50 protein-coding genes and 1 pseudogene (2 of these 51 only partly in view) are annotated in these 57,470 nt (G+C 62.7%); 17 read left to right on the forward strand and 34 right to left on the reverse strand.

Going from position 1 to position 57,470, the window contains the following annotated elements; genetic code table 11:
* The 11 genes and pseudogenes from NIM87_RS17285 to NIM87_RS17330 form a co-directional block, all read right to left on the reverse strand.
* A protein-coding gene (locus NIM87_RS17285; protein ID WP_254675962.1) for a DUF6958 family protein crosses the window boundary here: on the reverse strand, positions 1–279 show its 5' portion. 12 nt of this gene lie to the left of the window's left edge; only the first 279 of its 291 coding nucleotides appear in the window; it begins with the start codon at positions 277–279; its stop codon lies off the left edge, out of view.
* Positions 280–282: 3 nt separating this feature from the next.
* Positions 283–2,643 (reverse strand): aldehyde dehydrogenase family protein, encoded by a 2,361-nt coding sequence (locus tag NIM87_RS17290; RefSeq protein WP_254675963.1) that lies wholly within the window; start codon positions 2,641–2,643, stop codon positions 283–285.
* Between the two features lie 183 nt (positions 2,644–2,826).
* A complete protein-coding gene (gene deoC, locus NIM87_RS17295) occupies positions 2,827–3,720 on the reverse strand; it encodes a deoxyribose-phosphate aldolase (RefSeq protein WP_408640090.1) in 894 nt (297 codons plus the stop codon).
* A 92-nt stretch (positions 3,721–3,812) separates the two neighbouring features.
* Positions 3,813–4,607, reverse strand: coding sequence for a purine-nucleoside phosphorylase (locus tag NIM87_RS17300; protein ID WP_254675966.1), 795 nt, complete (start codon positions 4,605–4,607; stop codon positions 3,813–3,815).
* Positions 4,608–4,764: 157 nt separating this feature from the next.
* Positions 4,765–5,175 (reverse strand): cytidine deaminase, encoded by a 411-nt coding sequence (locus tag NIM87_RS17305; protein WP_254675967.1) that lies wholly within the window; start codon positions 5,173–5,175, stop codon positions 4,765–4,767.
* 188 nt (positions 5,176–5,363) lie between these two features.
* Positions 5,364–6,338: an ABC transporter permease gene (locus tag NIM87_RS17310; protein ID WP_254675970.1), complete on the reverse strand. Its 975-nt coding sequence runs from the start codon at positions 6,336–6,338 to the stop codon at positions 5,364–5,366.
* Positions 6,338–7,426 carry an ABC transporter permease gene (locus NIM87_RS17315; RefSeq protein WP_254675971.1) on the reverse strand — a complete coding sequence of 363 codons (1,089 nt, stop codon included), beginning with the start codon at positions 7,424–7,426 and terminating at the stop codon, positions 6,338–6,340. The genes NIM87_RS17310 and NIM87_RS17315 overlap by 1 nt, the downstream gene beginning before the upstream one ends.
* Before the next feature lie 116 nt (positions 7,427–7,542).
* Positions 7,543–9,093, reverse strand: a pseudogene (locus NIM87_RS17320) (ABC transporter ATP-binding protein); the annotation flags it as partial.
* A 24-nt stretch (positions 9,094–9,117) separates the two neighbouring features.
* Positions 9,118–10,119 (reverse strand): BMP family lipoprotein, encoded by a 1,002-nt coding sequence (locus tag NIM87_RS17325; RefSeq protein WP_408640086.1) that lies wholly within the window; start codon positions 10,117–10,119, stop codon positions 9,118–9,120.
* 195 nt (positions 10,120–10,314) lie between these two features.
* On the reverse strand, positions 10,315–10,437 hold the full coding sequence (locus tag NIM87_RS18640) for a hypothetical protein (RefSeq protein ID WP_269468095.1): 123 nt from the start codon (positions 10,435–10,437) through the stop codon (positions 10,315–10,317).
* A gap of 184 nt (positions 10,438–10,621) precedes the next feature.
* Entirely contained in the window at positions 10,622–11,107 is a 486-nt protein-coding gene (locus tag NIM87_RS17330) for a CoxG family protein (RefSeq protein WP_254675974.1), read from the reverse strand.
* A 194-nt stretch (positions 11,108–11,301) separates the two neighbouring features.
* On the opposite strand from NIM87_RS17330, the gene NIM87_RS17335 reads away from it, so the two are divergent.
* The 5 genes from NIM87_RS17335 to NIM87_RS17355 all read left to right on the forward strand — a co-directional run bounded on the left by NIM87_RS17335 (position 11,302) and on the right by NIM87_RS17355 (position 17,513).
* A complete protein-coding gene (locus tag NIM87_RS17335) occupies positions 11,302–12,522 on the forward strand; it encodes a cell surface protein (protein WP_254675976.1) in 1,221 nt (406 codons plus the stop codon).
* A 28-nt stretch (positions 12,523–12,550) separates the two neighbouring features.
* Positions 12,551–13,489, forward strand: coding sequence for a DUF6384 family protein (locus NIM87_RS17340; RefSeq protein ID WP_254675977.1), 939 nt, complete (start codon positions 12,551–12,553; stop codon positions 13,487–13,489).
* 4 nt (positions 13,490–13,493) lie between these two features.
* Entirely contained in the window at positions 13,494–15,041 is a 1,548-nt protein-coding gene (locus NIM87_RS17345) for a coiled-coil domain-containing protein (RefSeq protein ID WP_254675979.1), read from the forward strand.
* Between the two features lie 340 nt (positions 15,042–15,381).
* The gene (locus NIM87_RS17350) at positions 15,382–16,530 is read left to right on the forward strand and encodes a type II toxin-antitoxin system HipA family toxin (protein ID WP_254675980.1); all 1,149 of its coding nucleotides are present in this window, start codon (positions 15,382–15,384) and stop codon (positions 16,528–16,530) included.
* A complete protein-coding gene (locus tag NIM87_RS17355; protein WP_254675981.1) occupies positions 16,506–17,513 on the forward strand; it encodes a helix-turn-helix transcriptional regulator in 1,008 nt (335 codons plus the stop codon). The genes NIM87_RS17350 and NIM87_RS17355 overlap by 25 nt, the downstream gene beginning before the upstream one ends.
* Before the next feature lie 438 nt (positions 17,514–17,951).
* On the opposite strand, the gene NIM87_RS17360 is transcribed toward NIM87_RS17355, so the two are convergent.
* From NIM87_RS17360 to NIM87_RS17370, 3 genes are all read right to left on the reverse strand, one after another.
* Complete coding sequence (locus NIM87_RS17360; protein ID WP_254675982.1) at positions 17,952–18,563, reverse strand: hypothetical protein; 612 nt, start codon at positions 18,561–18,563, stop codon at positions 17,952–17,954.
* Between the two features lie 251 nt (positions 18,564–18,814).
* On the reverse strand, positions 18,815–19,213 hold the full coding sequence (locus NIM87_RS17365; protein ID WP_254675983.1) for a VOC family protein: 399 nt from the start codon (positions 19,211–19,213) through the stop codon (positions 18,815–18,817).
* A gap of 3 nt (positions 19,214–19,216) precedes the next feature.
* Positions 19,217–19,888 carry a response regulator gene (locus NIM87_RS17370; RefSeq protein WP_254675985.1) on the reverse strand — a complete coding sequence of 224 codons (672 nt, stop codon included), beginning with the start codon at positions 19,886–19,888 and terminating at the stop codon, positions 19,217–19,219.
* 248 nt (positions 19,889–20,136) lie between these two features.
* Here NIM87_RS17370 and NIM87_RS17375 point away from each other — a divergent pair, with 248 nt between their 5' ends.
* The 3 genes from NIM87_RS17375 to NIM87_RS17385 all read left to right on the forward strand — a co-directional run bounded on the left by NIM87_RS17375 (position 20,137) and on the right by NIM87_RS17385 (position 25,509).
* The gene (locus tag NIM87_RS17375) at positions 20,137–23,601 is read left to right on the forward strand and encodes a peptidoglycan-binding protein (RefSeq protein WP_254675986.1); all 3,465 of its coding nucleotides are present in this window, start codon (positions 20,137–20,139) and stop codon (positions 23,599–23,601) included.
* Between the two features lie 223 nt (positions 23,602–23,824).
* Positions 23,825–24,751, forward strand: a complete 927-nt coding sequence (locus NIM87_RS17380) for a sulfite exporter TauE/SafE family protein (protein WP_254675987.1) — start codon at positions 23,825–23,827, stop codon at positions 24,749–24,751.
* Positions 24,748–25,509 carry a TIGR02186 family protein gene (locus NIM87_RS17385; RefSeq protein ID WP_254675988.1) on the forward strand — a complete coding sequence of 254 codons (762 nt, stop codon included), beginning with the start codon at positions 24,748–24,750 and terminating at the stop codon, positions 25,507–25,509. The genes NIM87_RS17380 and NIM87_RS17385 overlap by 4 nt, the downstream gene beginning before the upstream one ends.
* On the opposite strand, the gene pdeM is transcribed toward NIM87_RS17385, so the two are convergent.
* Positions 25,506–26,213, reverse strand: coding sequence for a ligase-associated DNA damage response endonuclease PdeM (gene pdeM, locus NIM87_RS17390; RefSeq protein ID WP_254675989.1), 708 nt, complete (start codon positions 26,211–26,213; stop codon positions 25,506–25,508). The genes NIM87_RS17385 and pdeM overlap by 4 nt on opposite strands.
* Positions 26,214–26,291: 78 nt before the next feature.
* Complete coding sequence (locus tag NIM87_RS17395; protein ID WP_254675991.1) at positions 26,292–28,787, reverse strand: ligase-associated DNA damage response DEXH box helicase; 2,496 nt, start codon at positions 28,785–28,787, stop codon at positions 26,292–26,294.
* A gap of 68 nt (positions 28,788–28,855) precedes the next feature.
* Here NIM87_RS17395 and NIM87_RS17400 point away from each other — a divergent pair, with 68 nt between their 5' ends.
* Positions 28,856–29,527 (forward strand): nucleoside/nucleotide kinase family protein, encoded by a 672-nt coding sequence (locus NIM87_RS17400; protein ID WP_254675992.1) that lies wholly within the window; start codon positions 28,856–28,858, stop codon positions 29,525–29,527.
* Between the two features lie 77 nt (positions 29,528–29,604).
* Positions 29,605–30,951, forward strand: a complete 1,347-nt coding sequence (locus NIM87_RS17405) for an MATE family efflux transporter (RefSeq protein WP_254675993.1) — start codon at positions 29,605–29,607, stop codon at positions 30,949–30,951.
* 128 nt (positions 30,952–31,079) lie between these two features.
* Here NIM87_RS17405 and NIM87_RS17410 read toward each other — a convergent pair whose 3' ends face one another.
* Both NIM87_RS17410 and NIM87_RS17415 read right to left on the reverse strand, forming a co-directional pair.
* On the reverse strand, positions 31,080–32,192 hold the full coding sequence (locus NIM87_RS17410) for a quinone-dependent dihydroorotate dehydrogenase (protein ID WP_269468096.1): 1,113 nt from the start codon (positions 32,190–32,192) through the stop codon (positions 31,080–31,082).
* The gene (locus tag NIM87_RS17415) at positions 32,189–32,548 is read right to left on the reverse strand and encodes a DUF952 domain-containing protein (RefSeq protein WP_254675994.1); all 360 of its coding nucleotides are present in this window, start codon (positions 32,546–32,548) and stop codon (positions 32,189–32,191) included. Before NIM87_RS17415 ends, NIM87_RS17410 begins: the two co-directional genes overlap by 4 nt.
* 130 nt (positions 32,549–32,678) lie before the next feature.
* On the opposite strand from NIM87_RS17415, the gene NIM87_RS17420 reads away from it, so the two are divergent.
* Positions 32,679–33,329 carry a S24 family peptidase gene (locus NIM87_RS17420; RefSeq protein ID WP_254675995.1) on the forward strand — a complete coding sequence of 217 codons (651 nt, stop codon included), beginning with the start codon at positions 32,679–32,681 and terminating at the stop codon, positions 33,327–33,329.
* Positions 33,326–33,772 carry an aminoglycoside 6'-N-acetyltransferase gene (gene aac(6'), locus NIM87_RS17425; protein ID WP_254675996.1) on the forward strand — a complete coding sequence of 149 codons (447 nt, stop codon included), beginning with the start codon at positions 33,326–33,328 and terminating at the stop codon, positions 33,770–33,772. Before NIM87_RS17420 ends, aac(6') begins: the two co-directional genes overlap by 4 nt.
* A gap of 184 nt (positions 33,773–33,956) precedes the next feature.
* Here aac(6') and NIM87_RS17430 read toward each other — a convergent pair whose 3' ends face one another.
* A complete protein-coding gene (locus NIM87_RS17430) occupies positions 33,957–35,597 on the reverse strand; it encodes a lysine--tRNA ligase (RefSeq protein WP_254675997.1) in 1,641 nt (546 codons plus the stop codon).
* A gap of 144 nt (positions 35,598–35,741) precedes the next feature.
* Between NIM87_RS17430 and NIM87_RS17435 the strand changes: the two genes are divergently transcribed.
* Positions 35,742–36,152 carry a tellurite resistance TerB family protein gene (locus tag NIM87_RS17435; RefSeq protein WP_254675998.1) on the forward strand — a complete coding sequence of 137 codons (411 nt, stop codon included), beginning with the start codon at positions 35,742–35,744 and terminating at the stop codon, positions 36,150–36,152.
* Here the strand turns inward: NIM87_RS17435 and NIM87_RS17440 are convergent.
* Positions 36,149–36,748, reverse strand: coding sequence for a TetR/AcrR family transcriptional regulator (locus NIM87_RS17440; protein ID WP_254675999.1), 600 nt, complete (start codon positions 36,746–36,748; stop codon positions 36,149–36,151). The two genes, NIM87_RS17435 and NIM87_RS17440, sit on opposite strands and share 4 nt — an antisense overlap.
* Positions 36,749–36,827: 79 nt before the next feature.
* Here NIM87_RS17440 and NIM87_RS17445 point away from each other — a divergent pair, with 79 nt between their 5' ends.
* Positions 36,828–37,451, forward strand: coding sequence for a DUF2306 domain-containing protein (locus tag NIM87_RS17445; protein WP_254676000.1), 624 nt, complete (start codon positions 36,828–36,830; stop codon positions 37,449–37,451).
* On the opposite strand, the gene NIM87_RS17450 is transcribed toward NIM87_RS17445, so the two are convergent.
* The gene (locus NIM87_RS17450; protein ID WP_254676001.1) at positions 37,452–38,267 is read right to left on the reverse strand and encodes a transporter substrate-binding domain-containing protein; all 816 of its coding nucleotides are present in this window, start codon (positions 38,265–38,267) and stop codon (positions 37,452–37,454) included.
* 134 nt (positions 38,268–38,401) lie between these two features.
* A complete protein-coding gene (gene metZ / locus NIM87_RS17455; protein WP_254676002.1) occupies positions 38,402–39,610 on the reverse strand; it encodes an O-succinylhomoserine sulfhydrylase in 1,209 nt (402 codons plus the stop codon).
* A gap of 333 nt (positions 39,611–39,943) precedes the next feature.
* Here metZ and NIM87_RS17460 point away from each other — a divergent pair, with 333 nt between their 5' ends.
* A complete protein-coding gene (locus NIM87_RS17460; protein WP_254676003.1) occupies positions 39,944–41,050 on the forward strand; it encodes a 2'-deoxycytidine 5'-triphosphate deaminase in 1,107 nt (368 codons plus the stop codon).
* A 70-nt stretch (positions 41,051–41,120) separates the two neighbouring features.
* Here the strand turns inward: NIM87_RS17460 and NIM87_RS17465 are convergent, their stop codons facing one another.
* The 3 genes from NIM87_RS17465 to NIM87_RS17475 all read right to left on the reverse strand — a co-directional run bounded on the left by NIM87_RS17465 (position 41,121) and on the right by NIM87_RS17475 (position 44,061).
* The gene (locus NIM87_RS17465) at positions 41,121–41,900 is read right to left on the reverse strand and encodes an ATP-binding cassette domain-containing protein (protein WP_254676004.1); all 780 of its coding nucleotides are present in this window, start codon (positions 41,898–41,900) and stop codon (positions 41,121–41,123) included.
* The gene (locus NIM87_RS17470) at positions 41,900–42,958 is read right to left on the reverse strand and encodes an ABC transporter permease (protein ID WP_254676005.1); all 1,059 of its coding nucleotides are present in this window, start codon (positions 42,956–42,958) and stop codon (positions 41,900–41,902) included. The genes NIM87_RS17465 and NIM87_RS17470 overlap by 1 nt, the downstream gene beginning before the upstream one ends.
* Positions 42,959–43,038: 80 nt before the next feature.
* Positions 43,039–44,061 (reverse strand): sugar ABC transporter substrate-binding protein, encoded by a 1,023-nt coding sequence (locus NIM87_RS17475; RefSeq protein ID WP_408640087.1) that lies wholly within the window; start codon positions 44,059–44,061, stop codon positions 43,039–43,041.
* A gap of 188 nt (positions 44,062–44,249) precedes the next feature.
* Here NIM87_RS17475 and NIM87_RS17480 point away from each other — a divergent pair, with 188 nt between their 5' ends.
* Complete coding sequence (locus tag NIM87_RS17480) at positions 44,250–45,446, forward strand: ROK family transcriptional regulator (RefSeq protein ID WP_254676006.1); 1,197 nt, start codon at positions 44,250–44,252, stop codon at positions 45,444–45,446.
* 18 nt (positions 45,447–45,464) lie between these two features.
* Here the strand turns inward: NIM87_RS17480 and NIM87_RS17485 are convergent, their stop codons facing one another.
* The 7 genes from NIM87_RS17485 to NIM87_RS17515 form a co-directional block, all read right to left on the reverse strand.
* A complete protein-coding gene (locus NIM87_RS17485; protein ID WP_254676007.1) occupies positions 45,465–46,523 on the reverse strand; it encodes an ABC transporter ATP-binding protein in 1,059 nt (352 codons plus the stop codon).
* Between the two features lie 11 nt (positions 46,524–46,534).
* Complete coding sequence (locus tag NIM87_RS17490; RefSeq protein WP_254676008.1) at positions 46,535–48,736, reverse strand: glycoside hydrolase family 2 protein; 2,202 nt, start codon at positions 48,734–48,736, stop codon at positions 46,535–46,537.
* 8 nt (positions 48,737–48,744) lie between these two features.
* Entirely contained in the window at positions 48,745–49,563 is an 819-nt protein-coding gene (locus NIM87_RS17495) for a carbohydrate ABC transporter permease (protein ID WP_254676009.1), read from the reverse strand.
* Positions 49,560–50,393, reverse strand: a complete 834-nt coding sequence (locus NIM87_RS17500) for a carbohydrate ABC transporter permease (protein ID WP_254676042.1) — start codon at positions 50,391–50,393, stop codon at positions 49,560–49,562. Before NIM87_RS17500 ends, NIM87_RS17495 begins: the two co-directional genes overlap by 4 nt.
* A gap of 160 nt (positions 50,394–50,553) precedes the next feature.
* Complete coding sequence (locus NIM87_RS17505) at positions 50,554–51,828, reverse strand: ABC transporter substrate-binding protein (RefSeq protein ID WP_254676010.1); 1,275 nt, start codon at positions 51,826–51,828, stop codon at positions 50,554–50,556.
* Positions 51,829–51,933: 105 nt separating this feature from the next.
* Positions 51,934–52,923 (reverse strand): LacI family DNA-binding transcriptional regulator, encoded by a 990-nt coding sequence (locus tag NIM87_RS17510; protein WP_254676011.1) that lies wholly within the window; start codon positions 52,921–52,923, stop codon positions 51,934–51,936.
* A gap of 56 nt (positions 52,924–52,979) precedes the next feature.
* A complete protein-coding gene (locus tag NIM87_RS17515) occupies positions 52,980–55,415 on the reverse strand; it encodes an EAL domain-containing protein (RefSeq protein ID WP_254676012.1) in 2,436 nt (811 codons plus the stop codon).
* 158 nt (positions 55,416–55,573) lie between these two features.
* Here NIM87_RS17515 and NIM87_RS17520 point away from each other — a divergent pair, with 158 nt between their 5' ends.
* Complete coding sequence (locus NIM87_RS17520; RefSeq protein WP_254676013.1) at positions 55,574–56,293, forward strand: class I SAM-dependent methyltransferase; 720 nt, start codon at positions 55,574–55,576, stop codon at positions 56,291–56,293.
* Here NIM87_RS17520 and NIM87_RS17525 read toward each other — a convergent pair whose 3' ends face one another.
* Together NIM87_RS17525 and NIM87_RS17530 are read right to left on the reverse strand one after the other, a co-directional pair.
* Positions 56,294–56,938 (reverse strand): ThuA domain-containing protein, encoded by a 645-nt coding sequence (locus NIM87_RS17525; protein ID WP_254676014.1) that lies wholly within the window; start codon positions 56,936–56,938, stop codon positions 56,294–56,296.
* Positions 56,939–57,104: 166 nt separating this feature from the next.
* Positions 57,105–57,470, reverse strand: the final stretch of a protein-coding gene (locus tag NIM87_RS17530; protein WP_254676043.1) for an acyltransferase. It continues 1,266 nt past the right edge of the window; only the last 366 of its 1,632 coding nucleotides appear in the window; its start codon lies off the right edge, out of view — the gene reads right to left on this strand; the stop codon is at positions 57,105–57,107.

Genomic DNA, 57,470 nt, shown 5'->3' on the forward strand with positions numbered 1-57,470 from the left:
AAGGCGAACCGGCGGCTTGTCGGCGCGTGAGATGACCTGCTTGGCCTCGAGGTCGAGTTGCACCGCCTTGACCCACCAGCCCGCTTTTTCGCCACCCGGAAAAATGTCCTCAGGCAGCCTGGGCTTGACCGCAGCGATCAGATCGCTGACCGACATGCCGGGTGCCACATCTGGCAAGGTGGCAAGCACCGCCACCTTCATCGCGGCAAACTTGTCTGCGTCGACGCGATAGGTTTTGCCGGGCTGGCCGACATTCTCGATTTCGATCTTCTCGGCCATGGTTCAGGCTCCGTAGGGAATCCAGACGTTCTTCACCTGCGTTGCCTTGGCGAGGAAATAGTCGCCGGCAAAACGGGGGTCGGCAAGGTCGTAGTAAAGGCCGCGGCTGGTCCATGTCTGCTTGAGATTGCCCACTGAGGCCTTTTCGACCATGGCGGAGGTTTCGGCATTACCGGCACACCAAAGGCCGTCGACACCATCGTGCTCGGCCAGGGTTTTCGCCAGGGTGGCGCTGTCGCCGGTAACGATATTGACCACGCCCGAGGGCATGTCCGAGGTTTCGAGCACCTGGTAGAAATCGGTCATCGACAGGGGCGCACGGTCCGAGGGGACCAGAACCACCGTATTGCCCATGGCTATGGCCGGGGCCAGCAGCGCCACCGAGCCAAGCAGCGGACGCGAGGGCGGCGCGACAATGCCGAGCACACCAAGCGGCTCGATCATGGCTGTCGCCACCATGCGCTGGGGCGGGTTGTGCACGGCGCCATCATATTTGTCGGCCCAGCCGGCGAAGGCAAAGAGCCGTTCGACCGAAAGAGCGACTTCGGCAGCGCCGTCCTCGCCAGTCTGCGCCTTGATGCGGGCAGCGAATTCGTCGCAACGATAGTCGAGATTTTCAGCCAGGAAATAGAGGATCTGCGCACGGGTGTGAGCCGCTGTTGTGCCCCAGCCAAGGGCGGCACGGGCCGCCTCGACGGCATTGCGAATATCCTTGCGATTGCCGTCGCCCACTTCGCCCACTTCGGCGCCCGAGGGCGAGAAGACCGGACGATTATAACCGCTGTCGGGGCGGGTCTGCTTGCCGCCGATGTACATTTTCGCGGTCTGGTCGATGGCGGTGGAACCGAGCACATCGCCGGGTTTGACCGGAGCGAGGACGGGGGCAGGTTTCAAGTCCCTTTCCCAGCTTTGCTTGAGATAGGCGCCCATGCCCTCGCGGCCACCTTCGCGACCGTAACCAGATTCCTTGTAGCCGCCGAAGCCGACCGCCGCGTCAAAGTTGTTGGTGCCGTTGATCCACACCACGCCGGCCTTGAGCTTTGGTGCAATGTCGAGGGCGAGATTGATGTTCTCGCTCCACAGGGTCGCAGCGAGGCCGTATTTGGTGTTGTTGGCCAACGCCACTGCCTCTTCGGGCGTGCGAAAGCTCATGGCGACCAGCACCGGCCCGAAGATTTCCTCGGAGACCAGTGTATTGGCGGGCGAGACATTGGTGACCAAAGCGGGCTTGAGGAAGCATCCCTTGGCCGGCACAGTCCCATCGGGCTCGTAGACGACGGCGCCTTCGGCGACGCCCTTTTTCATCAGGTCCTTGATGCGCTCGACCTGCACAGGGGCGACCAGTGCGCCGATATCGACGGATTTATCAAGCGGGTCGCCAACGCGGAGCTTGGCCATGCGGGTCTTCACCTTGGCGATGAAGCGCTCCTCGATGCTTTCCTGCACCAAAAGGCGCGAACCGGCGCAGCAGACCTGGCCCTGGTTGAACCAGATGGCTTCGACAAGACCCTCGACGGCGCTGTCGAGATCGGCATCCTCAAAAACGATATAGGGCGATTTGCCGCCCAGTTCGAGCGACAGGCCCTTGCCCGAGCCGGCCGTGGCGGCGCGGATGATCTTGCCCACTTCGGTTGAACCGGTGAAGGCGATCTTGTCGATATCGGGGTGATTGACGATGGCGGCGCCAGTGTCTCCCTCGCCGGTGACGATATTGACCACGCCCTTGGGCAGGCCGACGCGCTCGCAGATTTCGGCAAACAGCAGCGCCGTCAGCGAGGTGAATTCGGCGGGCTTCAGCACCACTGTATTGCCGGCGGCCAGCGCCGGGGCAATCTTCCATGCCAGCATCAGCAGCGGGAAATTCCACGGGATGATCTGGCCGCAGACGCCATAGGGGACGGCGCCGGGGAACTGGCTCGACAGATGCGTGGCCCAGCCGGCGTGGTGGTAGAAATGGCGGGCGACCAGCGGAATGTCGGCGTCGCGGCTTTCGCGGATCGGCTTGCCATTGTCCATGCTTTCGAGGACGGCGAAGAGGCGCGAATGCTTCTGTACGGCGCGGGCGATGGCATAGAGGTACTTGCCACGCTCGTAGCCGGTGAGCGCACTCCAGGATTTGAAGGCGGCGCGGGCAGCTTTCACCGCGGCATCAACATCCTCGGCAGTGCCATCGGTGATGTCGGCCAATTTATCGCCGCTGGCGGGATTGTCGCTGGCAAAAGTCTTGCCGGGCTTGGTCCATTTGCCATTGATGAAATGGCCGAACTTCCGCCCGTGGCTATCGAGCCAGGCGATGGCCTGATCGGGTGCCTCGGGCGCCGGGCCGTATTCAAGGCTATCGAAAATCTGCGCGATCTTGTTCATAGGTGGCCTCCTCGCGAGTGCCTGAAATTTCGTGGTGGTGGAGGGTTCCCCCTCACCCGCCCTTCGGACGACCTCTCCCCGATGGGGAGAGGAATGGCTCCGTTCTCGTCCTTGGAGGGGAGCCCGTTATTCTTCTCCCCATCGGGGTGAAGGTGGCGCGCTAGCGCCCGATGAGGGGCGCCCCTAGACCATCGGCTGGCGATAATCCGCCGCGTAGTGCCCAGTCAGCCCATGTTCGAGCTGGCGTTCAATGTCCGTCAAAAGCGAGCTGGCGCCGAAGCGGAAGAGGTGCGGCTGGAGCCAGTGCGTCCCTAGTTCTTCCTTCATCAGCGCCATGTATTTGAGCGCGTCGCCGGCCGTGGCGATGCCGCCGGCGGGCTTGTAGCCGATCTCGATGCCGGTCTCCTCTGCGAACCAGCGGATCATGCGGATCATGGTCAGCGAGGTGACGAGGTTGGCGTTGACTTTTTCCTTGCCGGTCGAGGTCTTGATGAAGTCTGCGCCGGCCAGCATGCAGACAAGGGAGGCCTTGGCGATATTGGTCTGGGTGGCGAGTTCGCCCGTGCCCAGGATGGTCTTGATATGGGCGTCGCCGCAGGCCTTGCGGAAGGATTTGACCTGATCGTAGAGCGCTTGCCAGTCGCCGCGCAGGACCATGCCGCGCTCGATGACGATGTCGATTTCCTTGGCGCCATCCTTCACCGATGCCTCGATTTCGGTCAGCTTGGTCTCGACCGGAGCAAGCCCATGGGGGAAGGCAGTGGACACGGCGGCGACAGGAATGCCTGTGCCTTCAAGGGCTTGGACGGCAGTGTGGACGAAGGTGTGGTAAACGCAGACGGCGCCGGGGAGGATGCGGCGATTGCCCATGCCCAGTTGGTCGAGAATGTCGCGGCGGATCGGGTTGCGGGCCTTGGCGCAGAGGCGTTCGACGCGGCCGTCGGTATCGTCGGCGTTGAGCGTGGTCAGGTCAATCATGGTTATGGCCTTGAGAAGCCACGCTAATTGATAGTCCTTCTTGACGGTGCGGCGAGCACCGATGGAGCCGGCGCGGCGTTCCAGCGCCGAGCGGTTCATGCGGACGCGTTCGACCCAGTCCAGGTCCAGAGGGTAGCCAGGATTGCGTTTGTGAACGGCTTCTGAATGCGCGTTGTCGACGACCTTGAGACTCATAGCTCCTCCACCAGCGCGGGCATGAGTTTTTTCAACTTCTCCGCGCCCTGTACCGCCATGTGCTTGGTGTGCTCATGGCTGATATTTTCATTCGAGAGGCCCGCGCCCATATTGGTAATGGACGAACAGGCCCAGACTTTCATGCCCAGAAAACGCCCGAGAATGACTTCGGGTGCCGTAGACATGCCGACGGCATTGGCGCCCAGGCGAATGGCCATCTGGATTTCAGCGACGGTTTCAAAACTGGGGCCGGAGTACCAGAGGTAGACCCCCTCCCCCAGCCGATAGTCGAACCGCTCGGCCAGGACAGTTGCCTTGGCCCGCAGGTCGAGGTCGTAGCAATTGACCATGTTCACAAAACGGCGGTCCGTCGGCTCTCCGATCAACGGGTTCATGCCGGCATAATTGATGTGATCGGCAATCAGCATCAGGTCGCCGGGCTGGAAACGGTTATCGACCGAACCGGCCGAATTGGTCAGCAGCAGGGTTTGCGCGCCGAGGTCGGCCAAGGCTTCGAGCGCCGGGCGCATGGCGGCGGCATTGCCGTGTTCGTAATAGTGCTCGCGACCGGTGAGCACAGCGATGCGCTTGCCGCCCATATGACCGATGATGAGATCGCGCCCGTGGCCGGAAACGCCGCCGCCGGGAAAACCCTTCAGCTCGGAATAGGGAATAAGGACTTTGTCCTCCATCAATTCCCCGATGGCAGAGAGGCCCGAGCCCAGCACCAAGGCAGCGGTGATGGGTTCGCGACCGGCAATCTTGCGGATGGTCTTGGCGGGCTTGGTCATATGCGTCCTCCCGTCAGATCACAGTTTGCGAGCACCCCCACCCTTGATCCCTCCCCACAAGGAGGAGGGAAACGATGAACACTGCCGCCGCGATCTTGTGCATCCCTGTCCCTTGCGGGGAGGGAATGAGGGTGGGGGTGCTGATGGGCCAACGACTTCATTTCCCCAAAAACTCCGGCCCAAAGCTGTGGGGGAGGAGTTGCTCGAGCGTCTGCACCAATGGCTTCCCCTCGATGCCGTGGGAGATCACCTCGACGTCGAGATCGGCAAACTCGCGGATACGCTGGCGGCAGCCGCCGCAGGGTGTGACGGGCGTGGCGCCGGGGCCGGTGACATAGATGCGCTTGATGCGCTTGCCCCCACCGGCCAGCATGGCGGCGATGGCGCTGGGCTCGGCGCAATTGCCCACCGGATAGGCGGCGTTCTCGACATTGCAGCCGGCGTAGATCTGACCGTCATCGGCCAGAATGGCGGCGCCGACCTGGAATTTTGAATAGGGCGCATAGGCTTTTGCGCGAACGGCTTCAGCGGCCTCGAAGAGGGCTTTATCGGTGTCGGTTGTACTCATTGCTTCAGCTCAACTCGTTTTTGGCCCGGGGTACCCTTCCCTTCTCCCCTCGAGGGGAGAAGGTGGCGCGACAGCGCCGGATGAGGGGTTCAGCATAGCGTTCCATGGTCAGGTCTTCACCCCTCACCCCTGCGCTCTCCCCTGAGGGGCGAGGGGCGAAGCCGCCGACTATCTGGTGCAAGGACCGCCTAGCGCTCCTTGGTATAGGGCACGCCGGCAGCCTTGGGGGCGACGGCGCGGCCGATGAAGCCGGCCAGCAGCACGACGGTCAGGATATAGGGCAGTGCCTGGATGGCCTGCACCGGCACCTCCCCGATAATGGGGAAGACCTGACCCTGAATGCGGAACTGCACCGCATCGAGGAAGCCGAACATCAGGCACACCAGCAGCGCCGGACCCGGACGCCACTTGGCAAAGATCAGCGCCGCCAGCGCGATATAACCGCGACCAGCCGACATGTTGTTATTAAAGCCCGCGGACTGGGCGATGGAGAGATAGGCGCCGCCAATGCCCACCAGCACGGCGGTGATGATCAGCGCCTGATAGCGCAGGCGCGTGACCGAAATGCCGGCGGTGTCGATGGCCTTGGGATTTTCGCCCACGGCGCGTAGCCGGAGGCCGAAGCGGGTGCGGAACAGCACCCAAGCCGTCGCCGGCACGGCGACAAAGGCGAAATAGGTGATGATGTTATGGCCCGAAATCAGCTCGCCATAGATCTGACCAATGACTGGCACGTCGCGCAATTGCTCGGCAAAGGGCAGGTTGATGGGATTAAAGCGCTGATCGCCGGAAAGCTGGGGCGTATAGCCACCGCGCTTAAACCAGGACTGGCCGAGGAAGGTGGTGAGACCGGCCGCGAGGAAGTTGAGCGCCACGCCGGAAATGGTCTGGTTGCCCTTGAAGTTGATCGAGGCCAGGCCATGGATGCCGGAGAACATGAGGGCGGCGCCAATGCCGGCGAGCAGACCCAGCCAAGCCGAGCCGGTGACGGCGGACATGGCGGCGGCAGCGAAGGCTGCCGCGAGCAGCTTGCCCTCAAGACCGATGTCGACAATGCCGGAGCGCTCGGAATAAAGGCCGGCCAGGGACGCCAGGATGAGCGGCACGGCGAGGCGCACGGTGGAGTCGAGAATGAGGGTGATGTCGACGAGAAGCTGTTCCATCACTTGGCTCCTGCCGCCGGGTCAGGCTGGGCGAACATTCGTCCCAATGGTCCGCGCAGCATGTCGCCCATGGCGCCGGTGAACAGGATGACCAGCGCCTGGATGGTGACGATCATCTCGCGGGTGATGCCCGGCATCTGGAAGGCCAGTTCCTGGCCACCCTGATAGAGCATGCCAAAGAGCAGCGCCGAAAGGCCGACACCGATGGGGTGCCCCTTGCCCATGAAGGCCACGGCAATGCCCACGAAACCTGCGCCATTGACGAAATTGAGGATCAGGCGACCCTGCACGCCGCCAACATTGTTGACCGCGACCATGGCAGCGAAGGCACCGGCCAGAGCCATGACGATCATGATCAGCTTCTGGTTGGAAATGCCCGCATAATTGGCGGCCACCGGATTGTTGCCCAGCGCCCGCACTGCATAGCCGAACTTGGTGTGCCAGATCAGCCAATAGACGAGAAACAGAGCGCCGATGGCCAGGAAGAAGGTGAGATTGACCGGCGAGTTCTTGAACAGCTCGATGAAACCGCGCAATTGCGGCACGCGGGTGATCGCTTCAAGCGGCGCGCTTTCGTCGGAGTTGACGCCGGCGGGCTTCAATATGCGACTGATGATGTAGCCCATCATCGAGACGGCAATGAAATTGAACATGATGGTGGTGATCACCACATGGCTGCCGCGCTTGGCCTGCAAATAGCCCGGGACAAAGGCCCAGGCGGCCCCGAACAGGGCGCCGCAGATGATCATCAACGGGAAGACCAGGGCCCAGTGCATGCCATTGAGCGCTAGGCCAATCAGAATGACGCCCAGCCCGCCGACATAGGCCTGGCCCTCGGGGCCAATGTTGAACAGGCCCGCATGAAAGGCCAGCGACACGGCAAGGCCGGCGAAGATGAAATCGGTGGTGTAGTAGAGCGTATAGCCAAAGCCCGACCCATAGCCGAAGGCGCCGTAGAGCATGATGCCCACGGCCTGGAGCGGATTCTGTCCGACGGCCAGAACGATGAGGCCGCCGACGAGGAACGCCAATACGACATTGAGCAGGGGCAGGAGAACGACGTCGGCCCAGCGAGGCAATGGGGTCATCAGTTGGTATCCCTGCCGGAATTGTCTTTGGGGCTCATTTGCACCAGCGTCTGCTGAATTGGGGTTTCGTGCTCGGGCAAGGTGCCGGGCTCGGTAACGACATGATCCTTGTGCGAGCCGGTCATGCGCAGGCCAAGCTCGGTCTCGTCGGCGGTGGCCGGATCGGCCTCGCCCACGATCTGCCCATCAAAGATCACCAGGATGCGGTCTGAGAGCGAACGGATTTCGTCCAGTTCCACCGAGACGAGCAGGATCGCCTTGCCGGCGTCGCGCATCTTGATGATCTGGTTGTGGATGAACTCAATGGCGCCAATATCGACGCCGCGCGTCGGCTGGCCAACGATCAGCACATCGGGATCGCGCTCCATCTCGCGCGCAAGCACCAGCTTTTGCTGATTGCCACCGGAAAAGTTGGAGGTCTTGAGATCCAGATTGGCCGGGCGCACATCGAATTTCTTCATGTACTCACTGGCCGAGGCACGCGCCTTGGCAATGTCGAGGCCGGGACCAGCACCATATTGGTCCTGATAGCCCAGGATGGTATTTTCCCAAGCGGAAAAATTGGTGACCAGGCCCATGCGCAAGCGATCCTCGGGCACATGGGCAAGGCCGGCGGCGCGGGCACGGGCGGCGCCGTCATCGCCTTCGAGCGACAGGGCTTTACCCTTGACGCGCACCTCGCCCGACTGCTGGTCGCGCATGCCGGCGATGGCTTCGAGCAGCTCGGACTGGCCATTGCCCGCCACGCCGGCAATGCCGACGATCTCGCCGCTACGGACCTGGAAATTGACCGACTTAACGCGCGGCACGCCGAAATCGTCGGTGACGACAAGATTTTCGACTTCCAGCAGCACAGCGCCGGGGGTGGCGGCGCCCTTTTCGACGCGCAGCAGCACACGGCGACCAACCATGAGTTCGGCCAGCTGTTCAGGACTGGTCTGGGCCGTCGCAAGGGTCGCCACCATCTCGCCCTGGCGCATGACCGAAACTTCGTCTGTAATGGCCATGATCTCGCGCAGCTTGTGCGTGATCAGGATGATGGTCTTGCCCTCGGCGCGCAGCTTGCCGAGGATGCGGAAGAGGTGATCGGCCTCGGCCGGCGTCAACACGCCGGTGGGCTCGTCCAGAATAAGGGTTTCGGCGCCGCGATAGAGCGCTTTCAAAATTTCGACGCGCTGCTGCTGGCCGACCGAGAGATTTTCGACGACGGCGTCGGGATCGATCTCGAGGCCATAGTCGCGGGCCAATTGCTTGAGGTGATCGCGCGCGCGGTTGAGCGTCGGCCGGAGCAGCGCCGAATCCTCGGCGCCCAGGACCACGTTTTCCAGCACGGTAAAATTGTCGACCAGCATGAAGTGCTGGTGCACCATGCCGATGCCCAGCGCCAGCGCATGGCGGCTGTCCGTAATCTTGTGCTCCACACCATCAACCATGATGGTGCCGCTGTCGGCGGTGTAAAAGCCGTAGAGGATCGACATCAGCGTCGATTTGCCGGCCCCGTTTTCCCCCACGATGCCATGCACCGTGCCCCGCTTGATGGCGAGGTGGATGTCACGATTGGCGTGAACCGGGCCGAAATGCTTGTTGATGCCGACAAGCTCGATAGCGAGCGCTGAGGCAGCGGTCCCGGGGGACCGCTGCTCGTTTGCCGGGTTAAGACCTGTCATCGAAGTCCAACCCCTTTTCAGGTCTTAGAGAGACGGGCACGACTCGTCGGAACGATAGTCATGAACGGTGACAGCACCCGAGATGATGTCGGCAGTCGCCTTGTCCAGCGCAGCCTGCATTTCGGGGGTGATCAGCTCGGCATTGTGCTCGTCGATTGCTGCGCCAACGCCTTCTTCGGCCAGGCCCAGAACGATGGTGCCGGGAGCCCAGGTGCCATCTTCAACGCCCTTCATGGCATTGTAGGCGGCAACATCGACGCGCTTGAGCATCGAGGTCAGGACCGAACCGGGGTGCAGGTGGTTCTGGTTGCTGTCGACGCCGATGCCGTACTTGCCAGCGTCAGCAGCTGCCTGCAGCACGCCTGCGCCCGAACCGCCGGACACCTGGAAGATCACGTCCACGCCCTGGTCGAGCTGGGACTTGGCAACTTCGGTGGCCTTTACGGGGTCGTTGAAGGCTTCAAAGCCGGTGCCGACATAGGTCTCGAGCACTTCGATATCGGGGTTCACCGACTTGGCGCCCTGGGCATAGCCACAGGCAAAGGCTTCGAGCAGGGTGAAGTTGAAGGCCGGGACCACGCCGATCTTGCCGCTTTCCGACTTCATGGCAGCCAGGATACCGACGAGGTAGGAGCCTTCCTGTTCCTTGAAGACCACGGACTGCACGTTGGGCAGGTCAACGACAGTGTCGATGATGGTGAACTTGGTATCGGGGAATTCCGGGGCAACGGCGCGCAGAGCGGTTTCCCAGGAGAAGCCCGGCAGCACGATCGGGTTGTTGCCGCGCGCGGCGAACTGGCGGACGGCCTGCTCGCGCATGGCGTCGCCGGAGATTTCCAGATCCTGATAAGCGCCGCCTTCGGCCTTGAACTTCTCGGCGCCCATATAGGCAGCCTCGTTGAACGACTTGTCGAACTTGCCACCGCCGTCATACACCAGAGCGGCATCGGCAAAAGCTGCACCAGCCATGATGGCGCTGAGTGCAACACCGCCAGCGATGGCCTTGGTAAGGGTCGAAATTTTCATTGATTCAGTCTCCCTGTCTCGCACCAGCACCGGGACCAGAGCCCGTAGGTCTATCTGCGTGCGCTAACAGGGGATAAAATCGTGCAATGGCGTCTGCCGCAAGAGGGAAGGCGCGAAATTTTTCCGAATGGTCAAAAATCGCGCAGGTGATGACGAAGCAGGCATCACCCGGCATCCGCCAACCGCAGCAAACCCTTAGAACCGCAACAGCAGCGCCTGAAACATCTGCGCCAGATCAAGGTCGGCAAAACTGGTCACCAGGACGGCCAGGGCCGCGATGAGATAGAGGGCGATGCTGTCTCGGGACTGGGTGGACATGGGGCTTTTAAATCAAATTGAGATGAACTGCCCCCTGTCTAGCGGATCAGCGACGGCGGAATAATGGCGCTGGTGCGGTCATTTTGGGCGTGGTTAAGCAAGGGTGAATGGGCGGCGGACGGGTCTGGAGGCGGTGTCGCGCCTCTGGCCGGCAAAACCGGACCCAGTTTGCCCGAGGCGCTGTTCAGGCCGGCCCAAGCGGGGTGATCTCGGCGCCCATGGCGTGGGCAAAGCGCTCGAAAAACCCGTCGATGATCTTTTGCGCCGAATTGCCGACGATGGCCTTGCCCAGTTTCATGATCTGCCCCGAGGCGCCGCCCCGGGCCGAAAAGGCCAGAAGGGTTGCAGCGCCCTCGTCGGCCAGCGTGATATCGGCGGCGCCTTCAGCCAGTCCCATCAGCCCGCCCTTGCCCTTGCCGGACAGCGTATAGCTCTGGGCCTCGAGCACGTTGGAGAGGGCCAGCTCGCCCTTGAAGCTGGGCTTGACCACGCCCAGGTTGACGGTGATGGCGAGATCGAGGGTTGCCGGCCCCGACCAGGCGATGTGACTGCAGCCGGGAATGGCGGCCTTGAGGATTTCGGGGTCGTTGAGGGCCCGCCAGACCGCCATGCGGCCGGCGCCGATCCGATAGCGTCCGCCAAAATCCATCAGGCCCGCGGCCCCGCGCATTGGCTATATTCCGGACGGCAGGGCGCGATGACAGACATGGTGTGGGTCCAACTCTTTACGTGCGGCTTTTTCGCACCAATATGGACTAAATAGTTGCCCGGACGTGCAGTTGCAATTGTCAGGCGGTGCAGCAGACGCAATCTAAGGCAGGCCGGCAGCTTCGTCAGATCGGCCAATTCTAGAGGGAGCCCAGGATGACCGACCAAGTGACCACCACTGCACCTGCAGCCAATGTCTCGGCGTTGGCGGAAAAGCCGCTGCAGTACCTGGACAAGGCGGTCAACGCCATCCGCGAGCTGGGCATCTGGCCCGAGCAGCAGGGCGAACAGCCGATCACCGGGCTGTTGCAGCAGATTACCGAGCTGGACGAAACCCGTGTCATCCTGATCGGGCGGACGCTGAGCCAGGCCAGCGCCTTCAACGAAGTGGTGCGCGAGCAGGTCGCGGCCATGAAGATCGGCGAGCGCTACGAGGACATCACCAAGGGCTTTGACTCGATCCGCGACGATGCCAAGGGCATGGTCGACCAGCTCGCCGACAACAAGATCGACATTTTCGAGCGCACCTCCAATGTGTGGATGAAGGTGAGCCGGGGCGATATCGCCACCCGCTTCAACAAGATCCGCGATACCTATCTGGCCGTGACTGCCGACACCAAGGACCAGATCGACCGCGAACACACCATTCTCGAGGCCTATCGCGATTTCCGTGGCGCGCTCAAGCAGGCCGAAGTGATGGCTCTCGAAGTGCTGCAGACCGCCGAGCAGCGCCTGGGCGAAAAGAAGAACATCCTGCAAAAGGCCGCCGATGAGCTGGCCGCCTTTGCCGGGACTGTGCCGGCTGACCGGGCGCGGCTCGAAATGGCCCGCGACGAGCGCCTGCGCGAAATGCAGAACGAAGAAAAGCGCTACCAGATCGCCAAGGACCTCTCGGACAATCTGACCATTTCCTACAATACCTCGGAAGTGGTGATGGCGCGGCTGATGCAGACGACCAATGCCAAGGAGCGGGTCTATCAGCAGTCCATCTCGTTCTTTTCGACCAATGAAACCGTGCTGACCGCCCTCTCCGCCTCGTTCACCGGCATGTTCGGCCTGCATGAGAGCACCGAGACGCTGAACGCGATGAAGGAGGGCATGAGCAAGTCGCTCGAAACGCTCTCCGAGATTGGCGACAAGGTGCAGGAAGAGGCGATCAGGGCTGGCTATGGCCCGACAGTGCGGGCCGATGCGGTCAAGAAGCTGGTCGATAGCGTCGTCAACTTCCAGGAAAAGAGCCGCACCATCATCAATGAGATGCGCATCGCCTCGACCAAGAATTCGGCCGAAATCCGCGACGCCGTGGAAGACGGCAAGAAGCGGCTGGCGACATTGGCGGCAGAGGGCAATGCCCTGCTGCTCGAAACCCGCACCTGACAATCAGGACGATTGGTGAAGGCACCGCATGAGTGACGCGACGGCAAAGGCCGCTGCCCCTCTCGATGAAGTCATGCTGGCGATGGACGTGGTCGACACGCTCCGTCACCGGCAGGACCTGGTAACGCGCGAACTCGACGGGGTAACGCGTGAAAAGCAGCTGATCGAGAAGCTGCGCTCGGTCTATCACCAGCAGGGCATCGAGGTGCCCGACCATATCCTGAAAGAAGGCGTGGCGGCCCTGGCCGAAAGCCGCTTCACCTATGAGCCCCCTGCCCCGGGCCTGGGCACGACGCTGGCGCGTCTTTATGTCGGCCGCAAGCAATGGGGCCGGCCGCTGCTGGTGGGGCTGATTGCCCTGTTGGCGCTGGGCGTGGGCTATTTCGGTGTCTGGCAGCCCTATCAAAACGGTCAGGCCGAACAGGCCCGGCTCGAATTGAGCGAAGGGCTGCCGGCGCAAATGGATGCGCTCTATCAGACCATTTACGACGAGACCAAGGTACAGCAGGCGGCCAACGATGCCGAAGCGCTGGTGGCGCGGGGCAAGGCTTTTGCCGCCGAGGGCAATCGCGCCGGCGCCGAAAGTATCGTGACTCAGCTGACCGAGTTGCGCGACCTGTTGCGGCTCGAATATGCCCTGCGCATCGTCAATCGCGAGGGCGTGCAATCGGGCTTCTGGACTTTCCCTGAAATCAATACCGACGCCACCAATTACTATGTGGTGGTGGAGGCCATCACCCTTGATGGCGAGACACTGTCGCTGCCCATTCTCAACGAAGAAAACGGCGAAACCGAAACAGTGGCGATGTGGGGCGTGCGCGTGCCCGAAGGCGTCTACAATGCCGTTTCGGCCGACAAGCAGGACGACGGCATCATCCAGGCCAATCTGGTCGGCCGGAAATCGGATGGGTTTCTCGATGTACAATACGCCATGCCCGTTCTGGGTGGCGCCGTGACCCGGTGGTAGGCCAATGAGCATTCGCGGCCCCCAGGCGCTGGCCAGCCTTGAAGACGCCATGCGCGACATCCGCCGCGAGGAGGATGAACTTTCCAAGCGCGTGGCGCGCGCCGCCGAGCGGCTGAGCAAGACGCGAGAGCACGAGGCGGAGCTGTTCCGTCAACTGGCCCGGCTGCGGCTGGACCCAGCCGTGCAAGCCGAACTTGACGGGCGTATTTCGGGCGCTGAGGCCAAGGCCCGCGATATGCTCAAGGCCCATGCCAAGGATGTCAGCAAGGCCGAAAAATCGATCTCTGCGCTCGACAGCAATCGGTCGGCACTGGCAGACAAGCGGGCCGAAGCGCTCAAGCTGCTCGAAGAGCAACAGGCGGCGCTCGCGGCCTTGAGCGCGGCCCAGGTGGCCAAGCTCGCCGCCGATCCGGCATTTGTGGCGCAGAGGCGGGAAACCGAAGAACTCGACCACATCGCTGAGCAGTCGATGCGCAAGACCGAGCAGGCCGAGGCTGATCGCGAGGAAAAGGGGCGCCCCTATCGGGAAGACCCGCTGTTCATGTATCTCTGGGATGCCGGCTATGGCACTTCAACGTACAAGGCGGGCAATCTCACGCGTTATTTCGACGGGATGGTGGCCAATCTGGTTCGCTTTGCCAAGGCGCGGCCAAACTACGCCATGCTCAACGAAATTCCGCTGCGGCTGCGCGAGCATGCCGAGTTGCAGGAAGCCAATGTGAGCGCCGCCGAGGCCCGGCTGGTGGCCATGGAAACCGCTGCGGTCGATGCGGCCGGCGGCAAGCCGATCCGCCAGGCCATTGCCCAGGCCCAGGCGGAAATCGCGCGGCTGGATGCCGAGATCACCGCTATCGAGGACCAGCGCGATGCGGCGGCAACGGCCCTGCAAGCGCTGGCCGATGGCCGCGATCCGGCCTTTGAAAACGCGGCGTCGGAGCTGGCGGCGGCGCTGGGACGCGAAGACATCCAGACCCTGCTGGACGAGGCGCGCAAGACCCACACCGGCCAGGACGACACCATCGTCGCCCAGATTGACGATGCCCGCTCGCGCATTCGCGAAGAGGAGCAGGAAAGCCGGGAAGTCAAGGAACGCCTCAAGACCCTGGCCGACCGGCGGCGGGAACTTGAAGACATCCAGTGGGAGTTCAAGAAGCAGCGGTTCGACGATCCCGGATCGAGCTTCAAGGAAGACCGGCTGGTGGGGGACCTGCTCAACGATTTCCTGCGCGGCGGCATTTCGGCCGCGAGCTATTGGGATCAGTGGCGCCGGAGCCAGAACTGGGCCCCCGGCGCCGAATGGGGCGCCGGCTACAAGCCGACACGGCAGAGCAGTTCTTCCAACCCCTGGCCCCCGAGCGGGGGCGGCTTCCAATGGCCCGACAGCAGCATCGGCGGCTCCAGCGGCCGCAAGAGCAAACCGTCATCAGGCGGGTTCGGCGGCGGCTGGGGTGGTTCGTCGGGCGGTTCGTCCGGCGGCGGCTTTTCACGCCCGCGCACCGGCTCAAGCGGGACGCGCAAGACTGGTGGGTTCAAGACTGGCGGCGGGTTTTAGAGGTGATTGCTTAAGCTGAGGACTGGATTGGGGTGGGAAGGAGTCGGCGGTTCGGAAAGCGGACGTTTGGCGAATGAGGAATTTGGGGCCACGCAGGACCCAGCTTAGTGAGTGAAGATCGGCCTTAAGCCGAGTAGAAATTAAGCCGTAGCTCCCACTGTGCATCTAGTACCGTGGGATCAGTCAGCTATGTAATCTGTAGCTTCATTCTTAGGCCTTCATACAAAGAAATGTAGCTATAGCTTGCTTTTTTTATAGAAATCAGAAATGGTGGCCTTATAGCTGTAGATTCAGCACTCAGCTCCGCAGGAAAGGGAGATATAAAGCCATAACTACAAATTTGTACCGCGCAGAAGTCCTTTTCAAGGGCAAACCAGCTGGCATCCTTGAACAGACAGTGACTGGCGGGACGCGCTTCACCTATAACGAGGAATGGACAGGCGACGTCGCCTGCTGCTTCCCCGCGACCCAGCGGGAACACAACTGGGCAAACGGCCTGCATCCTTTTTTCCAGCACTTGGGGCCGGAAGGATGGCTGCGAGAAAAGCAGGCGCGAGGCGCCCACATCAAGGATGAGCAGAACGATTTCGCGTTGCTCTTGGCCTACGGCGAAGACTGCATCGGGGCGGTCGGAATACGTCCGCTCGAGGAGACAGACGTACCCAAGATCGAGGAGGGCGCTCCAACGCCTGGGAGGACGCTCTCCGGCGTACAGAAAAAACTGCTGGTCGCAAAAGAGGGCGATAGGTTCGTCCCTGCGGGTAAGGACGGCCCTGCCCCCTTTATCGCAAAGTTCAATTCGGAGACTAGAGGATCTTTGGTCCGCAACGAACTTCGCTCGCTTCAGTGGGCGGCAAATATACTCGGCAAGGACGAGGTGACGCAGTTCAGGACCGCTTATGTTGGAGAAGAGGTAGCGCTGATTGTCACCCGTTTCGACCGGACCGAGAAAGGCGATAAGTTCCGCCTCGAGGACTTCGCTCAGGTGCTCGTAAAACCCAGAGGCGTCAACTACGACGGCAAGTACGGGAGCAGCTACGAAGAAGTCGCTCGCGTTATCCGTGAGCATTCCGCCCGCCCAATCATCGATCTCGACAAGCTCTTTCGGCGCCTCATTGTGTTCGCGGCGCTCGCAAACTGCGATGCACATCTCAAGAATTTTTCGCTTCTGGAAGCACGGGACGGCCTTCGGCTGTCGCCGGTCTATGACGTCCTGAATACCGCCATCTACGATGATCTCGACAGAAACTTTGGCCTCTCAATCCTTGGCAAGACCCGCAACGTCGAAGAGCTAAACGGAGCGCTGTTTCGAAAGTTCGGCGCCGAGATCGGCCTGCAGGAGCGAGCCGTGGAGCTCGCACTTAGCGACCTGAAGAAGCAGATCGACAAGAACCCCATCAACGTACCATCCGGTGAACCGCCGGATGGCTTTATCAGCCGCTTTGCGGAAGTAGTGAGGAACCAATGCCTGCGTCTCTTCGAGGAGTAGAGCTCCTCAATTGGCAAAAGCTTGTCGACGAAGCGGTTGAGCGCCGCAAAGAAGGCGGGATGACCAAGCGCGAGCACGCCGCACTGGCCGGTGTGAGTGCGCCTACTATGGCTGCCTTCGAGCGCGGCGAGACGACGCTTAGCCTCGCGAAGGCCTTCGACATTCTACGCGTCGTTGGGCTAATGGACGAACCCGTCGCTGCCGGCGCGCAGGAGCGGTTCTTGCGGGAGTCCATTGAACGCTGGCAGAGCCTCGTGAAAGACCTGCCCGCCAAGAGCCCGGCCCGCTTTCCGGATGGCCATTACCGCGTCGACTACTGCTTCGGCGGTGAGCTGAAGACACCGACGATGCGAGAGTTCGAATACATGCTGAGGGAAGTGTCTCGCACAAAGTATTCTGGCTGGTCGGTCTTCATGTTCATGACGCGGGAAGAATTCCGCCCCCGCGAGATCGACGGCTCTATCGAAACCTGGCTCCCGCCCAGCGAGATTGTGGAGCGCACCTTCGATGATGCCGCTCATTGCGATTTCTGGCGCGGAGTGCCATCCGGACGGATGTTTCTTATCCGTGGTTATCAGGAGGACGGGCAAGAGACGTTCCCTGCCGGAACCGTCTTTGACACCACCTTGCCCATCTGGCGCCTTGGCGAGATTCTTCTGCACGCGAGCAACCTTGCGCAACTACTCGCCAAGGATGATCCACTCTCGCTAACTGTGAAGCTGCGCGCGCTCTACTCAGGACTTCGCGGGCGCCAACTGAGAAGCTGGGCTAATCCTCTCGCAGGGCCGATCATGGAAGGCAGGCCGTCCCGCAGCGATGAAGTTTTGCTTGAAACCGAGCTGTCGGTTAAGGACATCAAGGAGGATCTGGCCGCGGTCCTTACGCCCCTCGTGTCACAACTCTTCGAGCGATTTGACGCCGAAAGCGTCTCCTATGACTTCGTGAAAAGCGAGGTTTCAAAGCTCACGAAGAGTCGTTTCTAGATATCTGGTCGGACTGACAAGCCGATCGATCCCGATGAGCCTGAAATGGCGCAGCCCCAGTGCGGCGAATGGCAGCTTCGGAGAAGTTTCTGACTGATCTCGAACGTCTCCAATGGGGTCGACATCTGCCCGGCAGCAATGCTTTGATTGTGGAACCGTTCCGCCATTTGACATACCTGGTGGGCCGCTTGCTGCCAGAGGCAGGAGCTAGGCCCGAGCAGGAACAGATCGGGGGCGTCCGATACGGTATTGGCAGATATGAGCCCGCTGTTCGGCACGCGGCCAGCAGGCGCCGCCCGCCCAATGTGGGTGAGCGGCAGGCGCGGTGGACGCTGGCAGCATGTCTTTGTCTGCGTACAGCCCCGTCAACAATCCTGTCCGGCCAGGACCAGTCGACAATCAACTGATGCCGGCCTGCATGCTGAATGGCGATGGGTCCTAGTGCCCCATTGCCATTTGATGTTCACAGGTCACGTTGGGATTGAAGGGCATCAAGACGCCGCTTGGATTGTCGCGAAACGCCCAAACATGCTGATCAAAGTGGGGCGCAAAACCATGTGCCTCATCGGCTGCCGTGTTTGGATCGTCTGCCATTGTGTCCCAGGTCCGTCCCGCGAACACCGGAGCCGTCGAATTTCCGGCTTTTTTCCAAGCATCTTGAAAAACCAGGTTCTCCACGCCGACAAGCACCAGTGAGCCATCGGCCTGTGGCTCATAGAGCAGGATTGCCGGCGCCATGAAATCGGTATGTGTGCTGTTGCCGTCGACCCTTGGCTCGGAAGCGGTCAACTGCAGAACTGCCGGGTTGAGGTAGTGGAGACCCATGGCTCCCCACTCCGGCGGCAATCCCTCCGCGGCGGCGTCGACGCAGTGGCCCGATGGATCCGGCACGTAGCCGCTGGCCAATGCCACATTCACATCCTGATACTTCTCGGCAGCTGCGCGCACTGCTGCAACGTCCGATGCTTCGTCTGCCCATCCACCCTGCATTCCGATGGCGCTCAGTGTCATTGACAGCGCTACCAGCAAGGCCGGTGATTTTTCACCCATTCCATCCTCCCTACAATGCAATGATTGCCGGGAACGCTCGGAAAACTGGTTACTGCTAAAGAAGACTGGTCATTCCCGCTACGTCCCGGAGGACAGGGGCATCATCCCTGCCCGCCAAAATTCTACTCCCATGAACGGGAGAGGGGAAGCTGGACTTCTTGCCAGGGTTCCACAGTCCGCGCACCGATCGCCAGGCGAGGGTCGCGGCAAGGGAGCCTTGGGGATAGCGGCTATCGGACGTGTCGGGGCGTTCAGTTGGGCTTGGGGCTGGCCATCACTTCCCAGACATTGCCTTCGCTGTCTTCGAAATAGGCGGAATAGCCCCATTCGGATTCAGTGCCGGGGGTGATGATCAGGCCGCCGGCCACCAGCACGCGTTCGAGGATGGCGTCGACAGCTTCAGGGCTTTCGGCCTTGTGGCTGAGGACGAAGCCGGGCGTGCCTTCAAGGCTTTCGGGCTTGCCGGCGGTCTGGGCGATCTGGTCGCGCGGGAACAGCACGAAGGAGAACTTGTCGTCAAAAAAGAAAGCGACGTGATCCTCGCCGGCGCCGATCTGGTCGTCCGCGATGTCGAACAGGGCCCGATAGAAGGCAAAGGCGCGCTCAAGATCATCGACGCCCACGGTGATAATGGAGATTTCAGGCTTCATAACTCAGGCCTTGTCGCCGCCGGTGGAGAAGAGGGCTTCAAACTGACCGTCCTCGATGCGGGCGGCGGCAATCACCGCCTGGGTGCGGCTATCGACATCGAGCTTTTGCAGGATGGCCGAGACGTGTGCCTTGACGGTGGCCTCGGAAATCGAGAGTTCGTAGGCGATCTGCTTGTTCATCAGCCCGTCGCTGAGCATCATCAGGACGCGCACCTGCTGGGGCGTGAGGGTGGAGAGGCGCTTCATGAGCGCGGTATGATCATCCTCGCCGCCCAGCGTGGTGCCGACCGGCACGAATACCTCGCCCGAGAGCACGGTTTCGATGGCACGGCGGATTTCGGTGGGGCCGACGGATTTGTGCAGATAGCCAGCGGCGCCCAGCTCAAAAGCCCGGCGGACCACCGTGGCATCCTCGACAGCGGAAATGATCATCACCGGGATATCGGGATATTGCGCGCGCAGCAGCAAGAGGCCGGAAAAGCCCCGCACGCCGGGCATGTTGAGATCGAGCAGGACCAGGTCACAATCGCGGTCGGTGTCGAGCGCCGCGCTTAGGCTGGTGAGGTCCCCGGCTTCTTCCACATTCACCGTGGCATCGCCCCCCGCCAGTGTCTGCCGCAGGGCAGCCCGGAACAGGGGATGATCGTCTACGATGATGATGCGGCGGCGCGTCATGAATTTGAACCTGTGTCTGAGGGTCGGTTGCGGACCTGAATCGCACGGATTTCCGGCCGTCGCCCTTGCATATTGCGACAATGCTTAACGGGTTCTTTACCATGTTTTCCCAAGAGTGAGGTTTATACCTTCGTGTTGAATCGCGAGGGGTCCGTCTATTTTGACAGGGACCAGCCATGCCCCGCGCGTACAGTCACTCAGATTACCCTGACACAGCCCAAGATCCTGGCGCTGGTGAGTGGCAGGCTTTGCGCGGCGAGCTGGTCGCCTTGCTCGACAAGGTCGAGAGCCATTACGGGCAGGTGGAACCCGAACCCGCAGCGCCGGCCATGACCGGGTTGGCGCAACGCGTGCGCCATCTGCGCGATCAGGTCGGGGTTCCCGAACCCACAAATCGCCGCCGCGAGGCCCTGCGTACAGTCAAGCGCGCCGTGGACCGGTTCAGCGAGCGCGATGCGCATCTGTCCGACATCGACGACGCGAACGATCTGACTTCGGCCATTGCCGAGATCCGCAGCCGCCAGGGCGCGGCGCCAATGCCTATGCGCCGCGCCAATGACATGCCCGAAATCCGCGAGCTGGGAAGCCTGGTGGGTGGCATGAGCCAGCGGCTGGAACGGCTGGAGGGCGAGCTCAAATCGCAGCGATCCAGCGCCGGACATGTGCGCGAAGTGGCCAGCCAGGTCGAACAGCTGACCCAGGTGGTGGAACTGCTTGCAGGCGCCGTGGGCGAAACCGGCCAGGTCAAGCGCCTCGAAGCCCAGATTGCCGCCATTGGCGCGATGATCGAAGAAGCGCCGCGCAATGATCTGTCGACACTCAACGCGCGGCTCGACGATGTGTCGGCCACGGTTGGCAAGCTGGCCGAATTGCAGGCCCAGCAGATGGAGCGCGAAATTGCGCGCGACCAGCGCCGCAATGCCGAAAGCAAGAGTGACGCCGCAACGACGCCGATGCCGGCGATGCAGGGCATCGAAGACAGCGTGCGCAATGTCTATGACCGGATCGACGCCATCGAGCGCTCGGTGGCGATGTCGTCGGGGGATTTCGAGCGCCTGACCAATGCCATGGCGAGCTTCACCCAGACCATCCAGGATGGCGGCGGCGCGCCAGGCGTTCTGGCCGATCAGATCGAGGCCCTGGTGAGCCGGCTTGATGACGCCGGCGGCAATGCCGACGTTGCAGCGCTCAAGGCCGAGATGGCCAGCCTGCGCAATGCCGTTTTGCAGGGCATGGAGCCGCGTTTTTCCAAGATCGAAGACCAGATCGAGGCGCTCGGCGCTCGGATCGTGCCGGTCGATACCAAGGCAGTGGAAAGCCAGCTCAAGTTGCTGATGGACCGCATGGACGATGCGGGCGCCCAGCTGGACGGGTTGGCGCGGCTCTATAATGCCGATGAACGGCCCGACCTGGAATCGCTGGCCAATATGGCGGCGGAGCGCGCCAGCGAGGCGGTGAGCCGCAAGGCTGCGGCGCCGGTGGCCGTGTTTGGCCCCGAAAGCCTCAAGAGCATCGAGGACCGGCTGACCGGACTGATCAAATCGGCCGGCAAGACGCCTGATTACGAACAATTGGCGGATCTCGTCGCCGCACGCACCTCCGAGGCGATGCGGGCGCCGGCCGGGGGCGGGTTGAGCGAAGAGGGCATGGACGCGCTCGAAAAGCGCATGACGGCCCTGTTCAACACTGCCGGCAAGGATACCGCGGAGCGCCTGACCCGGCTTGAGGCCGTGCTGGCCGGCAAGAGCGACCCTGCGCCAGCCGCCAAGGCCGAAGCAAGAACCGCGCCGATGGCCAAGCCGGCTGCCGCTGCACCGGTCGATCAGTTCGCACAGGCGCTTGCGGCTGAAGAACCGCAAAGCGACAAGCTCGACGCCATCATGGCGAGCCTGATCAAGGACCAGCGGGACACCATGCCCGCCAATCCCGGCATCGAGGCGCCGCTGGTCGACAAGGGTTTTGGCGACAAGGGTCCGGTGCGTTCGGCCCTGGCAGGCAAGATCAATGCTGCCGAGGCCCCCGCACCGCGCACTGAAAAGCCGATGGCAACGCCTGATATTGCCGCTTTCGACCTCACCCAGGCCGAGCGCCCGCCGCGGCCACGGTCGAGCTTTGCCGAACCGGACAATGACCCGTTTGCGCCTGCGGTTCGCCCGCAGACCGAAGGGCCGGTCGAAACCGTCGCCTCCTCGAGCACCAGCACATTCGTTGCCGCGGCCCGGCGGGCCCAGCGCGCCAAGCAGGACGAAGCACAGACATCGGACGGCGGTTCGCTGATGGCCAAGGCCCTGGCCCGGGTGCGCTCGCGCAAGGAGCCCAGCCCGACCGAGCCTGCGCCGGTGGCCCCAGCGCGGGCCGTTCGGCAGAAGGACAAACCGGCCAAGGAGGCGATTGCCGCTCCGGTTGCCGCCAGCGTCGCCCCGCCCCTGCCCGAGCCGGATGCGGCTGCGCCAAGCTTTCTCGCGCGCAACCGTCGCCCGCTGCTGTTGGCCGCCACACTCATCGCCGTGTCGATGCTGGCGCTTAACCTTGTCATGCAGCGCACCGGATCGAACGCGCCGAACGTCGAGAGCGCGCCAGCCGTGACCGAGAACCCGGCGCCGTCCGATGATCAGTCGGCGGTGGTGCCGCCCCGCGTCATCGACATGGTGGACGTGACCGCAACCGGTTCGATCAATCCGGGCGAGCCGATGAGCTTTGCCCGCTCCAGCGCCTTGGCAAGCTCGACGCCGTTGCCGCCCACGCTCAAGGCCGAAGGCGGGCGCATTGCCATTGCCACAGCCGATCCGGTTGCCGCACCGGAGGTCACGGGATCGATTGGCGCGCCGACGCCGGGCACTGATAGCCTGCCCGAAACCTACGACCTGCCACCCGAGGCCATTGGGCCCATCGAATTGCGCGAAGCAGCTGCCGGTGGCAGTGCACAGGCCCAGTTCGAAGTGGCCGCCATTTTTGGCGAAGGCCGGGCACTGGCCAAGGACCTTGAACAATCAGCGCGCTGGTATGAGCGTTCAGCGGCGCAGGGCTTCGTGCCCGCGCAGTATCGCCTGGGCAATCTCTATGAGATGGGCTCGGGCGTCGACAAGAACCTGGAACAAGCGCGGCTCTGGTATCAGCGGAGTGCCGAAGCCGGCAACCGCATGGCCATGCACAATCTGGCCGCCCTTTATGCCGGTGGCGAGATGGGCGAGCAGCAGTTCGAGCTGGCCGCCGAATGGTTCGCCAAGGCGGCCGAGCACGGCATGACCGACAGTCAGTTCAACCTGGGCATGCTCTATGCCCGCGGACTGGGCGTCGAACAGGATTTCGAGCAGTCGTTCAAATGGTTCTCGCTGGCAGCCCGGAGTGGCGACCAGGATGCGGCCAAGGCCCGCGATGACATTGCCAAGTCGCTTTCTGCAGAGGCTGTTGACCGGGTCGGTGACGCGATCGCAACCTGGAAACTGCAGCCGTTTGACCTGGCGGCCAATTTTGCCCCCATCGGCACCTGGTCGAGCAATTTCGACGCCGGTGAAGCGATTACCAATACCGAGGTGATTGCCAAGGTGCAGCAGGCGCTGGGCAAGCTGGGCTTTGACATCGGCACACCCGACGGCGTGGCTGGCCCCAAAACCCGCGACGCCATCCGCGCCTTTGAAAAGGCCACTGGCATGAGCGAAATCGGCGCGATCAATCCACGGCTTCTGGCAGTTCTGGGTAGCCAGCCCGTTTAAGGCCTTGTTTGGTCGCGCTTCTGGTCCTCGGATCAAGTCCGAGGGGCAAAACCGGGGCCACTGCTGCTGGAACGCTCCAGACATTCCAAGATGTTTGACAGCGTCATGGCCCGGACGTAAGCCCGGGCCATAATTTTTTCGCCCGAGCGGCCGGGCCTTACCTCTTGTTGACGGACCATCCATTAGGATGGGCCGCGCAACGTTGTTACGGGACCTGAAGATCTTGCAGATCTATCTGCCGATCGCCGAGCTTTCCGTGAACCTCTTCTTTCTCGTGGGGATCGGAGGGGCCGTTGGCTTTTTGTCGGGCCTGTTCGGCGTGGGCGGCGGGTTCCTGCTGACCCCCCTGCTGATCTTTTCGGGCGTGCCGACTGCCGTTGCCGTTGCCTCGGTGACTGGCCAGGTGGTGGCCGCCTCGACCTCCGGGGCGCTCAGTCATTACCGGCGCGGCGGCATCGATCTGCATCTGGCCATGTATCTGGTGCTCTCGGGCATATTGGGCGCCTTTGGTGGCGTTGCGGCCTTTGACCTGCTGCGCGACGCCGGCCAGCTCGATCTCATCATCGCACTGGGCTTTCTGGTGCTCCTCGGCTTTGTCGGCGTGCTGATGCTGCAAGAATCGGTTCGGGCCCTGCTCAAGCGGCGCCAGGGCGTGGTGGTGCGCGAGCGCCTGCCCAACCAGCACAGCTGGATCCATGGCCTGCCGCTGCGCGTGCGGTTCAAGAAGAGCCGGCTTTATATCAGCGTGCTGCCGGTGCTGATCATTGGCCTGTTCATCGGCTTTGTCGGCTCACTTTTAGGCATTGGAGGCGGCTTCATCATGGTGCCGGCGCTGGTCTATCTGCTGCGGGTGCCGGGTAATGTCGTCATCGGCACATCGCTGGCGCAGGTGGTGGCAATGATGGCCGCAACCACGATCCTGCACGCGGTGCAAAGCCAGAGCGTCGATATCCTGCTTGCCTTCTGCCTGATGGTGGGCGGCGTGGCCGGGGCCCAGTTTGGTGCCGCAGCCGGCAGGCATTTGCGCGGCGAACAGCTGCGGGGCTTATTGGCGCTGCTGGTGCTGGCCGTGGCCATTCGGTTCGGGCTGTCGCTGGTGCTGACCCCCAATGACGTGTTCTCCATGGCCGTGGGGAGCGTGACGCGATGAGACGCCTGGCGCTCGTGCTCATGGCCCTGATCGGGACCGCGCTGCCCGCAGCGGCCGAGCGGCTGGTGTCCAGCGTCTCCACCGAGACCGTGGAAATCACATCAAGCTTTGACGGCGAGCGGCTGACGTTTTTCGGCGCGATTGCACCCGACGCAGGAGCCGACCAGCGCTTCGTGGAGGGGCCTTTCCACGTCGTCGTGGTGGTATTGGGGCCGACGCAGGACCGCGTGGCCCGCAAGAAGACCAATAATTTCGGGGTGTGGCTCAACACGGAACAGGTCGAATTCAAGGGCTTCCCGAGCTATTTCCACGTGCTCTCGAGCGCCAAGCTGCGCGACATCACCGATGTGAACACGCTGACCACGAGCTATATCCTGCCCGAATCCCATGCCCTTTCGCCCAATCCCGCCGGGTGGTGGCAGACCCTGACCTTCGGGCAGGAGCTGATCCGACTGATGTCGGAACAAGAGTTGTTCGGCGTGCAGGAGGGCGGCGTGCGCTTTCTCTCCGAGAGCTTTTACCAGGCGCAGCTGACCCTGCCGAGCAACGCGCCGCCCGGGCCCTATATCGCCCAGACCTATGTGTTCAAGAATGGCGAAATCATTGCGCGCAAATCCGATGGCTTCGCTGTGCGCAAGATCGGGTTTGAACGCTTTCTGGCACTCTCTTCGACCCAGTCGCCCTTCCTCTATGGCCTCGCCTGCGTGGTGCTGGCGCTATTCACAGGCTGGCTGGGCGGGGTGTTGTTCCGGCGCTAGCCGCCGACCAGCCTTTTGACCGGTACCGGATAGGTGCGGTCACGACCAAGCATGACCACTTCGAGCGCCGACCAGTTGAAAAGGCCGAAAAAGGCCGAGGAGAGAATGTTGAGCGCGCCCGTGGAACTGCCATAGGCGGGCAGGATCAGCAGGCGATTATCGTGCACGAAACAGGGTTTTCGCGTGGTGCGGCCATCCATGGCCAAGCGCGCCGCCGGGTGGAGATGTCCAGCCACCAGCCCGGTCTGCCCTTTGCGCGGCTCGTGCGTCAGCACCAGCCCGTCCAGCTCCAGCTCGGGCAGGCAGGTGCCGCCGATGGCGTGGGGCATGGGATCGTGGTTGCCGGAAAGCCAGATGCACTCGACCGCTTCGGTGATGGCATCAAGCCGCATGCGGTCGGCGGGGGTGAGCAGCGCGGCTGAATCGGGGCGGTGGAAACTGTCACCCAAGGCAATGAGCCTGGTGGCGCCCGTGCGCCTGAGGTCGGTTTCGAGCCGGGCCAGCGTCATGGCCGTATCATAGGGCGGCAGCATCTGGCCGCGCCGGGCAAAGCTGGCCATCTTTTCGAAGTGGAGGTCCGCCACGAGCAGGGTCTGCCTGGTGCGCCAATAAAGGGCGCCAGAGGGCAGCGGCTCGAAATTGTGGGCGGCGAAGCGCAGCACGGGCGTCTCGATGGGTTCGGGGATTGCGGCTGGACTAGGCACTGACTGTGTTCTCTTTGAAGGCCCCCTCACCCGGCGCTGCGCGCCGATCTCTCCCCGGAGGGGCGAGGTGAAGGAAGATCAACGTTCACCCATCGCTTCCTGAATGAGCTCCGCTGCTGCATCAGCCATAGCTGATTCCCTTGCCTCCCCGAAAACGGGTTCCTTGCCGATGTCCAGGAGAATGGGCACGGCCAGTGGGGAAACCTGATGCAAGGGCTTGTGGACGATGTGGTGGCGGATGCGGCTCAGCATCTGGCCCAGGCGTTCGATGTCGAGGAGGCCCCGCGCGGCGTCGTGGCGGGTGGCTTCGATCAGGATATGGTCGGGTTCGTGCTGATAGAGCACGTCGTAGATGATGTCCGAACTCATGGTGATCTGACGGCCCGACTTTTCCTTGCCGGGGTGGCGGCGCTCGATCAGGCCAGAGATGATGGCACAGTTGCGGAAAGTGCGCTTCATCAGTGCACTCTCATCAAGCCAGGCTTCAAGGTCGTCGCCCAGCATGTCCTCGGAAAAGAGCTCGTCGAGGGAAAGGCGGCCAGTGCGGATGAGCGCCGAAAGATCGCCCAGCCCCCAGATGGCCAGCGCATATTCGCTGGCGACGAAGCCGAGGGGGCGGGCGCGCATGCGTTCGAGGCGGCGCGTCAACAGCATGCCCAGGGTCTGGTGGGCCAGCCGCCCCTCGAAGGGATAGCAGACCATGAAATTATTGCTGCCGCGCGGAAAGGTTTCGACGAGGAGGCTGTCGCGGGCGGGCATCACCGACAGGTCGCGCTGCAGGCGCAGCCAGTCGGCAACCTGATCGGGCAGTTTGCCCCACTCGCCGGGGCTATCCATGATGCGGCGGACGCGCTCGGCCAGATAGGTCGAGAGCGGGAACTTGCCGCCCATGTAGGAGGGAATCTTGGGGTCCTTGGAAAAGGCGCGGGACACGAAGGCCTCATTGTCCTTCATGCCCTCGAAGGCGACGATTTCGCCGCCGAACATGAAGGTATCGCCCAGCGAGAGCGTGCCGAAGAAGTACTCTTCCATTTCGCCCAGCACGCGGCCGCCCATGCCGATGGGACCGGTGGTGCGGCCTTGTTTGAGGCCCCTCGCCCGCACCAGCCGCACGCGGACCATGGGTTCCTCAATGATGGTGCCGATATTGAGCCGGTATTGCTGGGCCACCTGTGGATTGGCGATGCGCCAAAGGCCATCGGGGGTCAGCTTGAGGCGCGCATAGCGCTCATAGGCGCGCAGCGCATAGCCACCAGTGGCGACGAAATCGAGCACGCGGTCGAACTTTTGCCGGGTCAGATCGCGATAGGGCCAGGCGCGGGTCACTTCGGCATAGAGGTCATCGGCGCGGAACGGATCGGCGCAGGCCATGCCCAGCACATGCTGGGCCAGCACATCATAGCCGCCGGGATGCGGGTCCTCGCTGTCCTGATGACCTTCGGCGACGGCCTCGACCGCCGCCTCGCATTCGAGCACTTCAAAGCGATTGGAGGGCACCAGCAGGGCGCGCGAGGGATCATCGAGCCGGTGATTGGCGCGGCCGATGCGCTGCAGCATGCGTGAGGACCCCTTGGGCGCGCCGACCTGTACGACCAGGTCAACATCGCCCCAGTCGATGCCCAGATCGAGCGTGGATGTGCAGACCACGGCTTTGAGCTTGCCGGTGGTCATGGCCGCCTCGACCTTGCGGCGCTGCTCGACCGAGAGCGAGCCATGATGCAACGCTATGGGCAGCATGGCTTCGTTGATGTCCCAGAGGCCCTGGAACAGCATTTCGGCCTGCGAGCGGGTGTTGACGAAAAGCAGCGTGGTCCTGTGGCGCTGGATGGTCTGGTAGAGTTCGCGATGGGCATAGACCGCCGAGTGCCCAGCCCAGGGCAGGCGCTCCTCGGTTTCAAGGATGCGCAGCTCGGGTGGGGCGCCCCCGGTCATGTGGAGGAGATCGGTTTGCCGGTCCGGGTGGGGTTGAGCAATCCAGTCACGCAGGAGGTCTGGCCGCGCCACCGTGGCCGAAAGGGCGGTGATCTGCACGTCCGGCGCGAGCTTGACCAGCCGCGCCAGCCCAAGGGCGAGCAGGTCGCCGCGCTTGGAGGTGACGAGGGCGTGGAGTTCGTCGAGCACCACCCGGCGAAGGGAGCCGAACATGAGCTCGGCCTGGGGATGGGAAATCAGCAGCGCCAATTGCTCAGGCGTGGTCAGCAACACATGGGGCGGCCTGACGCGCTGCCGGGCGCGCTTGGAGGCCGGCGTATCGCCGGTGCGCGCCTCGACTGTTATGGGCAGGCCCATCTGCGAAATGGGCGTGGAAAGATTGCGCTCGACGTCCACGGCCAGCGCCTTGAGCGGCGAGATATAGAGGGTGTGCAGACCTTGGAAGCGACCATCGGCCAGGTCCGTCAGGGTGGGCAGGAAGCCAGCGAGAGTCTTGCCGGCGCCAGTGGGGGCGATGAGCAATTGGCTGGCGCCGGACTGATAGGACGCCAGGACGTCGAGCTGGTGCTGGCGGGGCGCCCAGCCCCGCTTTGTGAACCAGTCGGTGATGACGGATGGGAGATGGGCGGACAAAATTGGCAACAGGCACCTACTGCAAATCACTGTCGAGCCTATATGATCGCGCCCGAGCATACCAAGGAGGAACGGGAATGCCCGAGACAATGCAGCTGACACCGCAGGGCGTGCTGTCGCGGCTGGTTCCCCATATTCTTGAAATGGAAAGCGCGGCGGGCGGCAGGCGTATTGCCATCGGCATGGCCGGCGGACCCGGCACCGGCAAATCCACGCTGGCGGCCGAACTGGTTGCCATGCTCAATGCGGTCAGGCCCGGCAGCACGGCGCTGGTGCCGATGGATGGCTTTCACATGAAGCACGCCAAGATCGAAGCCATGGGAGAGACCGGGCGCAAGGGCGCGCCGCACACCTTTGAGGGGGCCGCGTTTGTCAGCTTCCTGCATCACCTCAAGCGGGCGGCGGAGCCGGTCAGCGGGCCAGGATACAGCCGGAAGATCGAGGACACGGTGGACGACGCCTTCACTGTGGCGCCGGACGTGAAGGTGCTGGTGGTCGAGGGCAACTACCTGTTGCTGACCCAGGGACCATGGGCCGGGGTCAAGTCGCTGCTCGATTATGCAGTGTTCATCCATGTGCCGCGCGATCTGGTGGAAGCGCGATTGCTCAAGCGCCACGGCGAGGAAGGCCTGTTCTCCGAGGAGCGCAACCGGGCCCATATCGCGCGCAACGACCTGCCGAACTACGACCTGGTCGAAGCGTCACGCGAGCGGGCGGATGTGGTGTTCGAAATGGACGTGGCGCGCTAGGACCAATCGCCACACGATGGGGGTTTTTCGCCACAGGCGGGATGATAGAAGTAGGCTCCCATATTCTGAGTCCTTCCATGACCACCCGCCCCCAACATCCTTTCGACGTCCGCAGCAAGGACGTCTGGTCCATCGCCCTGCCCGCTTCCATCGCCTTCATCACCGAACCCATGGTGGGGCTGGTCGATATCACGGTGGTGGGGCGCCTGGGCGACGCGGCGCTGCTGGGTGGGCTGGTGCTGGGCGCGCTGGTGTTCGATGTGCTGTTCTCGCTGGCCTATTTCCTGCGCATCGGCACGGCGGGGCTGGTGGCGCAGGCCGTGGGCGCCCGCGATCCGCGTGATGGCCTGCTGCATGTGAGCCGCGCGCTGATCCTGGGGATCGGCATTGGCGGGGTGATGATCACGCTGGCCCTGCCGATTCTCTGGGCCGCCGAGGCGCTGCTGGCGCCGCAGCCGGGCGTCGCCGCAGCGCTGGCAGATTACTTTTTTGTCCGCATCTGGTCGGCACCGTTTTCGTTGATCAATTACGCGCTGCTCGGCTGGTTCTATGGCCGAGCGGCGGCGCGCACCGGCATGCTGCTGCAATTGGTGCTGCACGGCATCAATATCGTGTGCAGCATCGGCCTGGTCTACGGACTGGGTTGGGGCGTGGCGGGAGCGGCGGCGGGCACGCTGCTAGGGCAAATCGTGGCCGCGCTATTGGGCCTTGTGATCCTGGTCCGGCATTATGGCGGCATAGCAGGCCTTCTTTCGCGCATGGCGCCGGGCGAATTGGGCGATGCCCATGCCATCCAGCGCATGTTCGGCCTCAGCCGCGACCTGATGATCCGCTCGATGGCGCTGATGGGGGCCTATGCCTGGTTCGCCGCGCAGGGTTCGCGCATGGGGGAGGTGTCGCTGGCCGCCAATGCGGTGCTGCTCAATCTGCTGATGGTGGTGGGGTTCTTCCTTGACGGCATTGCCCAGGCCGCCGAGCAGCTGGCCGGCAAGGCGGTGGGCGCCAATTGGCTGCCGGCCTATGACCAGGCTTATCGCCTGTCGATGATCTGGGGCCTCATCATCGCCCTGGGGCTGGGCGCGTTCTGGTACGGGGGTGGTCCCTGGGTGATTGGCCTGATGACCACCAATGAGGCGGTGCGGGCGCAGGCGCTGGCCTATCTGCCGATTGCCGCGCTGTGCGCCCTCACCTTCATGCCCGCCTTTGTCTATGACGGCATTTTGATCGGCACGACGCAGAACGTGGTGATGCGCAACGGCATGGTGGTATCGCTGGCGGTGTTTCTGGGCGCTGCGGCGTTGTTGCAGCCCGCCTGGGGCAATTGGGGCCTATGGGCGGCGCTCCATTGCTGGTTCCTGGCTCGCGGCGGCATCTATTGGTGGGCGCTCGAGCGCCGCCGGGCTAGCCTATTCAGCCCGGCCTGAAGCCCATGTCAGCAAAGAGCATTGGCCGTCCTCGCGCTTGACGCGAGGACCAACAGGCAGATGCAGTTGGCGCCGTGGCAAATGGCCCTCGGGGCAAGCCCGCGGGCGGATCGGTCGCTAGCAGACCATCATTGCAGTTCGATTTTGCCTTTCGCCCAATCGTCCGTTTTCGTCCCAACCAGCTCCGCGATGTTGTGCTTGCCTGCCGAACGCACCCCGGCGACCAGGCCGCGCTTGATGCGATCAAGCATATCGAGGCCGCCGAAGACCAGCGCCGAATAGAGCTGGATGGCGTTGGCGCCGGCTTCAATCTTGGCGAGGGCCGATTGCGGCGAGTGGATGCCGCCTACGCCGACCAGGGGCAGCGTGGCGACGCGCTGCCGCATCTGGGCGAGGCGCCGGGTGGAGAGGGCAAAAAGCGGCTTGCCCGAAAGACCGCCGGTTTCATCGGCGTTTTCGAGACCCAGCACGGGGTCGCGAGAAATGGTGGTGTTGGAGACGATCAGGCCATCAAGGTCGGTGTCGAGAATGACCCGGGCAATGGCGTCCATGCCGGCTTCATCGAGATCGGGCGCAATCTTTAGCAACACCGGCACGCGGGTTTTGGCCTTGGCGCGGGCCGCGAGCACTTCACCCAAGAGGCGACGCAAGGCCTCGTCGGTCTGCAGGTTCCTGAGGCCGGGGGTATTGGGCGAGGATATATTGACGGTGAGATAATCGGCCAGATCGGCAAAGCGCCGCACGCCGAGTACATAGTCGGCGACGAAATCCGCGCTGTCCTTGTTGGCGCCGATATTGACGCCGAGGGCGGCGGGAACGCGCAGGCCCTTGAGCCGCGCAAAGGCCGCGTCGTGGCCCTGGTTGTTGAAGCCCATGCGGTTGATGACGCCTTCCGCCTCGCCGACCCGGAACAGGCGCGGCTTGGGATTGCCCGATTGCGGGCGCGGGGTGACGGTGCCGATCTCGACCATGCCAAAACCCATCAGGGCCAGCGGGCGGGGAACCTCGGCATTCTTGTCGAAACCGGCGGCCATGCCGACGGGGTTTTTCAACTCCAGCCCGCAGAGGTTGATTGCCAGTTCGGGCGGATCGGCGTGCTCCTGCTGCGGCGCAAGGCCCAGCCGCAGGGCGGTGATGGTGGCGCCATGTGCGGTTTCGGGGTCCATGCGCAGCAGCGCGTCCTTGGTCAGATTGGCAAGGCCGGCATTGCGCAACAGCGGCGACAGGGCGGAAAAAATCATTGGACGGCCTCGGGCAGTGCGCAGTTTCCTTCGGCATCGACGCTGATCGGCTGCTCCCATTCCACGCTCGTAAGCGGCAATGGCCCGCCATAGAGATGGGGGAAAAGCTGGCCGCCGCGGGATGGCTCCCAGACAAGATCGGCTTCGAGATCGGCGGTGCGGACAGCCAGCAGCAGCAGATCGGCGTGGCCCTTGAAGTGGAGGCGCAAGGTTTCGGCCAGTTGGGCGGCGGTCGAGAAGTGCATATAGCCATCCGCCGCGTCGATGGGCATGCCGGCGTAGTGCCCGACGGTCCGCGCCGGGGCGAAACTGGCGCTTGTGGCGATCTTGTAGATGAGGGCTGGCGTAGCGGGCATGGTGGAAACCCTGAATGGCTATGTCTGGGAGCGGGGGTAATGCGGAAAGGGCCGCTTTACAAGGCGAATACGGGGCATTATCCTAGGATTGTTTTCCGCTCTAAGACATCATTCCTTTTCAGGCGACGTTATGCTCTCACACCGGGCCATTTGGGATGGAATTGACGGGCTGGCCCGGCGCAATGGTGTGTCGGTGTCGGCCCTGGCCAAGCTTGCCGGGCTCGATGCCACCGCGTTCAATGTTTCCAAGCGCGTCAGCAAGGACGGGCGGGAGCGCTGGCCATCGACCGAGAGCATTTCCAAAATACTGGAAGCGACCGGGGAAAGCTTTGACAGCTTCCTCACGGGTACCGGGGCGTTCCTGCCGATGACCGGCGGCTTTGCCGAAGCGGCGTTGCGCACCATTCCGCTTCTGGGCCTGGCCCAGGCCGGCAGCGGCGGCTATTTCGACGATGCGGGACATCCGGTGGGCCATGGCTGGGACGAAGTGGCGTTGCCCACGCCCGACGATAGCGGCATTTATGCGCTGGAAATTTCGGGCCACAGCATGGAGCCGCTCTATCGCGAGGGTGACCGCATCGTGGTTTCACCCACCGAGCAGGTGCGCCGCGGCGACCGGGTGGTGGTCAAGACGCGCGAGGGCGAGGTGATGGCCAAGATTCTCGCCCGGCAGAGCGCCAAGCAGATCGAACTGCACTCGATCAACCCCGATTACGAGCCGTTGTTCTTTGACATCGTGGATGTGGAGTGGATGGCGCGGATTATCTGGGCGAGCCAGTGAGGATCGCGCCAGCAAGTGCCGCCGATGCCGCTGACTGGACCGCGATGCGCGGGGCCCTTTGGCCGAGCGGCGCCGGAGGCGACCATGCGCGGGAAATTGCCGAACTCCTTGGCGAGCCCGGCGAGACGCTAAACCTGCTCGCGCGGGATGAGGACAATCAGGCCCTCGGATTTCTGGAAGTCTCCATCCGCCATGACTACGTCAATGGGTGCAAGACCTCGCCCGTGGCTTTTCTCGAAGGAATTTTTGTCTGGCCGGCGGCGCGCGGGCGCGGCGTGGCAAGGGCGATGGTGGCTGAAGCCGAAGACTGGGCGCGGCAGCAGGGGCTCAGAGAATTTGCTTCGGACGCGCCGGTCCAGAATGACGGAAGCCAGGCCATGCATGCCGCACTGGGCTTTGAGGAAACCCAGCGCGTCGTGTTTTTCAGGAAGCGGCTGGCCTAGGTCATGTCACTTTTAGGTCGATGCGGTTCGCTCGCCCCTTCCCTTTGAGGAAGGGCCGGGGTTGGGGTGCTGCGCTCCGAATGAACCGACGGCGGCGCGATGAACACCGACGCCCCTACCCTCATTCCCTCCCCACTAGGGGAGGGAGGCGCAGGCCAGATAGTCGAGCTGACAATGAAATGCTTTAGCCCAGTTGGCCGTCCAAGGCTTTCTGGATGAGCTTGCGGGTGTTGTCGATGCCATAGAGCGCGGCGAAGGAGCCGAAGCGGGGCCCGCGTTCCTGCCCGATCAGCACCTGGTAGAGCATCTGGAAGAAGTCGCCGGAGACGCCGGGGCCGCCGGTGGGGCTCTTTTTCGTGTGGTCCTGATAGCGCTCGAAGGTGCGGGCGACGTCGAGTGCCGCGTTCTGCAGGGCTTCGTTGTTGGCTTCGGCCGGCAGATCAGCAAAGGCTGCGGACAGCGCCTGGAGGGCGGCGCGCTCGACATCGTCGGGGGCGCGGTAGGACTTTTCCACGAAATCGCGGAAATAGCGCATGGCGTAGCCGACCAGCGCATCGAGATGCGGATGGGTCTTGGGGGAGACGCCGGGCGCATAGGCCGAGATATAGCCCCACATGACCTCGGGGGTTTCCGGGTTCGAGGCCGTCGCCAGGTTCAGCAGCAGACCGAAGGTGACCGGCATGTCGACCTTGGGCACATTGCCATAATGGACATGGAAAGCCGGATTTTCGAGACGCTGGGCGGCATCCTGGCGCTCATTGGCGGCGACGAAGTTGAAATACTCGTCGACGGCGCGCGGAATGACATCGAAATGCAGGCGCTTGGCGACGCGCGGCTTCTGGAACATGTAAAGGCCAAGGCTCTCGGTCGGCGCATAGGTCAGCCATTCGTCGATGGTCAGGCCATTGCCCTTGGACTTGGAGATCTTCTGGCCCTCGGAGTCGAGAAACAGCTCATAGACATAGTGCTCGGGCGGGGTGCCGCCGAGGATCGCGCAGATCTTGTCGTAGAGGTGCTGGTTGGTCTGGTGGTCCTTGCCGAACATTTCGAAATCAACGCCCAGCGCGGCCCAGCGCATGCCGAAATCGGGCTTCCACTGCAGCTTCACATGGCCGCCGGTGACCGGCACGGTGGTGTCGCGCCCATCCTCGTCCGTAAAGGTAACAGTGCCGTCCTTGGCATTGACTTCCTTCATCGGCACATAAAGCACGCGGCCCGAAATCGGCGAGATCGGCAGGAAGGGCGAATAGGTCGCCTGCCGCTCGGCACCAAGCGTGGGCAGCATCACGCCCATGATGTCGTCATAGCGTTCGGCAGCGCGCAGCAGCACCTCGTCGAACTGGCCAGTCTTGTAATAGTCGGTGGCGCTGGCAAATTCGTAATCGAAGCCAAAGGTGTCGAGGAAGCGGCGCAGCATGGCGTTGTTGTGCTCGCCGAAGCTGGCATATTCATTGGTCCAGGGATCGGGCACGGCGGTCAGCGGCTTTTGCAGATGCGGCTCCATCGCCTCCTTGGAGGGGACGGTGTCCGGGATCTTGCGCATGCCGTCCATGTCGTCGGAAAAGCACAGCAGGCGCGTCGGAATCTGGTCGCGGGTCAGCAGCCGGAAGGCCGTACGAACCATGGTGGTGCGCGCCACTTCGCCAAAGGTGCCGATATGGGGCAGGCCCGAGGGACCATAGCCGGTCTCGAACAGGGCCTCGCCCTTGCCCGACTTTTCCAGGCGTTTGACCAGCTTGCGCGCTTCCTCGAAGGGCCAGGCGCGCGCAGTCTGCGCGGGCGCGAAGAAATCGGGGTCAAGGGCGGGCAAAGTGGCGGGCGACACTGGGTGGCAGCCTTTCGGAAATGACGGAAATAGGCGGAGCCCGGTCAATGCACCGGAACCGGTCGGACGTCAATGTCGCAGGTGGTTGCGCAGGCCCGCAGGAGCGCCTAGTTCTTGATCCTGTTGCCAATCGGGACCCGCACAATGACCTCCGCTCATGACGCCCTCATTCATCTGATGATCGTGGCCGCCTCGTCCGACAGTGCCATGACGGAAAAGGAGCTGACACGCATCACCGCGCTGATTGATCGGCTGCCGGTGTTCGAGGGCTTCGACAAGGAGCGGCTCGAAGACGTCGCCAATGCCTGTGCCGATATTCTCAATGGCCCCAATGGCCTTGATCGCGTGATCGAAGAGGCGGTGGCCGCCCTGCCGGTCAAGCTGCAGGACACGGCCTATGCTCTGGCCGTGGAAGTCACGGCGGTTGACCTGCACCTTGAGCAGGAGGAATTGCGGTTCCTCGAAATGCTGCGCGATCACCTCAGCCTTGACCGGCTGACCACGGCCGCCATCGAAGTGGCCGCCCGGGCGCGGCACCGGCGCCTGCCCGCCTAAAGGTTAAGCGGGAGCCGGCGGAGCAGGCTGAGCAGATCCTCGACCGAAGCAATGGGGCGGTTGCGCCCCAGCTTGCCCACCAGGGTCAGGGTGGCATAGCCATGGATCAGGCTCCAGACCTGGGTTTCGACGACCCCCGGCGCTGTTCCGGGCAGCACGAACGGGGCGGAAGCCTCGGCCAGCACCGCATAGGCGCGCGCACCGGCCAGCCGCAGTTCCTCCCCTGAGCCGGCCAGCGACCAGATCTGGCGGAACATCAGGTCGTAGAGCGCGGGATTGTCGCGGGCAAAATCAAAATAGGCGAGGCAGATGGCTTCCAACCGGGCGCGCGGTTCATTCGGCCCGGCGCTTGCCTGCGCCTCCATGGCATCGGCAAAGCGTGAATAGCCGCGCGCCGCAATCGCGTCGAGCAGGCCCGGCAGGCCCTGAAAATGATGGGCGGGCGCGGCATGGGACACGCCGGCCAGCGCCGCGCATTTGCGCAAGGTCAGCCCGGCCGTTCCATCACGGGCCAGAAGCGTCAGCCCGGCATTGATCAGGCCTTCGCGCAGATCGCCATGGGCCGGTGGGTGCGTGATTTCAAGAGAGGTGGTCATGACGCCAGTAAACAAGTGCGCTTGACAGTGTCAAGGAAAACGGGCTTTACACTGTCAAGCAGCACGAGGGAGACTGAGGATGATTGCAACGACATTGGGATGGGGGCGCAACGCGCTGCTGTGGATTTTGTGCCTGGGTGTGGCGCTTGCTTCCTGGCGGTTCATGGTGGGCGGGGTCGAGGCGACCATGGGTTTTGTCGCCTATCACGCCCAGATGCGGCCGATTGCCTTTTTTGCACATGTGGTGCTGGCGCCGGTGGCGCTGGCACTGGTGCCGTTCCAGCTCTGGCAGGGGCTGCGCCAACGCCGACCGGTTATTCATCGTGCCATCGGTCGGACCTATGGCATCGCGATCCTGATCTCCGGGGCCGGCGGGCTGTGGCTGGCCATCACCACGGAAGCCGGCTTGGTGGCCGCGCTGGGCTTTGGCCTATTGGCCATGAGCTGGCTGGGCACAACCATGTGGGGCATCAGCCTCGCGATGCGCGGCGACCGGGCGGCGCATCGGCGCTGGATGATCCGTTCGATTGCCCTGACGCTGGCTGCGGTGACGCTGCGGATCTATATCCCGCTGTCGATGGCGCTCGACATCCCGTTTCCCACCGCCTACCCGGCGATTGCCTGGCTGTGCTGGGTGCCGAACCTGGTGGTAGCCGAAATCATTCTGCGCTGGCCTAAGGCGCGGCGCCTGGCTATTGCCTGATTAGTAAAACCCCACCGGAAACCAGCGCAGGTAGAGTTCGTCCAGCGTGCCGTTTTCCTTCAGGCGCACCAGTGCCCAGTCAATGGCGTGGCGGACTGGATCGTGCCCGGCCGGCATGGCGATGGTGAAGCCTTCGCCGAACAGGTGCGGACGAAAATAGGCGTCGCCGGCAAAACCGCAGCAATTGAGGTTTTCGTTGAGCCAGAACGAGGCGCGCATGGCGTCGCCAAACCAGGCATCGACCGATCCTGATCTGAGCGCTTCGAGGCCGGCGATCTCGCTGTCGACGGCGACGCGTTCAATGGCGGGCAGGTAGCGTTCAAGAAACGCCTCATGGGCGCTGCCCCGGCGCACGGCCACCTCCTGGCCGGTGAGCGCTTCCGGCCGGAAGCCGGTGGCATCCTCCGCACGGGTGACGAACCGCCCCGGCAGCGCCAGATAGGTCGAAGAATAGTCGAACAGATTGGCGTTTTCGGGCGACATGGCCAGGCCGGCAATCAGCGCGTCGCCCTGGCTGTCGCTGAGGGCATTGGCGGCCTGGTCCCAAGGCCAGGCCTGAATGGTGCAGGCGACATTGACCTCGGCGCAGATGCGTTTGGCGAGGTCGATATTGAAGCCGACCAGTTGGCCGTTGGGGTCGCGAAAGTTGAAGGGCGGGAAATCGGCTGTGGTGAGGAACCGAATTGCCGGGACCGGGACAATGCTGGGCAGCATTTCGCGCGCATCGGGATCGGCATGATAGGGGAGCGGCTGGGCGAATGCGGGGGTGATGAGGAACAACCCAAGCGCACCGAACCAGAGAAGCCAGTTTTTCACGTCGCTTTATCCACTTTCACCATGGCGCCCTCGGTCCTGACCCGAGGGCCACTCATTTCAAATCACTGGCCTTAGTGACGTTCAGGCTGGCCCTCGGGTCAAGCCCGAGGGCGGAACAGTGGTTGGATCTGCCCCTAAACCTGATCCAGGCCATACATCAGGTCGGCGATCAGATCGTCGGGGTCTTCGAGGCCGACGGAGAGGCGCAGAAGGCCGGGGGTGACGCCGGTCTCGAGGCGGACTTCCTCGGTGAGACGAGCATGGGTCGTGGTCCGCGGATGGGTGATCAGCGACTTGGCATCGCCCAGATTGTTGGAAATCAGGATCACGGCCAGATTGTCGGAAAGCGCAAAGGCGCCATCCTGGCCGCCCTTGACGTCAATGGCCAGCAGCGTGGAGCCGCGCTTCATCTGCCGTTTTCCCAGCTCGTATTGCGGATGGCTGGGATCGTGCGGATAGATGACCCGGTTGACCTTGGGATGGCCGGAAAGAGCGGCGACGACCTTTTCGGCGCTATTGGTCATCTGTTCGACGCGCAGGGCGAAGGTTTCGAGGCCCTTGGTCAGCACCCAGGCATTGAAGGGCGAGAGCGTCGCGCCGGTGTGGCGGAGGAAGGTGTGGACATCGCCCTCGATGAGAGCCTTGGACCCCAGGACGATACCGCCCAGCACCCGGCCCTGGCCGTCGATATGCTTGGTGGCCGAATAGGTGACGAGGTCGGCGCCCAGTTCGAGCGGCTTCTGATACAGCGCGGTGGCAAAGACATTGTCGACGATGAGCTTGGCGCCATGGGCATGGGCGATCTCGGCCACGGCAGCAATATCGACCAGCTCAAGCGTGGGATTGGTCGGCGTCTCGATGAACACAACCTTGGTATTGGGCTGCATGGCGGCGGCGAAATTGGCCGGGTCGCGCCCATCGACCAATGTGGAGGCAACACCAAAGCGCGGCGCGAAATCTTCCACCACATAGCGGCAACCGCCAAACAGCGCCTGGGAGGCAACGATGTGGTCCCCTGCCCGCACCTGGCTCATGACCGCATTGGTGACCGCAGACATGCCGGTGGCAAAGCACCGTGCCGCTTCGGCGCCTTCGATCAGGGCCATGCGGTTCTGGAACATGTCGTAATTGGGATTGGCGAAGCGCGAGTAGTTGTGGCCGCCGGGAACTTTACCCTGGAACAAAAGCTCGGCGTGCTCGGAGCTGGGATAGGCATAGCCCGAATTGAGAAACAGCGCCTCGCTAGTTTCGTTGAACTCCGAGCGCTTGCCCCCGCCATGCACCATCTGGGTGGCCGCCGACAACTTCTTGGGGTCAGCGAGGGGGTTGTTCTTCCTGGACATGGTCTACGCCTTTAAACAAAAAACCGGCACGCAAATGGCGGCCGGTTTACAACGGTCTTTAGCATTTCTTTTTCAAAACCATTTCAAATCCACGCTGCTCGCCATCTACCGCGATCTACTGCGCTTCCAATGCTCACGTACTCAACGTACGCTGCGCGTCGGTTCTCGAAGATCACGCCATCTGGCTTCTCATCGAGGATTTCAAACGATTTTGAGTGGCTGCAAGCGACCGGCCAAATCACCACTGGGTTGTGATCTAAGTCCAATTGGCTGTTGGCGTCAATTGCCGTGGTTGCTAGGGATGAGCAAAGCGCGGCGGGGAACAATTGCGACATGGCTGAAACCTGGCCCAAGGGCGTCTTTCCGGCGCGGTTGATCGAAAAACTACATGGCGAGGGTGCCATTATCGCCTCGCGGCCCTTCGATGCCGACCAAGTGCAGCCCGCCAGCCTCGACCTCAGGCTGGGCAAGACGGCCTTTCGCGTGCGGTCCAGTTTCCTGCCCGGCCCGAGCCATTCGGTGGCCGAGCGCATCGAAGCGCTGAAACTGCACGAGATCGATTTGAGCAATGGCGCGGTATTGGAGCGCGGTTGCGTTTATCTCGTGCCGCTGGAAGAAAGTCTCAGCCTGCCGCCTGAAGTCAGCGCCTCTGCCAACCCAAAAAGCTCGACAGGGCGGCTCGACGTGTTCACCCGCGTCATCGGCGATCGGGCGCGGGGCTTTGACCAATTGCCCGCCGGCTACAATGGTCCGCTCTATCTTGAAATCAGCCCGCGCACTTTTCCAGTGCTGGTGCGGACCGGCTCGCGGCTCAGCCAGATGCGGTTCCGTTGCGGCGACAGCCGCCTGTCGGTGGCGGACCACCAGGCGCTGCACGCCTCCGATACGCTGGTTATTGGTGGGGACCAGCCCGTGGGCGAAGGCGTGGCGCTCTCCATCGACTTGCAGGGTCAGGGGCGAAACGGACTGATCGGGTTCCGTTCCAAGCGGCATACGGCAGTGATCGACGTGGACAAGAAGGCGGCGCTCGATGTGCTCGACTTCTGGGAGCCGCTTTATGCACGAGGCCGGAGCGAACTGATCCTGGACCCGGATGAATTCTACATTCTGGTGAGCCTTGAGGCGGTGCATGTGCCACCGACCCATGCCGCTGAAATGGTGCCGTTCGACCCGTTGGTGGGTGAATTCCGCGTGCATTATGCGGGGTTCTTCGACCCTGGTTTCGGCCATTCGTCAGCCGGTGGCACGGGTAGCCGCGCCGTGCTTGAAGTGCGCAGCCGCGAAGTGCCGTTCCTGCTCGGTCATGGCCAGATCATCGGGCGGCTGATTTATGAGGAACTGGCCGAAAGGCCGGACCGGCTCTATGGCACGGATCTGGGCTCCAACTATCAGGCACAGACGCTCAAGCTCTCGAAGCATTTCAAGGCGTTTGAAGGCTGAAGCCGGCACACCCTTGAAGGATGCGCCGGCTCCGTGAGAACCCGACGGAGGAACTTGGTCGGGTTGAACGCTATGCGGCGCTGGCCACGGCGCCGGGGGCGGCCTTGGCGCCGGTCATGAAGGCCACGGCGTCGGACATGGTGTAGTCCTTGGGGTCGATGACGCAGAGGCGTCTTCCCAAGCGGTGCACATGGATGCGGTCGGCCACTTCGAACACATGGGGCATGTTGTGGCTGATCAGGATGATCGGGATGTCACGCGCCCTGACATCGAGGATCAGATCAAGGACGCGGCGGGATTCCTTGACGCCCAGCGCAGCGGTGGGTTCGTCGAGAATGATGACCTTTGAGCCAAAGGCAGCGGCACGGGCCACGGCAACGCCCTGGCGTTGTCCGCCGGACAGGGTTTCGACCGCCTGGTTGATGTTCTGAATGGTCATCAGCCCGAGGTCGGAGAGTTTCTGGCGAGCGATGCGCTCCATGGCGGGACGGTCGAGCTGGCGCATGACCTTGCCCATGAACCCCGATTTGCGGATCTCGCGGCCCATGAACATATTGTCGGCAATCGAGAGCGCCGGCGACATGGCCAGGGTCTGGTAGACCGTTTCGACCCCGGCGTTGCGGGCGTCGATGGGCGAGGAAAAGTTGACCGCCTGCCCATCGAGGAAGATGTCGCCGCTATCAACCTTGATCGCGCCGGAGAGGGCCTTGATCAGCGAGGACTTGCCCGCGCCATTGTCGCCGATGACGGCGAGGATTTCGCCGGGCATGAGATCGAAGTCGCAATTGTCGAGCGCCGTGACACGGCCATAGCGCTTGTTGAGATTGCGGGCGGAAAGAATGGGTTCCATCAGGCAGAGACCTTTCTGATCCACTGGTCCACGGCCACAGCGCCGATGATCAGCGCGCCGATGAGCAGGTAAGTCCATTGTGCGTCGGCGCCGAGAAGGCGCAGGCCGAGCGAGAAAACACCCACGATCAGGGCGCCGAAGAACATGCCCAGGATCGAGCCGCGTCCGCCGAACAGCGAGATGCCGCCGATCACCACGGCCGTGATGCTCTCGATATTGGCCGACTGGCCGGAGGTGGGTGATACCGAGCCGATGCGGCCAATCAGGACCCAGCCGGCAAAGGCGCAGATGAGGCCTGAGAGTGCATAGACCGAGATGAGGATGCGCCTGGTATTGACGCCCGAAAGCTCGGCCGCCTCGGGATCGTCGCCCACGGCATAGACGTGGCGGCCCCAGGCGGTGTGGCGCAATACATAGGCAAGCGCCAGCACGAGGAGGATGAAAAAGATCACCCCATAGGTGAAGACCGCGCCGCCAAAGGAGAAGGACTGGCCGAAGAACTGCAGCAGCGGGGCATTGGCTTCAATGTCCTGGGCGCGGATGGTTTCATTGCCCGAATAGAGGAAGTTGGAAGCCAATGCGATCTGCCACATGCCCAGCGTGACGATGAAGGGCGGCAGCTTGATGCGGGCAATGAGCCAGCCATTGATGAAGCCGATGAGCGTGCCGATGGCCAGACCGCAGGCGACGGCCACGGCGGGCGGCAGGCCCAGGCGGAAGGTGAACTGGCCCATGATGACCGAGCTCAGCACCATGATGGCGCCGACCGACAGGTCGATGCCGGCGGTGAGAATGACCAGGGATTGGGCGGCCCCGACAATGCCGACAATGGCGACCTGCTGCAGGATCAGTGTCATGGCAAAGGACGAAAAGAACTTCGTGCCCAGCAAGGCGCCAAAGACCAGCACCGAGGCGACCAGAACGATCAGCGGCACCAAAGCCGGATTGGAATGCAGCGCGTGCTGGATGCGCGAGAGCAGGGTGTGCTGATGCTCAAAACTGGCAATCGTCTCGGCACGAGCGACGAGGTCCGTTTCGGCCTCGGTCTGGTTCGACATGGGTATCCTCCCCGGTTCCCAATCGATGGCAGGGGCCGATGACGACCCGCCCCTGCCACCATTCTATTGCAGATTACCGATCAACCCCAGCAGAGCGCTTCGCCTTCGGTGGTGTCGATGGATTCAACACCGTCCACGGGCTCATCGGTCACCAGGCTGACGCCGGTGTCGAAGAAGTCCTTGCCGGGGGTGGGCTCGGGCTTCACGCCGGTGTCGGCCCAGGCCTTGATCGCCTCGACACCCAGGGCCGCCATCTGCAGCGGATATTGCTGGGACGTGGCGCCGATGACGCCGTCGCGCACATTGGCAATACCCGGGCAGCCGCCATCGACCGAGACGATCAGCACATCGTTCTCGCGGCCAAAGGATTTGAGGGCCTCATAGGCGCCGGCCGCCGAAGGCTCGTTGATGGTGTGGACCACATTGATCATGGGGTCCTTGACCAGGAGGTTTTCCATGGCCTCGCGGCCGCCCTCTTCATTGCCGGCAGTGACGTCGTGACCAACGATACGCGGATCAGTTTCGTCGCCCCATTTGTTTGGATCGGCCAGATCGATGCCAAAACCCTGCAGGAACCCCTGATTGCGCAGGACGTCGACCGTGGGCTGGCTGATGCCGAGGTTGAGCAGGGCAATCTTGGCATTGGCCGCATCAGCACCGAGCTTGCCGGCGGCCCATTTGCCGATCAGTTCACCGGCCAGGAAATTGTCGGTGGCAAAGGTCGCGTCGGCTGCATCGATGGGGTTGAGCGGGGTGTCGAGCGCAATGACCAGCAGACCGGCGTCGCGCGCCTGCTGCACCGATTGCACGATGGCCGAGGTATCGGAGGCGGTGAGCAGAATGCCGCTGGCGCCATCTGCGATGCAGGTTTCAATGGCGGCGACCTGGGTTTCGTGATCGCCATCGACGCGGCCCGCGAATGACTTGAGCGTGATGCCCAGTTCGGCCGCCTTGGCCTCGGCACCTTCCTTCATCTTGACGAAGAAGGGATTGGTATCGGTCTTGGTGATCAGACAGGCCGAAACGTCCTGGGCCATGGCTGCGGGGGTCGTGGCATTCATGGCGGCGAGGCACAATGCAGTGCCGATAAGCAGCTTCTTCACTTTTCTCTCTCCCTTGGCGGACGTGTTGCGGCGAGGCTCCTCCCCAGCCGACAAATGTCCACCTGCTTGTCTTGACGGCCTCATGGTGGCGGGGATTCACGGCACCGTCAATATATAAATATACTTTATTTATTTATTTGGTCCGGGCTATCTTCCGCTTCCTGGAAGCTGTCTCTATGGTGCGCGTCATGGGCGAACCGATCATCAGAACTGTCAGCCGCGGCGTGAACCAGAGTGGGGTTCGCGACCACAATGAGCGCCTGCTGCTGACCCTGCTGCAACGGCATGGGCCGATGGCGGGCAGCGACCTGGCGCGGCTCGCAAACCTTTCCCCACAAACAGTTTCCATTATCCTGAGGGAGATGGAGGCCGAAGGACTATTGGCGCGCGGGGCGCCGGTGAAAGGCAAGGTCGGCAAGCCCTCGATACCGATGAGCCTGGCCGAGGGCGGCGTGCTTTCGCTGGGGTGCAAGATCGGCCGGCGCAGTGCTGTGCTGTTGCTCGCGGACTTCCGCGGCACGGTGCGACACGAACTGCGGCTGACCTATAAATATCCCATGCCGCAGCCGATCTTTGCGTTTCTGCGCGAAGGCATCGAGACCATCCTGGCCCAATGCAGCCCCGCCGAACGCGCCCGCATCTGCGGGATAGGGATCGGCACGCCGTTTGAACTATGGAAGTGGAGCGAGCTGGTTGGCGCGCCCGCCGCACAGTTTGCTTCGTGGCGCGACGTTGATTTCGCCGCGGAGCTGGCCAGCTTTACCGATCTGCCGGTGCAGGTGGTCAACGACGCCACGGCCGGGTGCCAGGCCGAGCATATCTATGGACGCGGCAAGGAGTTCCGCGACTACGCCTATTTCTTCATTGGCGCCTTTATCGGGGGCGGCATCGTGCTCAACCACTCGGTCTATCAGGGGCATCAGGGCAATGCGGGGGCGCTTGGGTCATTGCGCAGCTTCGGGCCGCAGGGCGAGAGCCAGCAACTAATCGACACGGCCTCGATCCACCTGCTGGAAGCGCGGCTGGCTGAAAATGGTCATGACCCGCAGGAACTGTGGACCCAGCCACAGGACTGGAGCCAGTTTGGCCGCTTCGTTGAACCCTGGATCGGACGCACGGCGCAGGAATTGGCCAAGGCCAGCCTGTCGGTCTGCGCCGTTATCGACTTCGAGGCCATCCTGATCGATGGGGCCTTTCCCGACGAGATCAAGCATGAACTGGTCGAGCGCACGCGGCGCTATCTGGTCAACCAGGACATGCGCGGGCTGATAGCACCGCGCATCGAGGCCGGCACGGTCGGGTTCAACGCCCGCGCCATTGGCGCCGCCACCAGCCCGCTATTCGAGCGCTATTTCATGAACGGCAATTTGCGGCTTCAGGGGTGATGCCCTGACGGGAGCGGTTCAGCGTATCCGCAGCCCGTCCTGCCCGAACACCAACAGCGCCGCCGGGTCGAAATGGGCCGTGTAGCGGTCGGCGGTCTTGAGTGTGCGATTGTTTTCCGTGGCGATGGTTATCAGCTCGGCGCCCTTGTCGCGGGCATAGGCATAGGTCTCCCCGCCCAGATGCTCGATGATCTCGACATTGACCTCGATTGAGGCGCTGCCCTCGGTCGAGAAATGCTCAGGCCGAATGCCGACGGTGACCGCGGTGCCATCCGCGAGCGCGACCGGCGAGGGAATGACCTGACCGGGGAAATCGGCAAGGCGGATGCCGCCAGCCTCGGCGGTGCCCTTGAGGAAGTTCATTTTGGGCGAGCCGATGAAGCCGGCCACGAAGATATTGTCCGGGTTGTCGTAGAGTTCGAGGGGCGAGCCGACCTGTTCGATGCGCCCGTCGCGCAACACCACGATCTTGTCGGCCAGGGTCATGGCTTCGACCTGGTCGTGGGTGACGTAAATGATGGTAGTCTTGAGTTCCTGATGCAGCCGCGCGATCTCGATACGCATATGGACGCGCAATTCGGCGTCGAGATTGGACAGCGGCTCGTCAAAGAGGAATACGTCAGGGTGGCGCACAATGGCCCGGCCGATGGCGACGCGCTGGCGCTGGCCGCCCGACAACTGGCCGGGGCGACGTTCAAGGAGCGGGCCCAATTCAAGGATGCGGGCGGCCTCGGCAACGCGCTGCTCGATTTCGGCCTTGGGGCGACCGGCGAATTTGAGCGCAAAGCCCATGTTCTCGCGCACGGTCATGTGAGGATAGAGCGCATAGGTTTGGAACACCATGGCGATGCCGCGCTGGGAGGGATCGACATCGTTCATCCGGGCGTCGCCGATGAACAGGTCGCCGCCGGAAATCTGTTCGAGCCCGGCGATCATGCGCAGCAGGGTAGACTTGCCGCAGCCTGATGGACCCACAAAGACCACGAACTCCTTGTCGGCAACCTCAAGATCAACCCCCTTGATAACCTCGACGGCCCCGAAGGATTTTTTGACATTGGCCAGCTTCAATCCAGACATGGGGCTGTTCCTCAGCTTGCGGAAAGGGTTGCGACAGCGCGGCCAAGCCGTTCGCTGGTGACGGTGACGGTGATCGGCCCCTTGCCGGTGGACCGGAGCCAGAAGCCGGTGGAGCCGGCGCGCAGGGGCACGAGGCCGGGGCCGAGGCGTTCGGCGGCGCCTGTAACCTCGATGGAAACCGGCTCGGGGAAGAAGGGCAGTTTCTTGCCGGACTGATCGAGCGCCCGGATCATGACGCGGGTGGTATCGCCCTGGGCATGGATTTCGGTGGTGTCGGGCACGATTTCGAGAGCATGAGCCATGGGGTCAGCAATGAAGTTGACGGTGCTGACCGCCTCGCCATTGACGAAGCCGGTGATGGTGGCGTCTTCCCAGCTCATGCCCCAGAGGCCGAGTTCTTCGTCGGTCAGGTGGGCGCGCGTGATGATCACCGGCGCGTGGGGCAGATGCGGAAAGGCGGCGCGATCAGGCTTGAAGCGCTTGGGCGCGTTCTTGCCATAGGTCAATTCAACCTCATCGCAATTGGTGAGAATGATCAGGGGCAGCACGCCGCCGATATTGCGCTCGCCGCGGGCCCAGAAGGTGACCGGCTTGAGGATGACTTCATCGTCCGGCTCGCACTGGCTGCTATAGGCGTAGGCGGCAAATTTTGGTTCGCGGAACATGTCCATGACGCCATGGTGGCAGATGCGGTCGCCGGAGCCGAAGTCCTTGTGGGTGTTGTAGTCGAAGGCGCACCAGCCGATGCAGCCGGCAATCTGGGGATCGCCATAGGCGGCGTTCATCACCTCGAGGTGGCGCAGCACGTGCTCGGCCTGACGCTGCTCCTGATCCCAGGACTTGGTCGGGTACATGTGCCCGCCATATTCAGTGATCATATAGGGCACGACGCGCTCAAGGCCGGTGACCTCCTGCTGTGGCCTGAGCGGGGTCCGTGGGCGATTGCCACCCCATTCCTCATTGCCCAGGATGAAGTCGTTCATGGTGTAAACGTCTTCGAGCAGTTCGCTGTCCGTGATGTAGCGCACGCCGCCGGTGGAGCGGGTGGGATCGAGTTCGCGGGCCAGCGCATTGGTGCGCACGTAGAAATCGTGATCGTCCTGGCTTTCGTTGATGCGCACGCCCCAGATGACGATGGAAGGATGGTTCCAGTCTCGCGTGATCATGCGCCGGACGTTTTCGACGCTTTCGTCCTTCCAGCTCTCGCCGCCGATATGTTGCCAGCCGGGAATTTCTTCAAAGACCAGCAGGCCCAGCTCATCGCAGCGGTCGAGGAAATAGTGGCTCTGCGGATAGTGCGAGGTGCGCACCATGTTGAGCTTGAGTTCACGCTTCAAAATTTCCGCGTCGCGCTCCTGCGCCGAGCGACCCAGCGCATAACCCATATAGGGGAACGACTGGTGGCGGTTGAGACCGCGGAGTTTGAGCGGTTTGCCGTTGAGCTTGAAGCCTTCGGCAGTAAACTCGGCGGTGCGGAAGCCAAAGCGGAAGCTGGCCTCGTCCTGCCCGTGTGGGGTGTCGAGGGTGAGGGCCAACGTATAGAGCGCGGGGTTTACGATGTCCCAAAGGGCGATGCCCGAAAGATCATCAAACCCGACCTCAACCGTCGCGCCGGTGATGGTCGCATCGGTCGCAGCAATGGCCTGGCCCGCGCTGTCGAGCAGCGTCGCCCTAAGCCTGCCCGAGAGCGGCAGGTTCTGCGGGTTGGCGAGATCGATGCGGGCGCGCACCGATTTCTTGCCGGCCAGCGCGTCGGGGGTTTCCACCTTGGCATTGCCGACAAAGACCGGCGCAGTCACCCGCAGCCAGGCTTCGCGATAGATGCCGGCATAGGTCAGATAATCGATCTGACCGCCAAAGGGCGGGATCTCAGGGTTTTCGCTGCCGTCGATGGTAACGGTCAATACGTTTTCGCCCGGCTGCAGCGTGCCGGTGAGGCGCGCTTCAAAGGGCGTATAGCCATCCTTGTGGGCGGCAATCTCCATGCCGTTGAGGCTGACCTTCGCGTTTGCCATGGCGCCATCGAAGATCACCGAGACGTCCCTGCCCTGCCAGCCGGCATCGGCCTCGAAGCGCTTTTCGTAGGTGAAGACGCGCTGATAGGCCTTCTCGTCGAAATAGGTGAAGGGCAGTTCGACGGCGGTGTGCGGCAGACGGACAGTGTCCTTGCCTTCAAACAGCCAGCCGGAATTGAAGTCGATCAGAGAACGCATGGAAAACTCTATTTGACGGCACCCAGCATGCCTTCGACGAAGCGGCGCTGGAGCAGGAAGAAAATGACGAGGGTGGGCAGGGTGGCAAAGATGGCGCCGACCATGACCACGCCGAAATCGGGCGTATAGGCCGAGGTGAGGCCCGCGACGACCAGGGTCAGGGTCTTCATCTCATTGGTCTGAAGCACGATCAGCGGCCAGAGGTAATTGTTCCAGTTGGCCATGAAGACGATGATCGTTGCCGCGGCATAGGTCGAGCGCATCACCGGCATATAGACGAAGAGGAAGATCTGCCATTCCTTGAGCCCGTCGATGCGGGCGGCATCGCGCAACTCATGCGGGAAGGCCTTTGTGGCCTGGCGGAAATAGAAAACGATGAAGATCGACGCCACCGTGGGCAGGATAATGGCCTGGTAGGTGTTAATCATCTTGAGGTTGGCCATCATGATGAAGAGCGGCACCATGAGGGCAGCGAAGGGGATGGACAACATCAGCAGCAGGCTGCCGAAAATCTTCTCGCGGAAGCGCGAGCGGAACATCTCGAAGCCATAGCCGGCGAGCGAGGAGACCAGCAGCGTCAGCGCGGTGCCGACGCCGGCGATGAAGAATGAGTTGAACAGGATGCGTGGCATATCCACCGAGGTGAAGAAGACCACGATATTGGTCCAGAGCGCGCCGCCCGGCGTTGCCTTGCCCTTGATGACATCGGCGGAGGTATTGGTGGCGCCCACCAGCATCCAGAAGAAGGGAAAGACCGAGATGAAAGCGGCCAGCAGCAGCAGCAGATAGGTGGCGGTGCGGCCGATCAAAGCGAGGGGATTGCTCATGCGCGGCGGTCCCGTGCAGCCAGGAACTGGATGAAGGTCAAAATGCCCACCAGCACCACGATGACATAGGAGACAGTGGCGGCGTAACCGAAGCTGGGCATGAAGCGGAAGCTCAGATTGTAGATGTAGAGCGAGAGCGTCAGCGTCGAATCCGAGGGCGCGCCACCATTGGTGATCAGGTTCGGCTCGTCGAACAACTGCAGGGTGCCGATGGTGGAGATCACGGTGGTGAACAGGATCACGGGCTTGAGCATCGGCACGGTGATGTACCAGAAGCGGGCCCAGGCGGGGACGCCGTCAATTCTGGCCGCTTCATAGATCGAGCGGTCGATGTTCTGCATGGCGGCCAGATAGAAAATCATATTGTAGCCGGTCCAGCGCCAGGTGATGGCGCTGATGATGACCACCTTGGCCCAGAACGGATCGGCCAGCCAGGGAATGGGATCACCGATAATGTGGAGCGCCATCAGCATCTGGTTCATGATGCCGTCCTGGGCGAACATGGACTTGAAGACTACCGAATAGGCGACCAGCGATGTCACGCAGGGCAGGAAGATGGCCGTGCGGAACCAGGACCGGCCCCACAGATTGCTGTCATTGAGCGCGTTGGCAAACAACAGGGCCAGGATCAGCATGATCGGCACCTGGATGGCGAGGAATGTCAGCGTGTTGGTCAGCGCCCGGATAAACACCGGGTCCTGCGTCAGGCGCAGGATATTGTTGAAGCCGCCGAAGCTGAAATTCATGCCGCGACCGACCTGGAAGCTCATCCAGAGCGACCAGAGGATCGGATAGATCATGAACAGCCCCAGAAGGATCAAGGCCGGCATGACGAAGAGCCAGCCGTTCCATTGCTCGTTCCGCGCGAAACCCGATTGCGCCACGCCAACCCCCAATCCTGGTGTCAAAAATCACCGATGACCCCCGCGCCGGGCGCGGGGGTCTCGGGGAGGCCGGAGGCAGCGTTACGCCGCCCCCGGTTTTCCGATGTTACTGGACCTGCTGGTTGACCTGGGCCTCGATGGCCGCGGCGATCTCGTCGACATTGCCGCCACTGGTCAGGGCCGGGATCTGCGCCACGACAGCCGCGTCGGCCTCGTTGGTGAAGATGCCATAGTTCACGGACGGGATCTGGCCGAGCCAGGTGGAGAAGTTCTGCCAGACCGGCGCGCCACCGAAGAACTCGTCGCTGGCCGAATAGGCCTCGCCTTCACGCGCGGCCAGGAGCGAACCGAGCGCACCCTGGTTGACGAGGATTTCCTGGTAGAAATCGGCATCCTGACCCCAGACGGAGGAGAGGAAATCGACGGCGGCTTCCTTTTCAGGGGCCGAGGACATCACATACCAGCTCGAACCACCCAGGTTGGAGGCGTTGGTTGCCCCCTCGACGCCATCAAGAGCGGGGATCGGGGCAATGCCCCACTGGCCGGACTGATCGGCATTGGCCTTGATCGTGCCAACCATCCACACGCCTGTGACGGTGGCCAGGGTGTCGCCCGAGGTGAACGAACCGGTGTATTCGGTCCAGCCGGCAACCGGCTTGGTGATGCCGGCGGCGACCATGTCCTGATAGGTGTGCAGGGCAGCCTTGAACACGTCGTTGTTGGCAATGTTCACGCTGCCATCGGCGTTGAAATACCAGGAGCCGGCAGACTGCATCAGGATGCGGAAGATGCCGGCATCATTGGGATCGATGGGCAGGAGAATCTGGCCGGTCTTTTCCTTGATGTCCTTGCCGATTTCGATCAGGCGGCTCCAAGTGATGCCTTCAAGATCGGCAGCGGTGTAGCCGGCTTCTTCGAGAATGTCAGACCGATAGAACAGGCCAGTGACACCGGAGTCGAAGGGCAGCGAATAGCCCTGGCCGTTGAGCGTGGCGAGTTCGACCTTGTAGGGCGCGAAGCCCGAGAGATCGATCTTGTCGCTGAGCGGCTCGAAGGCGCCGGGGAAGGACTGCAGGTACTTCTGTGCACCGTAGTCCTCGATCAGCACGATGTCGGGCAGGCCATCGGTGGTGCCCGAAGCCAGCTGGGCCTGCAGCTTGGTTTCAAGGTCAGCCTTGGCGAAATCGACGATGTTGACGGTGACGTCGGGGTGTTCCGCCGCGTATTTCTCGGCGGCGAGCTTCATGGTGGCGCCGTTAAAGTTCGGGTCCCAGCACCAGACGGTGATTTCCAGCGCTGATGCACTGGTGACGCTGAACATGGAGACGCCAGCCAAAGCGATGGCGAGCGAGCGCTTCAAGCGCGTTGAAAAGCTGGTCATTGATAATCCTCCCAATCGGGTGTTTCCTCTTCACCCTGTGAGCAGACTAATATGACTTTTGAGCGTCCGCAAGAATTTCAGTAAATTTTTACTGGGAGAATTTTACTACGCGCTTTCGCCCGGCAGGGGACGGGTGCTGGCCCGCCAGACAATGCGTGATGCGAGATTGATTTGCTTGGCCAATTCGCGCCCGCCAACCCGCTCGAGCAGCAGTTCGACGGCGGTTTCACCGATCTCCTCGGCCGGCAGATGCACGGTGGTCAGCGGCGGATTGAGGAATTGGGCCACGGAAATGTCATTGAAGCTGGCAACCCCGATATCGCGCGGAATGGACAATCCCGCCTCATGCAGGGCGCGGTAGACACCAATGGCCATGGAATCGTTGAAGGTGACGATGGCATCGATGGGGCGGCGCTCGGATAATATCTCGCGCGTCAAACGATAGCCGCCCTCCTCGGTATTGTCGCCGCTGCGAAACAGGCGATCATCGAACCAGCCGGCAGCCGTCATCCATTGGACGAAAGCTTGTGCCCGCCGGTCGCCCCAGCCGATATAGGCAATGCGCCGATAGCCGCGCTGGGCCAATGCCACCAAGAGCTTTTCCATGGCGGCACGCAAATCCGCCGAAACGGAATCGATCTGGTCGTCTGTCGGCACATGATCGGCAAAAACGATCTGGCGGGAATTGCGCTGCAGCCATTCGGTCTCGTCATCGTCGTGGCGGCCAATGACAATGGTGCCCGAGGCCTCCTGCAACAGCTTGGCGTCGGGCTTGGCGTCGGTGTGGTAAACTTTTACCGTCTCGATCTTGAGGGCAGCGCAGCGGCGCTCGATACCCAGGCGCAGGGCCACATAATAGGGATCGACCAGTTCGCGCTCGGGCGCCAGGAAGTGCACCAGCGCCAGGCGGACCAGGCCCTGCTGATTGGCACGATTGCGATTGCGCGGGGTGGCATAGTTCAGCGCTTCGGCCGTCTCGATGATGGCCTGCCGCTTGCGGTTGGAAATCGAGAGGGTGGAATCGTAATTAAGGACGCGCGAAACGGTAGCGCTGGAGACGCCGACGGCGGCGGCAATTTCTTTGATGGTGACCATGGCTGGCACGCTACTTCCCGGCCCGCACCGGGGTCAATGGATTTGCAGAACGTGCCTCAGGCCCGCAAGCCCGGCTCCAGCCGGTCGTTCCAGTCGATGGCGCCGGGGCGGCCCAGGAGGAAACCCTGCGCCTCGGTGCAGCCTTCCTTGCGCAGGACATCGAGCTGCTCGCGGGTTTCCACGCCTTCGGCCAGAACCGGTACCGAGAGGCTCCGCCCCAGCGCCAGGATGGCGCGCACGATAGCCTTGGATTGTTCGTCGCTCTCGACTTCGTTCATGAAGGAGCGATCGATCTTGATCTTGTCGAAGGGAAAGCTGCGCAGGGTGTCGAGCGAAGAATAGCCGGTGCCGAAGTCATCGATAGCAATGGATACGCCCATGGCCTTGATCTGGCGCAGAATGTGCAGGGCCCGGTTCTTGTCGCCGATGATCGAGGTTTCGGTGACCTCGAGCTCCAGACGATGGGGCGCCAGGCCCGACATGAACAAGGAGTTGCGCACGGTATCGATCAGATCGATCTGGGCAAGCTGAATGCCCGAGACATTGACGGCGATCTTGCAGGGTTCGGGCCAGGAGGCGGCCTCAAGGCAGGCCATCTTGAGGACCCAGACGCCGATGGCGCTGATGGCTCCGCACTCCTCGGCGATGGGAATGAACTCGGCTGGCGAGACATTGCCATGGCCTGGCCGGTTCCAGCGCAGCAGCACTTCGTAGCCGGTGATCTCACCGGAGGCGACAGACTTCTGCACCTGGTAGGCGAGGGAGAAACCATTGTTTTCAACAGCCGTCCAAAGATCGCGCGCGATGTCGCGCCGCTGGCGGGCCTGCTCGTCCATGTCGTGTTCATAGTAGCAGATGCGGCGGTCGAACTCGGCCTTGGCGCGATACATGGCCAGGTCGGCATTGCTCATCAGCTTGGACAATTCGCGACCATCGTCGGGATAGACAGCGACGCCAATGCTGCCACCGAGGGCCACGGTCAAACCATCGCTTTCGACACGGCGCGTCAGGGTAGCCTCGATCCGCACCAGGAAGTCACGCAGCGCATCCATGCTGGAGAAAATCTTGAGCGCGGCAAACTCGTCCCCACCCAGGCGCGCGACGACCTCGCCTTCGCGCAGCAGGCCATTCAGGCGGGCCGCCAGGGTTTTGAGCACCAGATCGCCGGCGGCATGGCCGTGGCTGTCATTGATCTCCTTGAAGTGGTCGAGATCCACGGCGATGACGGCCAGCTGCTCGCCATTTTCAATGGCCTTGGCCAGCGCCCAATCAAAGGATTCGTTGAAGCGCGCGCGGTTGGGCAGACCAGTGAGCCCATCGTGGCGGGCCAGATGGGCGATGGCGCGCTGCGAGCGATGGCGTTCTGTCACATCGTCAACGGTCGTAACCCAGGAACCGTTGCCGATGGGACTGTGACTGACCTGAAGCACCCGATCCTCGGAGAAGGTGTGCACGATGTCCCCGCCCCGCTCGATCAGCGGCATGTGATTGTCGAGCACATTGGTCAGGCGCTCATCGAGGTCAGCGGGAATTTCGCCCGTGCCGATGATGGTGAGGCGGCAGGTCTCGCGGAAACTGATGCCGCTCAGGTCGGCGCCTGGGTCAATGCCCAGCATCGCCGGGAAGCGCTGGTTGTGCAGCTGCATGCGACCCTGTGCATCGTAGAGGGCCAAGCCCTGCGCCATGTGGGTCATGGCCAGCCCGAGCTTGTTGGTGACCGCACTGATCTGCTCGGCGTCGCGCAATTCCCGCTCCCGTTCGCGTGCGGTGCGGCGGCGATCTGCCTCGTCGAGCACGGAACTGCCCAGCGCCAATGCCAGCAGCAGGATGGAAATGAAGGTCAGCGCGATCGAGAGCCAGAACCCGTCCAGTTCGCCGCTGACGGAGAGCGGGAAGCAGCGGGAAAAATCGGCCGCCGCCATCGCGGTGAAGTGCATGGCACAGATGGCCAGGGTCAGCAGCAGGGCGCCACCGACAACCCGGCGGAGGCTGCCGCCCATGCCAGTGACGAAGGCCAGACCACCCAAGCTGATGCCGGCGATGATCGATGTGGCGACCAGCGCAGGGTTCCAGTCCAGGCTTCCCCCCATGATCAGGGCCGCGATGCCGGCATAGTGCATCGAGGAAATGGCAACGCCCACCACCGCGCCGCCAAGAAAGCGATCCTGCGCGCTGGTGCCGCGAATGGCCATGGCAATGCCGGCACCGCACACCAGTATGGCAATCAACAGCGAAAGGGCCGTCAACCAGAGATCATAATTGAGGGTAAAGCCGGGGCGGAAGGCCAGGACGGCAACGAAATGGGTGGCCCAGATGCCAAAGCCAACCGCCAGCGCAGCCACCATGGTCCATACATTGCGCATGCGGCCGGTGGAGCGATGGGCATGGCGCAGAAGGCCAATGCAGGCATAGGACGATATCAGGCAGATCGTGGCCGCCAGAACGATGAGACCCGGCGCGTGGGACGTGAAGAAGAAATCGACAATCGGCAAGGCGGGCCTACGGAAAAATCCCTATGGACCCGTATCCCTGCGGGTAAATGCCTTACCGAACCGTCACCTCTGCGCTGCAAAAGCGCGAAAGTGATCGAATTCTAGGCGTTTATCGTATTCGCTTGTAGCATTGCGGCGAGCGAGGGCCTGGACGCGCCATGACCACCAATCTTTACCCACCCGATTTTTATGCTGACCGACGAGGGCACACATTGCATGCCGCCCGGCAGATCTTGCGGGCACTGCCAGAGGGCCTGAAGCGGGACCGCCTCGCCGATATCGGCTGCGGGACCGGCACCTTTCTGGCCGCAGCCCTCGACATGGGCGCCGAGCACGTCTTTGGCATCGAAGGCGATTGGGTGAAGCCGGCGATGCTGGACGATCCGCGTATCGGGTTCAGGGCTGCAAACCTTGAAGAGGCGTTCGAGGGACCGGGCGTGGACCTCGTACTGTCGCTGGAGGTAGCCGAGCATCTGTCGGCGCAGCGCGCGGCCGGTTTTGTCGCCGATCTGGTGGCCATGGCGCCGGCGGTGCTGTTCAGCGCTGCCATTCCCGGACAGGGCGGCGTCGGGCACAGCAATGAGCAATGGCAGAGTTTTTGGGCGCAGCACTTTGCCGGTCATGGCTATCGGGCGTTCGATGTGGTGCGGCCGCTCATCTGGAGCGACGAGGCGGTGCCGGCCTGGTATCGGCAGAACATCGTGCTCTATCTCGATGACGCGATGGCCACGGCGCTCGGGGTGACCCCGACGGACCCGGCACTGCTCGACAAAGTGCATCCGGCGTTCTGGGCACGGGCCAATCGCGAGCTCAAATATGCCAATGCGCTGCCCGAGTCCGAGGTGTTGCGGCAGCAGGCGCAGCAGCAACAGCAGTGATCAGCGGGCCGCCCAGAGCAGGCCGCGCTTGAGGATGGTGCGCACCTGGGGGATTTCCAACTCGTCGGCGGTGTGGCCGAGTGATGAGTAGAAGACCCGCCCCTTGTCGTGATTGGTGGTGAAGACCACCGGCATGACGACGTTTTTCCGCCAGGCGTGGTGTTCGCCCGAGAAGGTGGTGGTGGCCAGCACCTCCACTGCGGGATCGTAGTTGAGGTAATACTGCTCGGACGTGTGCTCGAAACTTTCGATGCCTGCCATGATCGGGTGGTCGGGGCGGGTCACATCGACTCTATATGTCATGATATTGCCCGGGTGCTGCACCCAATAGACACTGGCGGCGTAGCGGAAGGCGACGCTGGCGCGGAAGGTCGTGGCCAGGCCCATGTGATAGCCCGCAAGTCCCGTGCCGGCGCGGATGGCGGCGATGAGAGCGTTGATCTTCTCGGGCGCCAGAGTGCCATCGGTGATGACGGGAACGACGAGATCATTGCTGCCGATATCATCCGCGCCAAGCGCGTCATAGTCGGGTGTGACCGTAACGGCAAAGCCTTCCTCTTCGAGCAATTGGCGCACCACGTGGGCGCCGCGCTCGGGGGTGTGCAGCTCCATGCCACCCCAAACGACGAGTGCTTTTTTTGTCATGTCGCAGTTCCGGGTTTGCGGAAGGCCCCCTCACCCGCCGCTTTGCGTCGACCTCTCCCCCAAAGGGAGAGGTGGTGACCGGTCGACGTCGCGCAGCGACACCTCTCCCTCGGGGGAGAGGTCGGCCGAAGGCCGGGTGAGGGGGCCTTACTGCCTAAAATGTCGCTCAACATAGCCCCAGCCCCACTGCCTCGGTTCGATGTACGCCCTTGGGGACGAAGCAGAACGCGTCGTCCTCGCCCAGGATCTTTGCCGCAAGATGCACGACCGAGAGCCACATTTCCGTGCCCTGGAGGCCCGGCCCCTGCCCGTCGGCAAAAGCGAAACCTTCGCCGTCAACCCAGCGCTCACCGGCGCGAGCGATAACATTGCGGGCAATGGCTTCCGCCTCGGCGCGGCGATGATCGGTCTGGCTGAGGCAGAGCAAGAGCGGGTGGATGGTGTCGAGCAGGTTACAGGCGGTGTAGGCGGGGCCGGAGAAGCCACCATAATTGCGGTGGTTCAGCAGCACTGAATCGATGGCGGCGTCGGG

The organism is Devosia ureilytica, from assembly GCF_024273195.1.
GTDB classification, from domain to species: Bacteria; Pseudomonadota; Alphaproteobacteria; order Rhizobiales; family Devosiaceae; genus Devosia; species Devosia ureilytica.

Bases quoted from the DNA above. Each gene is read 5' to 3' on its own strand.
- NIM87_RS17290 (WP_254675963.1), bottom strand. From the start codon at position 2,643: ATGAACAAGATCGCGCAGATTTTCGATAGCCTTGAATACGGCCCGGCG.
- deoC (WP_408640090.1), bottom strand. From the start codon at position 3,720: ATGAACCGCTCGGCGCTGGAACGCCGCGCCGGCTCCATCGGTGCTCGC.
- NIM87_RS17300 (WP_254675966.1), bottom strand. From the start codon at position 4,607: ATGACCAAGCCCGCCAAGACCATCCGCAAGATTGCCGGTCGCGAACCC.
- NIM87_RS17305 (WP_254675967.1), bottom strand. From the start codon at position 5,175: ATGAGTACAACCGACACCGATAAAGCCCTCTTCGAGGCCGCTGAAGCC.
- NIM87_RS17310 (WP_254675970.1), bottom strand. From the start codon at position 6,338: ATGGAACAGCTTCTCGTCGACATCACCCTCATTCTCGACTCCACCGTG.
- NIM87_RS17315 (WP_254675971.1), bottom strand. From the start codon at position 7,426: ATGACCCCATTGCCTCGCTGGGCCGACGTCGTTCTCCTGCCCCTGCTC.
- NIM87_RS17325 (WP_408640086.1), bottom strand. From the start codon at position 10,119: ATGAAAATTTCGACCCTTACCAAGGCCATCGCTGGCGGTGTTGCACTC.
- NIM87_RS18640 (WP_269468095.1), bottom strand. From the start codon at position 10,437: ATGTCCACCCAGTCCCGAGACAGCATCGCCCTCTATCTCATCGCGGCC.
- NIM87_RS17330 (WP_254675974.1), bottom strand. From the start codon at position 11,107: ATGCGCGGGGCCGCGGGCCTGATGGATTTTGGCGGACGCTATCGGATC.
- NIM87_RS17335 (WP_254675976.1), top strand. From the start codon at position 11,302: ATGACCGACCAAGTGACCACCACTGCACCTGCAGCCAATGTCTCGGCG.
- NIM87_RS17340 (WP_254675977.1), top strand. From the start codon at position 12,551: ATGAGTGACGCGACGGCAAAGGCCGCTGCCCCTCTCGATGAAGTCATG.
- NIM87_RS17345 (WP_254675979.1), top strand. From the start codon at position 13,494: ATGAGCATTCGCGGCCCCCAGGCGCTGGCCAGCCTTGAAGACGCCATG.
- NIM87_RS17355 (WP_254675981.1), top strand. From the start codon at position 16,506: ATGCCTGCGTCTCTTCGAGGAGTAGAGCTCCTCAATTGGCAAAAGCTT.
- NIM87_RS17360 (WP_254675982.1), bottom strand. From the start codon at position 18,563: ATGGGTGAAAAATCACCGGCCTTGCTGGTAGCGCTGTCAATGACACTG.
- NIM87_RS17365 (WP_254675983.1), bottom strand. From the start codon at position 19,213: ATGAAGCCTGAAATCTCCATTATCACCGTGGGCGTCGATGATCTTGAG.
- NIM87_RS17370 (WP_254675985.1), bottom strand. From the start codon at position 19,888: ATGACGCGCCGCCGCATCATCATCGTAGACGATCATCCCCTGTTCCGG.
- NIM87_RS17385 (WP_254675988.1), top strand. From the start codon at position 24,748: ATGAGACGCCTGGCGCTCGTGCTCATGGCCCTGATCGGGACCGCGCTG.
- NIM87_RS17400 (WP_254675992.1), top strand. From the start codon at position 28,856: ATGCCCGAGACAATGCAGCTGACACCGCAGGGCGTGCTGTCGCGGCTG.
- NIM87_RS17405 (WP_254675993.1), top strand. From the start codon at position 29,605: ATGACCACCCGCCCCCAACATCCTTTCGACGTCCGCAGCAAGGACGTC.
- NIM87_RS17410 (WP_269468096.1), bottom strand. From the start codon at position 32,192: ATGATTTTTTCCGCCCTGTCGCCGCTGTTGCGCAATGCCGGCCTTGCC.
- NIM87_RS17415 (WP_254675994.1), bottom strand. From the start codon at position 32,548: ATGCCCGCTACGCCAGCCCTCATCTACAAGATCGCCACAAGCGCCAGT.
- NIM87_RS17420 (WP_254675995.1), top strand. From the start codon at position 32,679: ATGCTCTCACACCGGGCCATTTGGGATGGAATTGACGGGCTGGCCCGG.
- NIM87_RS17435 (WP_254675998.1), top strand. From the start codon at position 35,742: ATGACCTCCGCTCATGACGCCCTCATTCATCTGATGATCGTGGCCGCC.
- NIM87_RS17440 (WP_254675999.1), bottom strand. From the start codon at position 36,748: ATGACCACCTCTCTTGAAATCACGCACCCACCGGCCCATGGCGATCTG.
- NIM87_RS17445 (WP_254676000.1), top strand. From the start codon at position 36,828: ATGATTGCAACGACATTGGGATGGGGGCGCAACGCGCTGCTGTGGATT.
- metZ (WP_254676002.1), bottom strand. From the start codon at position 39,610: ATGTCCAGGAAGAACAACCCCCTCGCTGACCCCAAGAAGTTGTCGGCG.
- NIM87_RS17460 (WP_254676003.1), top strand. From the start codon at position 39,944: ATGGCTGAAACCTGGCCCAAGGGCGTCTTTCCGGCGCGGTTGATCGAA.
- NIM87_RS17465 (WP_254676004.1), bottom strand. From the start codon at position 41,900: ATGGAACCCATTCTTTCCGCCCGCAATCTCAACAAGCGCTATGGCCGT.
- NIM87_RS17470 (WP_254676005.1), bottom strand. From the start codon at position 42,958: ATGTCGAACCAGACCGAGGCCGAAACGGACCTCGTCGCTCGTGCCGAG.
- NIM87_RS17480 (WP_254676006.1), top strand. From the start codon at position 44,250: ATGGGCGAACCGATCATCAGAACTGTCAGCCGCGGCGTGAACCAGAGT.
- NIM87_RS17485 (WP_254676007.1), bottom strand. From the start codon at position 46,523: ATGTCTGGATTGAAGCTGGCCAATGTCAAAAAATCCTTCGGGGCCGTC.
- NIM87_RS17490 (WP_254676008.1), bottom strand. From the start codon at position 48,736: ATGCGTTCTCTGATCGACTTCAATTCCGGCTGGCTGTTTGAAGGCAAG.
- NIM87_RS17495 (WP_254676009.1), bottom strand. From the start codon at position 49,563: ATGAGCAATCCCCTCGCTTTGATCGGCCGCACCGCCACCTATCTGCTG.
- NIM87_RS17500 (WP_254676042.1), bottom strand. From the start codon at position 50,393: ATGCCGGCCTTGATCCTTCTGGGGCTGTTCATGATCTATCCGATCCTC.
- NIM87_RS17505 (WP_254676010.1), bottom strand. From the start codon at position 51,828: ATGACCAGCTTTTCAACGCGCTTGAAGCGCTCGCTCGCCATCGCTTTG.
- NIM87_RS17510 (WP_254676011.1), bottom strand. From the start codon at position 52,923: ATGGTCACCATCAAAGAAATTGCCGCCGCCGTCGGCGTCTCCAGCGCT.
- NIM87_RS17520 (WP_254676013.1), top strand. From the start codon at position 55,574: ATGACCACCAATCTTTACCCACCCGATTTTTATGCTGACCGACGAGGG.
- NIM87_RS17525 (WP_254676014.1), bottom strand. From the start codon at position 56,938: ATGACAAAAAAAGCACTCGTCGTTTGGGGTGGCATGGAGCTGCACACC.